This is a genomic window from Methanobrevibacter thaueri (assembly GCF_015062915.1).
Classification (GTDB): Archaea; Methanobacteriota; Methanobacteria; order Methanobacteriales; family Methanobacteriaceae; genus Methanocatella; species Methanocatella thaueri_B.
In genome coordinates this window covers 1-49,980 of the sequence record NZ_SUTJ01000011.1, presented here as the reverse complement: position 1 = coordinate 49,980, position 49,980 = coordinate 1, and the positions used below count along the sequence as shown (strand labels likewise).

52 protein-coding genes and 1 tRNA gene are annotated in these 49,980 nt (G+C 37.8%); 24 read left to right on the top strand and 29 right to left on the bottom strand.

Annotated features, from left to right (window positions below; genetic code table 11):
• Positions 1–81: 81 nt before the first annotated feature.
• Positions 82–1,269: an ATP-binding protein gene (locus E7Z78_RS07695; RefSeq protein ID WP_303724579.1), complete on the top strand. Its 1,188-nt coding sequence runs from the start codon at positions 82–84 to the stop codon at positions 1,267–1,269.
• Between the two features lie 200 nt (positions 1,270–1,469).
• Here E7Z78_RS07695 and E7Z78_RS07690 read toward each other — a convergent pair whose 3' ends face one another.
• Positions 1,470–2,318, bottom strand: coding sequence for a hypothetical protein (locus tag E7Z78_RS07690; RefSeq protein WP_303724578.1), 849 nt, complete (start codon positions 2,316–2,318; stop codon positions 1,470–1,472).
• A 248-nt stretch (positions 2,319–2,566) separates the two neighbouring features.
• The gene (locus E7Z78_RS07685) at positions 2,567–3,391 is read right to left on the bottom strand and encodes a hypothetical protein (protein WP_303724577.1); all 825 of its coding nucleotides are present in this window, start codon (positions 3,389–3,391) and stop codon (positions 2,567–2,569) included.
• A gap of 500 nt (positions 3,392–3,891) precedes the next feature.
• On the opposite strand from E7Z78_RS07685, the gene E7Z78_RS07680 reads away from it, so the two are divergent.
• Positions 3,892–4,644, top strand: a complete 753-nt coding sequence (locus tag E7Z78_RS07680; RefSeq protein WP_303724576.1) for a hypothetical protein — start codon at positions 3,892–3,894, stop codon at positions 4,642–4,644.
• Between the two features lie 53 nt (positions 4,645–4,697).
• Here the strand turns inward: E7Z78_RS07680 and E7Z78_RS07675 are convergent, their stop codons facing one another.
• Genes E7Z78_RS07675 through E7Z78_RS07665 form a run of 3 tightly spaced genes read right to left on the bottom strand, consistent with a single transcriptional unit; the run spans position 4,698 to position 6,550 of the window.
• A complete protein-coding gene (locus E7Z78_RS07675) occupies positions 4,698–5,315 on the bottom strand; it encodes a HEAT repeat domain-containing protein (protein WP_303724575.1) in 618 nt (205 codons plus the stop codon).
• Positions 5,316–5,329: 14 nt separating this feature from the next.
• Positions 5,330–5,782: a dCMP deaminase family protein gene (locus E7Z78_RS07670; protein WP_303724574.1), complete on the bottom strand. Its 453-nt coding sequence runs from the start codon at positions 5,780–5,782 to the stop codon at positions 5,330–5,332.
• Between the two features lie 60 nt (positions 5,783–5,842).
• Entirely contained in the window at positions 5,843–6,550 is a 708-nt protein-coding gene (locus tag E7Z78_RS07665; RefSeq protein WP_303724573.1) for a tRNA threonylcarbamoyladenosine dehydratase, read from the bottom strand.
• 88 nt (positions 6,551–6,638) lie between these two features.
• Here E7Z78_RS07665 and E7Z78_RS07660 point away from each other — a divergent pair, with 88 nt between their 5' ends.
• Both E7Z78_RS07660 and E7Z78_RS07655 read left to right on the top strand, forming a co-directional pair.
• Positions 6,639–7,388 (top strand): TatD family hydrolase, encoded by a 750-nt coding sequence (locus tag E7Z78_RS07660; RefSeq protein ID WP_303724572.1) that lies wholly within the window; start codon positions 6,639–6,641, stop codon positions 7,386–7,388.
• A 212-nt stretch (positions 7,389–7,600) separates the two neighbouring features.
• The gene (locus E7Z78_RS07655; protein WP_303724571.1) at positions 7,601–8,371 is read left to right on the top strand and encodes a V4R domain-containing protein; all 771 of its coding nucleotides are present in this window, start codon (positions 7,601–7,603) and stop codon (positions 8,369–8,371) included.
• On the opposite strand, the gene cobI is transcribed toward E7Z78_RS07655, so the two are convergent.
• Positions 8,368–9,069 carry a precorrin-2 C(20)-methyltransferase gene (gene cobI, locus E7Z78_RS07650; protein ID WP_303724570.1) on the bottom strand — a complete coding sequence of 234 codons (702 nt, stop codon included), beginning with the start codon at positions 9,067–9,069 and terminating at the stop codon, positions 8,368–8,370. The two genes, E7Z78_RS07655 and cobI, sit on opposite strands and share 4 nt — an antisense overlap.
• 85 nt (positions 9,070–9,154) lie before the next feature.
• Between cobI and E7Z78_RS07645 the strand changes: the two genes are divergently transcribed.
• Positions 9,155–10,981, top strand: a complete 1,827-nt coding sequence (locus E7Z78_RS07645) for a helicase C-terminal domain-containing protein (RefSeq protein ID WP_303724569.1) — start codon at positions 9,155–9,157, stop codon at positions 10,979–10,981.
• 2 nt (positions 10,982–10,983) lie between these two features.
• Here the strand turns inward: E7Z78_RS07645 and E7Z78_RS07640 are convergent.
• From E7Z78_RS07640 to hpt, 8 genes are all read right to left on the bottom strand, one after another.
• Positions 10,984–11,057, bottom strand: a tRNA-Arg gene (locus E7Z78_RS07640).
• A 22-nt stretch (positions 11,058–11,079) separates the two neighbouring features.
• Positions 11,080–12,069 carry a topoisomerase IV gene (locus E7Z78_RS07635; protein WP_303724568.1) on the bottom strand — a complete coding sequence of 330 codons (990 nt, stop codon included), beginning with the start codon at positions 12,067–12,069 and terminating at the stop codon, positions 11,080–11,082.
• A gap of 11 nt (positions 12,070–12,080) precedes the next feature.
• Complete coding sequence (locus E7Z78_RS07630; protein ID WP_303724567.1) at positions 12,081–12,395, bottom strand: transcription factor S; 315 nt, start codon at positions 12,393–12,395, stop codon at positions 12,081–12,083.
• 66 nt (positions 12,396–12,461) lie between these two features.
• On the bottom strand, positions 12,462–12,884 hold the full coding sequence (locus E7Z78_RS07625; protein ID WP_303724566.1) for an NUDIX hydrolase: 423 nt from the start codon (positions 12,882–12,884) through the stop codon (positions 12,462–12,464).
• Between the two features lie 30 nt (positions 12,885–12,914).
• A complete protein-coding gene (locus E7Z78_RS07620) occupies positions 12,915–13,193 on the bottom strand; it encodes a DNA-directed RNA polymerase subunit L (protein ID WP_303724565.1) in 279 nt (92 codons plus the stop codon).
• Positions 13,194–13,207: 14 nt separating this feature from the next.
• Positions 13,208–13,777, bottom strand: a complete 570-nt coding sequence (locus E7Z78_RS07615) for an exosome complex RNA-binding protein Csl4 (protein ID WP_303724564.1) — start codon at positions 13,775–13,777, stop codon at positions 13,208–13,210.
• 151 nt (positions 13,778–13,928) lie between these two features.
• Complete coding sequence (dph2, locus tag E7Z78_RS07610) at positions 13,929–14,933, bottom strand: diphthamide biosynthesis enzyme Dph2 (protein ID WP_303724563.1); 1,005 nt, start codon at positions 14,931–14,933, stop codon at positions 13,929–13,931.
• Position 14,934: 1 nt separating this feature from the next.
• Complete coding sequence (hpt, locus tag E7Z78_RS07605; RefSeq protein ID WP_303724562.1) at positions 14,935–15,504, bottom strand: hypoxanthine/guanine phosphoribosyltransferase; 570 nt, start codon at positions 15,502–15,504, stop codon at positions 14,935–14,937.
• Between the two features lie 78 nt (positions 15,505–15,582).
• Here hpt and E7Z78_RS07600 point away from each other — a divergent pair, with 78 nt between their 5' ends.
• The 10 genes from E7Z78_RS07600 to E7Z78_RS07555 all read left to right on the top strand — a co-directional run bounded on the left by E7Z78_RS07600 (position 15,583) and on the right by E7Z78_RS07555 (position 24,900).
• Positions 15,583–16,932 (top strand): signal recognition particle protein Srp54, encoded by a 1,350-nt coding sequence (locus E7Z78_RS07600; RefSeq protein WP_303724580.1) that lies wholly within the window; start codon positions 15,583–15,585, stop codon positions 16,930–16,932.
• Position 16,933: 1 nt separating this feature from the next.
• Positions 16,934–18,139 carry a tRNA pseudouridine(54/55) synthase Pus10 gene (locus tag E7Z78_RS07595; RefSeq protein ID WP_303724561.1) on the top strand — a complete coding sequence of 402 codons (1,206 nt, stop codon included), beginning with the start codon at positions 16,934–16,936 and terminating at the stop codon, positions 18,137–18,139.
• Positions 18,140–18,143: 4 nt separating this feature from the next.
• A complete protein-coding gene (gene moaC / locus E7Z78_RS07590; RefSeq protein ID WP_303724560.1) occupies positions 18,144–18,611 on the top strand; it encodes a cyclic pyranopterin monophosphate synthase MoaC in 468 nt (155 codons plus the stop codon).
• A 72-nt stretch (positions 18,612–18,683) separates the two neighbouring features.
• Positions 18,684–18,845: a preprotein translocase subunit Sec61beta gene (locus E7Z78_RS07585; protein WP_292893680.1), complete on the top strand. Its 162-nt coding sequence runs from the start codon at positions 18,684–18,686 to the stop codon at positions 18,843–18,845.
• Positions 18,846–18,894: 49 nt separating this feature from the next.
• Positions 18,895–19,719, top strand: coding sequence for an imidazole glycerol phosphate synthase subunit HisF (hisF, locus tag E7Z78_RS07580; RefSeq protein ID WP_303724559.1), 825 nt, complete (start codon positions 18,895–18,897; stop codon positions 19,717–19,719).
• The gene (locus E7Z78_RS07575) at positions 19,716–20,630 is read left to right on the top strand and encodes a DNA glycosylase (RefSeq protein WP_303724558.1); all 915 of its coding nucleotides are present in this window, start codon (positions 19,716–19,718) and stop codon (positions 20,628–20,630) included. The genes hisF and E7Z78_RS07575 overlap by 4 nt, the downstream gene beginning before the upstream one ends.
• 51 nt (positions 20,631–20,681) lie before the next feature.
• Positions 20,682–21,149 carry a DUF2115 family protein gene (locus tag E7Z78_RS07570; protein WP_303724557.1) on the top strand — a complete coding sequence of 156 codons (468 nt, stop codon included), beginning with the start codon at positions 20,682–20,684 and terminating at the stop codon, positions 21,147–21,149.
• A gap of 40 nt (positions 21,150–21,189) precedes the next feature.
• A complete protein-coding gene (locus E7Z78_RS07565; protein ID WP_303724556.1) occupies positions 21,190–22,557 on the top strand; it encodes an MFS transporter in 1,368 nt (455 codons plus the stop codon).
• A 74-nt stretch (positions 22,558–22,631) separates the two neighbouring features.
• A complete protein-coding gene (locus E7Z78_RS07560; RefSeq protein WP_303724555.1) occupies positions 22,632–23,144 on the top strand; it encodes a nitroreductase family protein in 513 nt (170 codons plus the stop codon).
• Positions 23,145–23,184: 40 nt separating this feature from the next.
• Entirely contained in the window at positions 23,185–24,900 is a 1,716-nt protein-coding gene (locus E7Z78_RS07555; protein WP_303724554.1) for an MATE family efflux transporter, read from the top strand.
• A gap of 34 nt (positions 24,901–24,934) precedes the next feature.
• On the opposite strand, the gene E7Z78_RS07550 is transcribed toward E7Z78_RS07555, so the two are convergent.
• Positions 24,935–25,366, bottom strand: coding sequence for a peptidylprolyl isomerase (locus E7Z78_RS07550; RefSeq protein WP_303724553.1), 432 nt, complete (start codon positions 25,364–25,366; stop codon positions 24,935–24,937).
• Between the two features lie 70 nt (positions 25,367–25,436).
• Here E7Z78_RS07550 and E7Z78_RS07545 point away from each other — a divergent pair, with 70 nt between their 5' ends.
• Positions 25,437–26,597 (top strand): acetylornithine transaminase, encoded by a 1,161-nt coding sequence (locus E7Z78_RS07545; protein ID WP_303724552.1) that lies wholly within the window; start codon positions 25,437–25,439, stop codon positions 26,595–26,597.
• Here E7Z78_RS07545 and E7Z78_RS07540 read toward each other — a convergent pair.
• The gene (locus E7Z78_RS07540) at positions 26,594–26,998 is read right to left on the bottom strand and encodes an NUDIX domain-containing protein (RefSeq protein ID WP_303724551.1); all 405 of its coding nucleotides are present in this window, start codon (positions 26,996–26,998) and stop codon (positions 26,594–26,596) included. The genes E7Z78_RS07545 and E7Z78_RS07540 overlap by 4 nt on opposite strands.
• Before the next feature lie 133 nt (positions 26,999–27,131).
• On the opposite strand from E7Z78_RS07540, the gene lysA reads away from it, so the two are divergent.
• Entirely contained in the window at positions 27,132–28,415 is a 1,284-nt protein-coding gene (lysA, locus tag E7Z78_RS07535) for a diaminopimelate decarboxylase (RefSeq protein ID WP_303724550.1), read from the top strand.
• A gap of 9 nt (positions 28,416–28,424) precedes the next feature.
• The gene (dapF, locus tag E7Z78_RS07530) at positions 28,425–29,285 is read left to right on the top strand and encodes a diaminopimelate epimerase (RefSeq protein ID WP_303724549.1); all 861 of its coding nucleotides are present in this window, start codon (positions 28,425–28,427) and stop codon (positions 29,283–29,285) included.
• A 5-nt stretch (positions 29,286–29,290) separates the two neighbouring features.
• On the opposite strand, the gene E7Z78_RS07525 is transcribed toward dapF, so the two are convergent.
• The 8 genes from E7Z78_RS07525 to polC all read right to left on the bottom strand — a co-directional run bounded on the left by E7Z78_RS07525 (position 29,291) and on the right by polC (position 38,499).
• Positions 29,291–29,452 carry a hypothetical protein gene (locus E7Z78_RS07525; protein ID WP_303724548.1) on the bottom strand — a complete coding sequence of 54 codons (162 nt, stop codon included), beginning with the start codon at positions 29,450–29,452 and terminating at the stop codon, positions 29,291–29,293.
• Between the two features lie 12 nt (positions 29,453–29,464).
• The gene (locus tag E7Z78_RS07520; RefSeq protein WP_303724547.1) at positions 29,465–30,049 is read right to left on the bottom strand and encodes a HemK2/MTQ2 family protein methyltransferase; all 585 of its coding nucleotides are present in this window, start codon (positions 30,047–30,049) and stop codon (positions 29,465–29,467) included.
• A gap of 5 nt (positions 30,050–30,054) precedes the next feature.
• The gene (gene rsmA / locus E7Z78_RS07515) at positions 30,055–30,927 is read right to left on the bottom strand and encodes a 16S rRNA (adenine(1518)-N(6)/adenine(1519)-N(6))-dimethyltransferase RsmA (protein ID WP_303724546.1); all 873 of its coding nucleotides are present in this window, start codon (positions 30,925–30,927) and stop codon (positions 30,055–30,057) included.
• An 8-nt stretch (positions 30,928–30,935) separates the two neighbouring features.
• Positions 30,936–31,562 (bottom strand): DUF655 domain-containing protein, encoded by a 627-nt coding sequence (locus E7Z78_RS07510; RefSeq protein WP_303724545.1) that lies wholly within the window; start codon positions 31,560–31,562, stop codon positions 30,936–30,938.
• Between the two features lie 160 nt (positions 31,563–31,722).
• Complete coding sequence (locus tag E7Z78_RS07505) at positions 31,723–32,067, bottom strand: RNA polymerase Rpb4 family protein (RefSeq protein ID WP_303724544.1); 345 nt, start codon at positions 32,065–32,067, stop codon at positions 31,723–31,725.
• 5 nt (positions 32,068–32,072) lie between these two features.
• Positions 32,073–32,363, bottom strand: a complete 291-nt coding sequence (locus tag E7Z78_RS07500; protein WP_303724543.1) for a 50S ribosomal protein L21e — start codon at positions 32,361–32,363, stop codon at positions 32,073–32,075.
• Between the two features lie 266 nt (positions 32,364–32,629).
• Entirely contained in the window at positions 32,630–34,948 is a 2,319-nt protein-coding gene (gene nrdD / locus E7Z78_RS07495; RefSeq protein ID WP_292742345.1) for an anaerobic ribonucleoside-triphosphate reductase, read from the bottom strand.
• A 251-nt stretch (positions 34,949–35,199) separates the two neighbouring features.
• Positions 35,200–38,499, bottom strand: coding sequence for a DNA polymerase II large subunit (polC, locus tag E7Z78_RS07490; protein WP_292742344.1), 3,300 nt, complete (start codon positions 38,497–38,499; stop codon positions 35,200–35,202).
• A 176-nt stretch (positions 38,500–38,675) separates the two neighbouring features.
• Here polC and E7Z78_RS07485 point away from each other — a divergent pair, with 176 nt between their 5' ends.
• From E7Z78_RS07485 to E7Z78_RS07475, 3 genes are read left to right on the top strand one after another with little or no spacing between them, the layout of a single operon-like run.
• Positions 38,676–39,827 (top strand): hypothetical protein, encoded by a 1,152-nt coding sequence (locus E7Z78_RS07485; RefSeq protein WP_303724542.1) that lies wholly within the window; start codon positions 38,676–38,678, stop codon positions 39,825–39,827.
• Between the two features lie 33 nt (positions 39,828–39,860).
• A complete protein-coding gene (locus E7Z78_RS07480; protein WP_303724541.1) occupies positions 39,861–40,331 on the top strand; it encodes a nucleoside deaminase in 471 nt (156 codons plus the stop codon).
• Positions 40,331–40,708 (top strand): GNAT family N-acetyltransferase, encoded by a 378-nt coding sequence (locus E7Z78_RS07475; protein WP_303724540.1) that lies wholly within the window; start codon positions 40,331–40,333, stop codon positions 40,706–40,708. Before E7Z78_RS07480 ends, E7Z78_RS07475 begins: the two co-directional genes overlap by 1 nt.
• Positions 40,709–40,731: 23 nt before the next feature.
• Here E7Z78_RS07475 and lysS read toward each other — a convergent pair whose 3' ends face one another.
• The 4 genes from lysS to E7Z78_RS07455 form a co-directional block, all read right to left on the bottom strand.
• The gene (gene lysS / locus E7Z78_RS07470; protein WP_303724539.1) at positions 40,732–42,315 is read right to left on the bottom strand and encodes a lysine--tRNA ligase; all 1,584 of its coding nucleotides are present in this window, start codon (positions 42,313–42,315) and stop codon (positions 40,732–40,734) included.
• Positions 42,316–42,535: 220 nt separating this feature from the next.
• Entirely contained in the window at positions 42,536–43,834 is a 1,299-nt protein-coding gene (gene thiC, locus E7Z78_RS07465; RefSeq protein WP_303724538.1) for a phosphomethylpyrimidine synthase, read from the bottom strand.
• 230 nt (positions 43,835–44,064) lie between these two features.
• Positions 44,065–44,979, bottom strand: coding sequence for a carbohydrate kinase family protein (locus E7Z78_RS07460; RefSeq protein ID WP_303724537.1), 915 nt, complete (start codon positions 44,977–44,979; stop codon positions 44,065–44,067).
• Between the two features lie 173 nt (positions 44,980–45,152).
• Entirely contained in the window at positions 45,153–46,022 is an 870-nt protein-coding gene (locus tag E7Z78_RS07455; protein ID WP_303724536.1) for a LysR family transcriptional regulator, read from the bottom strand.
• A gap of 57 nt (positions 46,023–46,079) precedes the next feature.
• Here E7Z78_RS07455 and hxlB point away from each other — a divergent pair, with 57 nt between their 5' ends.
• Positions 46,080–46,670, top strand: a complete 591-nt coding sequence (gene hxlB, locus E7Z78_RS07450) for a 6-phospho-3-hexuloisomerase (RefSeq protein WP_303724535.1) — start codon at positions 46,080–46,082, stop codon at positions 46,668–46,670.
• On the opposite strand, the gene fdhD is transcribed toward hxlB, so the two are convergent.
• A complete protein-coding gene (fdhD, locus tag E7Z78_RS07445; RefSeq protein WP_303724534.1) occupies positions 46,662–47,408 on the bottom strand; it encodes a formate dehydrogenase accessory sulfurtransferase FdhD in 747 nt (248 codons plus the stop codon). The two genes, hxlB and fdhD, sit on opposite strands and share 9 nt — an antisense overlap.
• A gap of 638 nt (positions 47,409–48,046) precedes the next feature.
• Between fdhD and E7Z78_RS07440 the strand changes: the two genes are divergently transcribed.
• Both E7Z78_RS07440 and E7Z78_RS07435 read left to right on the top strand, forming a co-directional pair.
• The gene (locus E7Z78_RS07440; protein WP_303724533.1) at positions 48,047–48,853 is read left to right on the top strand and encodes a formate/nitrite transporter family protein; all 807 of its coding nucleotides are present in this window, start codon (positions 48,047–48,049) and stop codon (positions 48,851–48,853) included.
• 81 nt (positions 48,854–48,934) lie between these two features.
• Positions 48,935–49,980, top strand: a 1,046-nt coding sequence (locus tag E7Z78_RS07435) for a molybdopterin-dependent oxidoreductase (RefSeq protein ID WP_303724532.1), incomplete at its 3' end; no start/stop codon positions are given.

Here is a 49,980-nt window from a genome sequence, read left to right as displayed (position 1 = left end):
TATAATGAAAAATTAATTATATAATTAAAACTACATTATGTTATAATACATAATGCAAATTACATTATATGAGGGTTAAACATGGATGAAATTGCAAGCATTACAGATACAAATTTAACTGAAACACAATTCTACAACAGGGCAGATGAAATTAATATGCTGTCAAGTCTATTAGGAAGCACTGAATTCAATTCATCCCCCACCATACTATTGACTGGAATTAGAGGGGTAGGGAAGACGGCGCTCATCAAAAAAATCAAAGATAAATTTGATAAGGAATATTTGGTAGTAGATATTGATCTGTCAAGAAGTAATGCATACCAACAAAAAAAGCTAAGTCGAGGCAGCATAATCAAAATAATCTATGATGCAATAATAAAAGCTTCGAAGGAATTCGGCTTAAGAACACTTGACAAGAAAATAGAAAAATACTTTAAAACAAATAAATTCAAGATAGATAAGATTTTATCTTATGAACACATTCCAGTACCAGTATTTGAAAGTGAGGAGAATTATGCAAGATTAGCTGATTTTGTAATGGAATTGCCCCAAAAAATTTACGAAGACAATAGTGACAAATTAAAAGGAGTATTCATTTTCATTGATGAAATCCAATTGATTAAAGATTTAGACAATGTGGACAAATTTTTATGGTATATACGTAGTTTCATTCAAAACCAAAAAAATGTGGCATACTTATTTTGTGGAAGTATGAGTTTGAAAGACAGTTTAATCAATGATTTAAATGGAAAAAATGGCGCATTTGGAGGAAGGATGCTAACAATCGAAATTCATCCATTTTCAAAACAAACAACAAGGGAATATATTGAATCAATTCCAAGAAACATATTGATGGATGATGGCGGATTTGAAAGATTTTACAAATGTACTCGAGGAATACCTTATTACATCAACATATTTGCAAAAATTCTTCCAGAAAACATAACCTTAACAGAAAATAACATTATTGAGTTATTTAAGGATTCGATTGATTATCTTGCAGTACATTTTATATTTATGTGGTCTAAATTAACATTTCAAGAACAAAAAATAATTATTTCTTTAGTTGGAAACCCTAAAAAGAGAATTGAAATAGCAAACACTTTAGAGGTTACAAGCGGGTCACTTAATAGGCCATTGAATCGTCTACTTGATTTTGACTTAATTGAATATGTAAATGACAAATACCAAATTACTGACCCAATACTCACCTACTGGCTTCAGAATTGTTATGAAAAGAATGGAATATATCCATTTAGAAGTATTTAATTAGCATTAGTTTTGGATTTGCTTTCAAAAGTTTTTTAATTATTACAAAATAAAGTATCCTAGAGTTCAGTGGTGTTAAAAAGATAAGCATGCGAACTATATCATACGTTTTATACGAAATGTTCGTATTTCTCTCAAATAATCTATTTAAATATTGTTAAATTTTGATAAAGTTTAGCAATAGGGTGTTTAAAAAATCATTATTTATTCATGCTTTTAATTTTCCGTATGAATAGTATTGCGATAATAATTCCAGTACCCCAAGTAAGAGCTTTTCTTACAATACTTTCAAATGATAAATCAATATTATTTAAGTTAATAACGGAATGTCCTGTTATCATGAAACATATTAATAAAAATATTGCACCTACTGAAAAAAGAAGTAGTAAACATCCACTTATTCTCCTAACTTCAAAAAATAAGACTTTATTAAGTTTGTCCGGTGCAACAGCAAGTATTTGGAAAATCAAAGTTACTAAAATCAAACAAATTGATAGTTTTGGATTATTCAATTTAAATGCATTGATATAACCAAAAAGCCCTATAGCCACACTCAACAATCCATACCATGCAGGAGTATAACCTAAAATAATATCTTCACCTTCAATGCAACTTTCATCATTAAAAACATCATCTCTGAAATATAATGCAAATGATGGAATAATGAAAGCAAAGGAAATTACAACCCCTAGAAAGACTTCATTCATTATATATGAAATTGTTATTGCTGTAAGTATTATTCCTGGAGCGAATGAAGCCAAGAACTTAGAAAAAAATTCATATGTATTTCCAAATCTGATGTCTGAGTCAAGTTTATATTTTTTCTCTAGATTTTCATAAGTTAACATGCAGTACCACCAAGGAGCAAACAAAACAACATATAATGCCCATAATGCTATTGTAAACCAACCACTGGGTGTAGTAGCCATTACTATAGCGAACAATAGAAGTGGAACAGTAAAAATCAGTATGTGGTATATTCTTTCCCTGATTGTTAAACTTTTAATATCAATTGGGAATAGTATTTTTAGTAATCTTGAATTAACCATGAAATCACAAGTAAAATATTTTTGATATAAATTTATTAGATTTTTATATTATTTAAATCAAAAGTAAATTTTTGCACGCCATATTATTGTGAAAAATCATTGTTTTCATGTTTAACCATGATTATTTCACGTTTCGCCTTAAGGTATAGAAGATTATCGGGGATGGTTTTTTACTAGTAGTCGATGTAAAAATAATTTAATTACTATATGTATTATCAACTATTCATTAAAAAAATAATAAAAGAAAATTATTTTTTCATTTTTCTTTCAATAGCTTTAACTCTGGATAATGGTACTTCTGCAGATTTAGCAACTACTTCAGCTCTCATTCCATGTCTTAAAAGATTTCTAATAATTCTAATTTGTTCTTGATTTACTTTATTTTCTGCATATTCATGTATTAAACTCATTCTATCACCCAACAAATCGCGTAATATGTTTTTTGTTTTTTCATCCTCAACGAATTTGTCTACAATCAGCCATTCAATTCCATAAACTAATGCTTTAATTGATGGAGTTAATCCTTTTAAGTCGATTAATGTATTTACCACATATTCGACATAATCTTCAACACCATCATTTTTTTCAATGATGGGAACTAAAGCAAATAAGATCAGTTCTTTTCCAGATATTTCGGTATTGTCTTTAAGTTTGTCATTAATGGTATTAATAATTTCTTCACTGTCATAATCAGTTAAACTAATCACGTCATAAATGAAGTCATTGTCTTTGTTCACGGTATATATGATTTTTTTAGATTCTTCTGCAGTGGTAAAAACACATAGGTTAACTTCTTTTGGGTTTGAATCGAATTTATAGTCGGATATTGCCACATATATGTGGAATCTTTGGTGATGTTTTTTTCCGACTTTTGTTGATTGAAGTTCGATTATCAATATTTCATCATCCAATTCCAGTATTATATCTGGCACAAATGTCGCTGGATCTAGTTGGCGCAATTCTGTTGTCATTATCTTGACTTTTTTGGATTTTTTACCTAAGATATCTAAGAATATTCGTGCATCTTCCTCACTAACCTCTTTAAATATCATGTCTTCCTGAAATTCTGACATCTAAAAACCTCTTAAATTAGTTTAATATAGTAATATATTTCTAATATTATTTAAATTTATCATTAAAATAATTTACATTATTTAATTTAAAAAATATTATGTAATAACATCAATTTTGTAAATCTAAATCAATTTTATGAAGTGAAGTAAATATTACGTGATGAGAACAATTTTTTAAAAAAAGAAACATTAGAATCATAAGATTTTTCTATTGTTATAATGAAATTTATTAAGAGGCATTAGTGTAATAAATCAATAAGGTTGCGAACTATATCATACGTTTTATACGAACAGTTTTATAGCTCAGATATTTTTTATCTCCGGGCGTTCCTCCAAACTTTTTATAAAATAAGTTCATCGACATAATTATTTCTTAAATAAAGTTTAAATAGTCGTTATTTCGTGATTTAAGAAGCAAGTAACCACTTACATTCGGAAATCTTTATATATTGACTTTTATAGATACATGAACAGCGAAAGCACATTCAAAAACAATTAAGATGGTGATTATTATGAACATGAAAATTTTATTCCCAATATGTTTATTATTAATAGCAGTTGCATGTATTGGATTTGCATCTGCTGCAGATACAAATAACAATACACCTAGCCTTGAAGAACCGCAAACTATAGAAGCAATCGGCACATCTAATGTGATCGATGATACAGGTATTAATGAGGTCGTTGATACAGGTGTTAGTGAAGTTCAAACCACTGTCAATCATACAGTTCCTGTAAAAGAAGTTAACAACACTGACATTCAACAGGATGCAATAGTTTCTGACAACTCTGCTAACACTTCTTCAAACAATACCATTAAAGGTCCGACAAAAAAATCTGATTTAGACATCAAGGGGCCAAAAAAATCCACTCTTGACATTAAAGGGCCAAAAATGTCAGATAAAATTAAAAAACAAGACCAAGAAATTGCAAAATATTACATTTGGGCAACTAAAAACAAGATAAATCGTGGTCATGTAATTTTAGAAATATTCAAAACTCATACTCTTCAAGAAACTGCTGATATCGCCGCTAAAGTATTATCAAGAATGGAACCACATAGCGACCCCTACTGCGCTTCAGATATTAAAGATATGATGCGTCTTATGTATGATGGCTCAGGAAGGTATGAAGATATATATGGGGATATAGAAGGGAACTATGGAAGTGAAATAAGACTAATAATGTTCCAGAAAAACCCTACATTTGATCCATTCGTTGGCCTTCATATGTTCATCTTCGGTGTGGAATAACCAAACATCACCATATTTTTTCTTTTTCATATTCTTTTTTTAATAATTTAGTATTATCGATTTTTAAGTGCTTTTTCAGTAGCTCGAATGGCACCTGCACTATGTATGCGAACAACTTTATTTTCGTCATTTTCTGAAATCCACTCTAATTTTTCAAGGTAAGGCTTCACATATTCAGGCTTACTTTTTCCAATAACCCTAAACATTTCAGGAGCTTCTATCCTGACCTTTTCGCCGGGATCAGATATCATATCGAAAAATATTTCCAGCTTTTCACAAAAAAGCTCGGGGGCATTTGTAGCTATATTCTCACAGGCCCAGATGAATGCATGTCTGACGTTTTGCGATTCGTCGCTTCTCATTGCCATTAATCTGTCCAAGTGGGGAATTATCAGATTTTTGTCCGCTCTTCCTATTCTTCCAATCGCATTTGCTGACCTTTCCCGCAGCTTGGAATTGTCATCTTCCAGGTAACCGGCAATATCTCCAACATGCCCTTCAATTTCTGTGGGATATTTTAGCCCCATCTCGCCGAGAAGCCACAATGCCTTTGCCTTAACTGCAATAGGATAATTTCCATTTAATTTGGATGCGACATCATCAATATTGTCTTTCCAGGTTTCCTTATTTTTCGTGATGTCTCTTAATTCGTTAAGTGTTTCATCATTCAAGCTATCGACCGGTTTCATTCACGAAGTTTCATTACTCCTTTCTTGCTGACAATCTTGTCGATTCCGGAGTTTTTAATCATTCTAAAGCATATCGGACAAGGTTCTGCATCCTCTATTTCCACCCATCCGTCATCGTCATACTTCTCTCCAGCCAGAAAGATTGTTGAGCCAAGCATCTCGTTTCTGCTTGCACTGAGCATTGCATTCTGTTCGGCATGGACTGAAAAGCAGTCATTATAGTCTCCTGAATTTGATGGAAGGTTCATTCTTTTACAGTCGCCCCTGTCGCAACAGTTTTCCTCGCCTCTTGGGTTTCCGTTATATCCTGTACTAATTATCTCATCGTTGTTGACAATCACTGCCCCATATCGTCTTTTAAGACAAGTGCTTCTTTTTGATACTGCAAAAGCAATTCCAAGGTAATATTCATTCTTGCTCATACGCTTTGTGTTGTTTTCATCTGCCATGTTTTTTATCTCCTTTAAATTAAATTAGTTCTTAATAATGCTTAAATGTTGTTTTTCAAATCATGAGGATATGTCCTTTATGACTTCTCCGGCTATTATGAGTCCTGCAACTGAAGGAACAAATGAAACGCTTCCCTTCACCTTGAATTTCAGGCCTTGATTTATTGGATGGTCATTTGTGTTTATCGCATGCTCCTGTGAATAGACCACTTTCAGCTTTTCGATGTTTCTCTTTCTAAGGTCCTTTTTCATTATCTTGGCAAGGGGGCATACGGATGTCTCATATATGTCGGCCACTTCAAACATTGTCGGATCCAGTTTGTTTCCGGTTCCCATTGATGAGATTACAGGAACGTTGATTTCATCGCATTTGCATATGATTGCAATCTTGGCCATTATGGTGTCCACGCAGTCAACGGCATATGACAAGTCCTCTGTGATAATGTCGATTTCACAGTCGGCCATGTAGAATTCCTTGTATGTCTCGACATTTGCATCCGGATTGATTTCAAGTATCCTTTCCTTCATGACGTCGACCTTATGCTTTCCGATTGTGTTTACATTTGCAATCAGCTGCCTGTTGATGTTGCTTTCATCTATCTTGTCATAATCCACCAATATGAAATTGCCCACACCACTTCTTGCAAGTCCCTCACAAACGAATGAGCCTACGCCGCCAAGGCCGAAAATTGCGACTTTTGCGTCCTTCAATTTTTCCATTCCATCATTTCCAATCAACATTTCTGTTCTTGAAAACTTCTCATCCATATCATTTCACCAAAAAATTTAATTTAACTAATCTTATAATAGTTATACAATTGAGAGCATAAATAATCTTTTTAATTTTGTGATTTTCATGATGATAGATACACATTGCCACATTTATGATAGTGAAATGGAAAATGCAGAAGAGATAATAATAGATGCTGCAGAAAATGATATTCACATGATACTTAACGGCACAGACCCTAAAAGCAACAGGGAAGTGCTGGAATTGGCCTCTAAACACGATAATGTCCATGCAGCCCTGGGATATTTCCATACTTTTGCAGATGATGTGACAGATGAGGACATCACATTGCTGCACCATCAGCTTGAAAATAGCAATGTTGTGGCTGTTGGTGAGATTGGCCTTGACTATTACCACACCAAGGAGAACAGGGACGCTCAAATCAACCTGTTTGAAAAGATGCTTGAACTGGCCGAAAAGCATGACCTACCGGTCATAGTCCATTCCAGAAAATCGATGCAGGACACTTTCGACATATTGAAGGGTCATGAAGTGGCCGGATCCATGCATGCATATAACGGTTCGGCCGAAATGGCCAGGGAATTCGTTAAACTGGGTTTTTATATCGGCGTTGGGGCAACAATCACCCACAAAAACAACAGGAAAACAAGAAAAACCGTAAGGGAAATAGGTATTGATGGCATTCTCCTTGAAACCGATTCACCATACATGCCTCCTGAAGAAAAGAGAGGTGAGATGAACACTCCACTGAACCTGGAATTCATCACAGGCAAAATAGCCGAGGAACTGGCCATGAGTGAAGATGTTGTTGTTGAAATCACCACTCAAAACGCCAAGAGACTGTTTGGGATATGATTTTTCAAGGTGCTTTTTGCCGATAACTCTGTTAATTGTACGAACTATTTTATATGTATTAAAACGAACAGTTCGTATTTATTACATTCCAATATTTTATAAATGTTCAATTATTTTTAATTTTCTTATTATTTTGAACAATTTTTAATTTTTAGTTAACTTTATTAATCAATAAACTATATATAATACTATATATCTTGGGGGATTAATTAATGAGTGAACAAAAACCAATACAAATTTTCTCAAACATGCATGAAAACATTGGAGTAAATGTTGTAAAAAGTCCAGTAAAACTAACAATCCTTGAAATGTTGCGAGACCGTGACATGGAATTCGACGAAATCGTAAGCAACACAGGAAAATCAAAATCAACAGTTTCAGTTCACTTGAAAAGTCTGCGAGAAAACGGTATAATCTCATACAGGGTTCATCCGGTTGACAACAGAAAGAAAATATTCTATTTGAACTCAAAATACATCGGATCCGTTAATATCTCAGAGCCAAAGGAGATAGAAGAGACCCAATCCAACTACCTTGTTGAAAACCTTGTCGATGACGATGCGGAATTTTCAACACTGCTTTTCCATACCTTAAAGGCAATGCTAATCCAGGAAGGGGTCAACATAGATCCAATCCTTCAGTCAACAGGAAACAGCATAGGCAAGTCCATTTTTCAAAAGATGTATGATGAGGACTTGGACGTGTTCATGGATAATATTGCTGAGTTTTGGCAGAAAAAAGGCCTTGGAAGGCTAACCTACAAGATAGGTCAAATCATTAAAATCACAACATACGACTGTTTCGAGTGTCAATTGCTTCCAAGAACAGGTAAACCGGCATGCTTTTTGGATACCGGAATCTTTGAAGGTCTGTTTACAGAATTTTTCAATATGCCGGTAAGCGTTATAGAAACCCAATGCTACACAATGGGTGATGAGAAGTGTGTGTTTGAGATAGAACCTCAACACATCAAAAACTACTAGTCATCAAACTTGATAATGGTTGTTGTAAGGTAAGGTTTTTCATTGGAAAAGCCTTCAATAATTTTTTCATTTTCACGAGTACAGTTTTGAACGGAATAGATATCCTTAGGTCTGTTTTTCTCTTCGATTTTTGATTCCAACTCAGAAGTGTTTCTTGAAGCTTTCATAAGCACGATTGAATCGCTGTAGTCAAGGACATTTTCCAGTCTGTCATCGATTTTAGGAACAACGGTTAAAATGTCGTTTTGCTCCACAAGAGCCTCATTTCTTGCAGCCGCACATGCGGTGAATGAGGTGATTCCAGGGATTGTCTCGATTTCATATCTTCCTTTTAATCTTTTTTGAACATAAGAGTAAGTGCTGAATATTGAAGTGTCCCCAAGTGTGATGAATGCAACGTCCCTTCCGCTGTTGAGGTATTGTGCAATCATTTCAGATGCGCTGTCCCATATCTTTTCAAGCTCTTCTTTATCTTCAATCATTGGGAAAATAGGTTCAACCAGCATTAACCTTTTATAATCTTTTCTTTCTTTGAGGATTGGTCTAACGATAGATAATGCAATGCTTTCTTTTTCTTTTGCGGATTTTGGTGAAAATACTACTGGCACAGTTTTCAATACATTGGCAGCCTTTAATGTCAATAGTTCAGTGTCTCCAGGTCCAACACCAATTCCGATTAGTTTTCCTTTTTTAGTCATATAATCACTTTTACGTTTAAATTACAATTTTGCAAAATTCTTGTCTACTACTTATTTATAGTACTACGTGACTAATATATTTTTAATGTCTAATTCTATGTTTTGTCCAAATTGCGGCATGCTTAAAAGCAATTGCACCTGTGGAAAGTACTCCAATGATAAACCTAAGGGTCCAACTAATCTGTTTAGCTTTGCTAAGCCAAGAACATCATCAATTCTTGATGATGAGATACCTGACGTTTATTCAGTTGACGACTACCAGCAGGATGAGGGGACCGCCGCATACCTGAAGGAAATATACCCGCACATTGATGATGAGATAATCGTTAACTTCCCATTCGAAAAGCCAAGGATGGGTCAACTGGAAATCATACAGGATATTAACGATGCAATCCGCAAGGGATATAAATACATTATCCTTGAAGCCGGAACAGGAACAGGAAAATCTGCAATAGCCACAACACTGGCTAAAATGTACGAGTCAGCATATATCCTGACAATGACCAAGCAGCTTCAGGCACAATACTCAAATGAATTTGCATTCCCTCTCGTTAAGGGAAGGGGAAACTTCGCCTGCCTGAACGAGAATCTTGAAACCACATGTGACATGGGTGCATGTAAGACAACACCGACATCAAGCAAGTTCTTCTGCCCATATGGCGTTGCAAAAAATCCAACATTGGATGCGGAGCTTGCATTTGAGGACTCATTTGGAGGAACAGTGTTCTACCAGTCAGACGCCCACTGCCATTACTGGAACCAGAAGGCAAATGCGGTAAACTCACCGATCACACTGATGAACTATGACTATGCGATAGTTGAACTTAATTACGTCAAGCACTTCGGAAAGCGTTCCCTGCTCATTCTCGACGAGGCCCACAACATTGAAAACAAGCTGATGTCCACAATGGAGGTCACAATATACAACCGCACAATCGAAAAGGACATTCACAAGACAATGACCAAGGAGCTTCTTGAAGACGGTGAGCTTGAGGACTGGATAATGGAAGTCGATGCGATACGCGATGCCTATGAGGACATTGACCTTAAGGATGTAAGCAAGAACAAGGCAGACAGGATAAGGTCAACAATCGGAAGGCTCAAAAGCCTCAAGAACAACCTTGAAAACGAGCCTAAAAACTGGGTCATCGACACTGACGAAACCAGTGTAGTGTTTAAGCCGTTGAGAGTGCACCATTATGCAAAAAACAATCTGCTGAAATACGGTGATGTTGTAATATTTATGAGCGCAACAATACTGTCCCATAAGATGTTTTCAAAATGGCTCGGATTGAATCCTAAGGAAGTCTATCACATAAAGGTTGACAGTCCGTTTACAAAGGAAAAAAGGCCAATCATACTTAATCTGGCAGGAAAGATGTCTGCCAACAGGATTAAGCAAACAGCTCCAAAGACAATTCCTATTTTGCAGGAAATTCTTAAAAAGCATGAGGGCGACAAGGGCCTTATACACACTCACAGCTACAAGTGCCAGCAGTACATCACAAACAACCTCTACAATTCAAGGCTGGTGTCACACACTCCGAAAAACCGTGAGCAGATACTCAATTTCTTTGAAAAGGATGAAAATCCGTTGGTTCTGGTTTCACCGTCAATGAGTGAGGGCGTTGACTTGCCATATGACAAGTGCAGATTCCAGGTAATCTATAAGATACCGTTCCCATACCTCGGCGACAAGCAGGTGAACATGAGAATGAAAAGGGATAAGAAATGGTATGCATACAAGACCGTAATGACCCTGATGCAGGCTTATGGGCGTGGAATGAGGGCTGAAGACGATTCCTGCTACACTTACATTATCGACAGCGACATCAACATGATATTCAAAAGCCCAATGTACAGGTCATTGATTCCTGACTTTTTCAAGGAAGCGGTTGTTAGGTTAAAATAAGGCGGACCTGGAGGGATTTGAACCCCCGATCTCAGGATCCGAAGTCCTGCGTCATTCCTGACTAGACCACAGGCCCTAAAAAATTAATAAATATTATTTTATTCTTCTTTTTTTTCTGAATCGATGGAAATGATTTCCAAATCTTCTAAATCTTCAACTTCAGCAAAGATGTCGTCAATGGATTCGGTGTCAAGCTTAGCCTGTTCATATTCCATATCTTCGATTTCTTCATTTGTCAAGCCTTTTTTCTCAGCAGGCTTTTCCTTTGCAGGTGGAATGTCATCCAAATCCTCCTTGAGTTTAGGCTTGTTTTTAGAATCAGTAGGTTTTTTCAGAGAAGATTTCAGTTCATCCATGTCAAATTCTCCTATCTTGTAGGATTCCTTGTCCAATGGAATTTCACTTTTTGGTATAACTTTCGGGGATGGTTTTTCAGGTTTGGTTTCAGTAGTTTCATCGTCGTCTTTTTCATCTTTTTCAATATCGTCGATACTACTGGTAATCCTCTCAAATGGGTTGCTTAGGTTTAATAATTTGTAAGCACCGTAGAACAATAATAACATTCCTACAATGAGGAATATGATAAACATGAAACTGGTTTCACCGGCAACAACGTTATCAATGACTCTATCGCTGCGTGATTCGAAAATAAATACTGAGATAATAAGCAATATAACTCCTAAAATTGTGCTTGCAATGGCTAGAATAGGTTTGCCACCAATTTTAGCATTTATCATATGATCGAAGTTCTCGCTTATTTCTCCAACAATGTCATCGCCGAAATCATCCACTTCATGGATGACATCGCCTTCTTCAACATCTTCAGTCTTTGGAGCTTTAATTATGAAGTCTTCATCAATCGGATTTTCTTCTAAATTAATGGCATCGCTGTCTTCATCGCCTGGATGGTAGATGAATTCATCATCGATTTCTAATCCCTCGAAATCCACTTGTTCTTCGTTGAGATAGTCTATCAATTCACTATCTTCTTCAATATCTTCGATGGATTTAATCTCATCGTCCTTGATATTGTTGATCATGCCTTTCAAGTTAGAAATCCTATGCTCTTTTTCTTTAGAATCCTTCATAAGAAAACCCCTTAATCGTATTCTCTCCATTTATGCTTACATTTGAGACATGTGAAAAAACGGGTAGGTGCTTCATCTGCACTACGAGTTTGTTTTAATTCATAAGTAGCTTTATTGTGTCCACATTTAGGACAGATTTCAGTAACTCCTTCTCCGGGGTCCAAGTCTTCAACATACTTGACGGTATTTTTTGATTCATGTTCACCGATGGAAATATTTTCATAGTTATCAGTGTCTGCAGCCTTATCGGAATATCCGCAGGTATTGCATGTCAAAACACCATCAACCGGAAACATCATTGCTCCACATTTCGGACAAAAATCCATTTAATTCTCTCCCTAAGTTGTTATATAATCATTAATTTTTTTTTCAAGTTATTTAAATATTATACCTTAAAAACTATTTTTAGCCTTTTTTATGCAATCTTTAATGATTTGTTCATGGTCAAAGGCAAGTTCGATTTCATCAAGTTCACGGGCATTGAAAACATTAATGTCTTTTGCATCGTCATCCGCTTTTCTTGTGTCAAAATCACCTTTTGCAATATATGCAACAGTTACTGTGTGTCCCCTAGGGTCTCTGTCAGGTTTTGAGTAGACATTGACCAGATTAATAAGTTCAACGTCAATGCTTGTCTCTTCTTTTGCCTCTCGTATTGCTGCTGTTTCTACACTTTCACCGTATTCTACAAATCCTCCAGGCAATGCCCAGCAATCCTTATAAGGGTCATTTCCCCTTTTGATTAGAATGAAATTCAAATCATCATCAAAAATAAAGATATCGGCTGTCAAGGAAGGATTTCTATACTTTGCCATCAAATCACATTAAAAATAAAAGTGTTGAAGCTATAAAGCTTCATCAATAAGTTTTTTAAATTCAGAACTCTCTTTCTGTAATTCTTCAGCTGCTTTTTTCAATACTTTTCTTGGTCTTTTTCCTCTTTTGGTCTTGATGGTCATTTCAGGTTTTCCGGTAAGAGGGTGATCGATATTGTAAACAGCATATTCGACGTCAGGGTCTTGCATTAGGATGTGTCTTAAGGCATTGCAGATGCCGTGGCTTTCATCCTTCACAATAAATGTGAGTTCTAAAGTTTTATCCTCAACGATTTCAAAATTTTCCATTTTATCAACCTTAATTAATCATTAACATAGTTTGTAGAGACTTTACGTCTTTCTTTTTTATTACAGGTATTGCACTGAAGCTCATTTTCCTTTTGTGTAGTATGCATGTAATCCCTGCAGCGGGTACACATTGCCTTTAGGACTCCACAATCGTCATCAACGGTTCCTAAATCAACATTATCTCCAGTTATCTTAACAACTTTTGCCTGGATAATGTCTCCTATTCTGAAAGCATCGGACAATTTTTCCAAATAGTCCTTTTTAGCCTGTGAAATGTGTATGGCTCCCATGTAAGGCAAGGCCAATGGTCTTCCATTATCTTTCATACAGTCAATCTTAACGTTAGCCCTTTGTGGTTTGATGTCGGTAATCTGACCGTAAACGATATCGCCCACTTTTAAAAGAGCCGGTTTAGCATCTGACACAACAGAAATAACCTTCATTTTTTGATTAATTTTAACATTACCAAGTACTGATGATTTAATGTCACCATTATCGTCATAAGTACCTTCGCCTGGGAGGTATTGTTCTATAATTCCGATCTTGTCTCCAGGCATCACGATTTTTTCATCTTCTGCACTCATATCAAAATCCACCAAATATAAAGATTTTACTAAAAATTTCTTTAATATTATAATTTTAGGTGATGTTTATATTTAAAAGTATTTATATATTGATAATATTTTTTCTTAAGTTGCTGTTTTGAATAAAAAATAGAAAAGTAAAGTTTTCACTTTACTCATATCTTTCATGGAATAGGATTTCATCCAGCTGGTAGTTTTCCCATTCGCGCTTGTTCAGGACTATCTCCAATTCCTGTGGTGTCAATAGAGGCTTTTTGTACATCTGGGAATCGTCAATGGCTATTCTTGGACATGCGCTTACGACAAATGCGTCAAGTTCCATATATGGCAATAATACTTCAGGTGACACATTGTCGACCAGTATGATGAATGCCTCCATTTTAGCCTCTTCAAGTGTTTTTTTGATTTCCTTTGCAAGCATCATACGGTACTGGCCCTCTTTTGAGGAAACAAGTATTCCCCACTTTTCGGCTGAGCGGGCCTTGGTTATTCTTGCAAAGCGGATTCTTAAAATCCTGTCTGCAAACTCATCCATGCTTCTGATTTCCGAATTGTACGGATCAAGTGCCAGAACAGGTGTCTTTGTAAACAGCTTTATTCCTAACGGGTGGAAATTTCCGCTTCCGATAAACAGGGTCACGTCAACCTCCAGGTCCTTGATTGATGAGAAGTTGCATCCCAATACTTGGCCCTTACGGGTTGATGGGGATGAGCCTAAAATGACTTCCTTGCCGTTGTCCTCCAGGAAATCCTTCGCTTCACTTAAAAGGTGCAAGTGCTGTGTTGTAGTGACAAGCCCTATTCTTGAGTAATCCTTAAGGTATTCAAGGCTCTTTTTCAGGTCCTTTTTAATGTCGATTTTTGAAAATGCCTCTATGAAGAGTGTTGGAACCTCATATTTCAACGGGAGCGGAGTGTGGCCGTAGTGGATGATAAGGTCAACTGAGCCTTTCATCTTCCAGTCGCTGACATCGCACGCTCCGAAGCATGGGTCTCCTGATATGATGACGATGGCATCTGTTTCCTCTTCGATTATGCGGGCTATTTTAGTTGCCTGGATTTTAAGGCCTTCCGGAAACTGCAATCCAACGGTTTTTGCGTCGATTGAGTTGATTTTTCGGATTGCCCTGTCCAAATCCATATCGTACATTGACATTTTAATCTTCGATTGTGCTTTCGATAACTACCTTGCCGTCAATAACGTCCAATTTCACAATGGATAACACGTCAATTCCGGTTTCCTTTTTAACTATTTCCTTACCTTCGCCCTTGTCGATGATTGCAACAACTGATTTCAAGTCAAGTCCCATGTCCTGCAGGGTCTTGATTAATGCAATCAATGTTCCTCCGGTACTTACCACATCGTCGATGAGTAATATCTTTTCGCCTTCATGTAAATCGTTCACATAAAGGTTTGATGAACCGTAACCGGTTTTCTGATAAACTTCCTTTTCGCCTGGAAGACCGTATTGCCTTTTACGGATTACAACAAATGGAATGTCTGTTGCAAGGGACAATGCGGTTGCAAGGTGTATTCCCATGGCCTCAACAGCGACAATCTTGTCGATGTCTAAATCAGCATACTTGTGAACTGCAAGTGACAATTCTCTAAGCATTAACGGGTCCATTGCTGGAACACCATCACTTATAGGGTTTACAAAGTAGTTGTATTCACCTTTTTTAACAATCGGGGATGCTTCTAATGATTTGATTACTTCTTCTAACATGTCTCTCACACAAAAATTATTAAACACTTAATAAATATAAATATATTTTAATATAATTTATAAATTATTATTCAAGTGATTACTATGCTCGGAAATTTAGGAGAAAATCTTACTAATACCATGAAAAAATTAGTGGGAATGTCAGTGATTGACAAGAAAACAATTAAGGAAGTTGTAAAGGATATTCAACGTGCCTTAATCCAATCTGACGTTAATATTAAATTAGTTTTAGATTTATCAAAGAAAATAGAATCCCGTGCTCTTGAAGAGGAACCTCCAAAGGGTATCACTCCACGGGAACATGTAATAACAATCATCTATGAGGAAATGGTCAACCTGCTTGGAAGCGAAGCCGCTGGCCTTGAAATCAACGACAGGCCATACAAGATTCTCTTTTTAGGTTTGCAAGGTTCAGGTAAGACCACAACAATCGGTAAATTGTGCAGATACCTTCAGAAAAAGGGTTTCAATCCTGCAGTCGTATGTACAGACACATGGAGACCTGCAGCTTATGAACAGTTAAGGCAACTCACAGAAGAGATGGATGTGCCTTTATATGGGGATCCTAACAACAAGGACGCATTGGATTTGGCCCAAAAGGGTTTGCAGGAATTCAAGAACCGTAAGGTCATAATCTTCGATACAGCCGGAAGGCACAAGGAAGAATCAGACCTCATTGCCGAAATGGATGAGCTCGACAACATCATCAATCCGAACGAAGCCATCCTTGTTATTGACGGTACCATCGGTCAGCAAGCAGGTGAGCAGGCAAAGGCTTTCTCACAGGCAACAGACATCGGTTCAATCATAATCACCAAGCTCGACGGTTCAGCAAAAGGTGGGGGTGCAATGTCCGCTGTAGCTGAAACAGGAGCTCCAATCAAGTTCATCGGTACAGGTGAACGTGTCGACGACTTTGAGCTATTTGACCCTGAAAGGTTCATCTCAAGGCTATTGGGTATGGGAGACATCAAGTCCCTTATCGAAAAGGCTGAGGAAAACATTGACGAGGACATTGCCGAAAAGACCATGAACAACATGCTTACAGGCAAATTCACCTTGATGGACATGAAAAACCAGTTTGAGATGATGAACAGCATGGGTCCGATGCAGCAGGTACTCAACATGATTCCTGGAATGGGAAACAAGATTACCAAGGAAGCCTCAAAGATGACAGAGGATAAAATCGACTCATATAAGATCATGATGTCATCAATGACCGAGGAAGAGATGCTCAACCCTAAAATCATCAAACAATCAAGGATTCAGAGAATCGCACGAGGGTCCGGTGTTGAAGAAAGTGAAGTCAAGGAACTTTTAAAATACTATAACAACACTAAAAAGACAATGAAAGGACTTGGAAGACGTGGCGGTCGTCTTGGAGGCGGAGCCATGAACCGTATGATGGGACAATTCATGAATAGATAATATGAGACTGGCTGAAGAAATACTGAAGGAAACCGACGGCAAGATCTGCAAGCACTGTCTAGGGCGCAAGCTGTCAAAGACAATCGAAGGCACTAACAACATCGAGAGGGCAGACAAGGTTTGCGAAGAGTTAAACATTGATTTGACTGATGTTGACTGTGTAATATGTGACAACATATTCGAAAAGCTCGATGATGAATTGTATGACAAGATTGACGCTAAAATAAATGAGTTAGGCATTGAATACGACACATTCCTTGTCGGTTCACAGATACCTAAAGACATTCAAAAGCGTGATGAAGAACTGTCCGAAAAATTCAATTTAGGTGTTGAAACACTTAAAAAGGAAGTCAACAGACTAATTGGCCTTGGAATTTGGGAAAGGTTTGATAAGGAAGCGGAATTCGAAAGGCAGGACATAGTTTTCAATATCGACCTGACAGGTGAGCCAAAGGTAAGAATCCAGATTAACCCATTATATATTGAGGGTAAATACAACAAGCTGAAACGTGGAATACCACAAACCAAATGGCCATGCGGCAAATGCAAGGGCAGAGGCTGTGAAGAGTGCAATTACACTGGAAAACAATATCCAGAATCCGTTGAAGAGTTAATATCCGAGCATTTTTTAAGATTAACCAAGGGACGGGAAGCCAAATTCCACGGTGCAGGAAGAGAGGACATTGATGTACTTATGTTGGGCTCCGGCAGACAGTTTGTCCTTGAGATAAAGGAGCCAAAAATCAGAAACCTGGATTTGGCCAAACTCGAAAAGGAAATCAATGAAATCAATGAGGGCAAAACAGCCTATCATGGCTTGAAACTATGTGAAAGGCCAAGAAAAGCGGAAATAAAGCAATCCTCACCGGATGCATATAAGGTTTACAGTGCCATCGTCAAGTGCGACGAGGCATATGATCCAGATAAACTTGAGGACTTGTTGGATTTAGGTGAAATCAACCAGCAAACTCCTTTAAGAGTGCTTAGAAGGCGAACAGACATGGTTCGCGTAAAGCATGTGCTTGACTTGTCATATGAAATAATTGATGATATGACATTCAGCATGAAAATTAAAACTGAAGGTGGACTCTACATCAAGGAACTGATTTCAGGTGATGAGGGAAGAAGCCAACCTAATGTAAGTGAAATATTGGGCGTTAAAGCAATTTGTGAACAATTGGATGTATTGGAAGTAAGCGAGAAGTGATAGCATGGCAGATGAATTTACACACTTAACAGACAGCGGAGTACATATGGTCGAAGTCGGGGCAAAACCTGACCAGAAAAGAAGGGCAATAGCAAGCGGAAGCATATTTTTGGATAAGCACACCATTGATTTGATTCAAAATGAGGAAATCAAAAAGGGTAATGTATTGACCACTGCTCAGATTGCTGGAATTCAGGCTGTCAAAAACACATCTTCAATAATACCACTCTGCCATCCTTTGGCATTGACCGGCATTGAGCTTGACTTTGAGGTCAAGGAAGATGAAATCATTGCAAGATGTGCAGTTAACACTTTAGGTAAAACAGGTGTTGAAATGGAAGCCATTACCGGTGTCAGCGTTGCTCTTTTAACAGTTTGGGATATGGTCAAGGCTGTTGAAAAGGATGAGGACGGACAATACCCAGACACTAGAATAAGCGACATTAAAGTCATCAAGAAAGAGAAAATTTAAACTTTATATATGATGAAAAAAATAATTATATTCAATTATTTTTTATGAATTAAATTTTATGGGAGACAGATTATGGCAAAAAAAGATAACAAGATTTCAATGCCTCAAACCGGTGCTGGTTTGGTAAGATACTTTGATGAAGAAAGTTTAGGTCCAAAACTTTCACCTGAGCACGTTATTGTTGCTGTTATTATTTTAGCAATATTATGCTTTGTTTTAAGATATTCTGCTTAAGAATATTTTATAAACAATCCACTACTTTTTTTACAAATTTTTGATTACTATGTTAACTAAAAGAATCATTCCTTGTCTAGATTGTGACCTGCAGGTTCCGGAAGGTCGTGTTGTTAAAGGTGTTGAGTTTAAGGAAATAAAATACGCTGGAAATCCAGTTGACCTTGCTACACGCTACTATGAGGAAGGTGCAGATGAGGTTGTTGTATTGGACATCACAGCTTCTCATGAACGCCGTGCGACAATGGCTGATGTAATCGACAGATTAACTGAAAACGTTTTCATGCCAATTTGCGTAGGCGGAGGAATAAGGAAGGTTGACGATTACATCAAGATGCTTAAGGCAGGAGCGGACAAGTGCTCCACCAACACTGCAGCCATCAAGAATCCTGAACTTCTAACCGAGGCCTCAAAGGTTGTCGGATCACAGGCTGTCGTGATTGGAATCGATGCAAAAAGAAGATATGTCAACCATCCCGATGATGCAAAGGACAAGACAGTCATTGAAACCGATAAGGGATACTGCTGGTTTGACACAAGCATCTACGGCGGACGAGAATTCACAGGAATCGATGCAATCCAATGGGCAATTGAATGCCAGGAGCGCGGAGCCGGAGAGGTATTGTTGACCAGTATGGATGGGGATGGAACCCAGAACGGCTATGATATTGAGCTCAATAAGGCAATAAATGATGCGGTTGACATTCCAGTCATTGCCAGTGGCGGTGTCGGCGAACCTAAGCATATATTGGAAGTTTTCGAAAAAACCGATGTTTCAGCTGCACTTGCTGCAAGCATATTCCACTTCAACCAATATTCAATAGGAACCGTAAAGGAATACCTTAAGGAAAATAACGTGGCTGTTCGCTTATGATTATAAAAACACCAATTGACTTGGAATTGACCCAGTTGTCAGGCCAGACTTCACAGCCTCCATGGCATGAGGTTGAAGGCACTTTTTCTAATGTTGTCAATGTTGATGGCGAACCGGTTGTCTTTAATGTTAAGCAATCCGGAGAATTTTTGGATTTCAGCTATTCCGGAGACATTTCACAAAAGCAGGCTAGCGATAAGCTCAACTACATTTTTGACTTGGATTTTGATTTGGACAAGTTCTATAAATATCTCGCCAACCATGCCGAACTGGCTGAGATGTCCGAGTTCTGCAATGGATTGAGACTGTTTTTGGCACCGGACCCATTTGAGTGTGTAATCTCATCAATCTGCTCTGCAAACAATTCCATAAAAAGATGGACCCAATCGGTTTCACAGATTAAGCAGAATTGGGGAAATCAACATGGCGATTACTATACTTTTCCTAAAAGCAATGACTTATTAAATGTATACTTGGATGATGAAGAAGAATCAGATTTGTCAAATATTCAAGATATTTCAAAGTGCACAAATAATCTAAAGAATTGTGGCGTGGGATATAGAGCACCTTACATGAGAAGGGCAAGCGAGATGTTTACAGATGAAATAGACCTTCAGGATATTTTCAGGATGAGCTATGATGAGGCATTTGAAACAATACTGAAAGTTCCGGGAGTCGGTCCGAAAGTTGCTGACTGCATACTGCTTTACGGGTTTAACTTCAGGGAAGCATTTCCCTCAGACGTGTGGATAAAGCGCATAGTTTCACACCTCTACTTTGACGGAAAGGACATAAGCGTTGCCAAGGTCCGTGAATTCGGAATGGAAGAGTTCGGTGACAATGCAGGGTATGTGCAGCTTTACCTGTTCCATTATGCAAGAAAATCAGGTTTGATGAGCAAGCTCAAATAATCTACTTTTTTTTAGAAAAAATAATATTCAAGTAAATACATTAATTTAATTATGAAAGCTACCGAATTACTTGAGGAAATCAGGGAAAACTTGAAGGATTATCCGATTGAATATCTCAGAAACAAGGTTACTGATGACAGATATAAGGACCCATTGACAAAAAGCCTTGCCAAGTACAATTCAGAAGCCTGGGATGAGATTTTTGCCTTAAACATAACTGAAGACTATGACATCAAGGATGGCGTGGTTGACAACATCAAAAATGACATTGACTTTTATTTCGACACATATGCAGGAGGGGATGAGGAAACAAGGGAGTTTACAAAATACATCTCACTTTACCTTGCATTGATGGCAAAAAGGCCATTGCATCCTGTTGGTGAGAGTCCTGCAAAGGATCATGTATTCTTGGAAAACGGCGAATACAAATGCAAGACAAGAATCATGAGCATAAAAGACGAGAACTCCTTGTGCCGTTATTGTGTCTGCAAAAATGCAGGGTATTCATTTGGATTCTAATGTATAAGTTCATATTATATAAACTCAATATAGTAATGTAATGGAAAATAAAAATTTGCTCTTGTTGATTTGCACTGTATTGTCATTTTTCACTGTTTTTGCCGTTAATGCAGTCAATATTGTAATTCCAAGCATTGCAGCTGAATTTCACATGAGCAATATAGTTCAAAACTGGGTAACCATCATCTTTTTACTTATTGTGGCAGTATTGTCCGTTCCGGCCGGTCAGATTTCCGGCAAATACGGCCTTAAGAAGGTCACCAACTTCAACATTATACTGTTTATCATAATCTCCATCGTCAATGTCCTTGTCACATCATCTGAGCAGTTTTTAGCATGCAGGTTCATCTTGGGAATTTCACTGGCATTCATCAATGTCACTTCAATGGCAATGATAGTGAATGTATTTCCTCCCGAAGAGCGTGGTAAGGCATTGGGAATAAACATTACCGGTGTTTATGTGGGGCTGTCACTTTCTCCGGTAATTGGAGGAATCCTCAACTTTAATTTGGGATGGAGATCAGTGGTGCTTTTCGGAGTTCCGTTCCTGTTTGTTATTCTGGCATTGCTTCTGACAAGAATCGATGATGAATGGTCATCATTTGAAAACATCCCTCTTGACTTGAAGGGATCTCTTGCATATGGAATCGGTATAGTGCTTTTCATGTACGGATTCACTGTTCTTAACACACAATTGGGAATAATCCTAACAATATTGGGAGTCATAATCCTTGTGATTTTCGCACTGATTGAATTAAGGCAGGAATATCCTGTATTCGACATCAGGTTTTTCAAAAACCATAAGTTCCTTTCAGCCAATTTCGCATCACTTTGCGCCTATCTGGCAACATATGCGGTTACAACAATCCTAAATTATCACTTGCAATACATTAAGGGATTCGATTCACAGACTGCAGGAATAATTCTTCTTGTGGCACCGTTATGCCAGGTTGTTCTGGCTCCGATTGCTGGAAGGCTGTCAGACAAGTTCGTTCCGCAAATCCTGGCAGCTATTGGAATGGCTCTTGGAACAATATCCCTGTTTCTCTTCTCATCACTCGACAGTGCCACTTCAATGGAGTTTCTAATAATATCAATGATAATCTACGGTGTCGGATTTGGGCTGTTTTCACCGCCGAATACGAATGTTATAATGGGTTCAGTTCCACCAAAGGACACTTCAGTGGCATCAGCGGCGGTTGCAACGATGCGTACAGTGGGCCAGGCAATGAGTATGGGCATATTGACACTTGTCTTTGCATTTGTCATGGGTGACGTTCCGATTATCGAGCAATACTATCCTATGCTGGTTCAAAGCTGTCAATTAACATGCATAATTTGTGTGGTATTGTGCATAGCATCCGTTTTCGCTTCATTTGTTGGAATCAAGGCGAAAACTTCACAATAATTTAATTTTTTAATGGCAAGACTATTATCTTATGAGTGTATAAAATAGTATACAACGATTTATTATGTGATATTATGAAAGATTTTTTAGATTTGGCCTGTGAAAGGTATTCAGTGAGAAAATATTCCGACAGGGAAATTGAGGATGAAAAACTTGAAAAGATTCTAAAGGCAGCACAGGTTGCACCAACAGGAAACAATTACCAGCCGCAAAGGGTTTTTGTAATCAAAAGTGAAGAAGGGCTTGAAAAGATCAGAAACTTCACTCCCTACTGTTTCGGCGCTCCAATAGTGCTTTTGATATGTTATGATAAGAGCGTGTCATGGAAAACCGTTGACGGACATGATGCGGGCCTTGACGATGCGGTGATTGCAACAACACAGATGATGCTTGAGGCATATGATTTGGGAATAGGCTCCGTATGGGTCAGGGGATACGACAAGAGGGTTCTCGATGAGCTATTTGACCTGCCGGAGAACATGGTCAGTGTCGCACTGCTTCCTATAGGATATCCTTCAGAAAAAGCCCGTCCTTCCCCACTGCATTCCAGAAATGTGAGCATGGACGAGATGGTTGGCTACTTATAATCGTTCAATTATATATGAATTAAATCACATACAACATATTATGGAAAGGAAATATCGATTCTTGAGGGACAAGTATTACGAGTTGCTGTTGCCTACACTGTTCATGGTGATGTCTGAAAAGATAGCGGTTGTCATAGACGTTATCATAATAGGAATAATCATTGGAGGTTCACAGCTATCCCCAATTAATTCGGTATCTCCCCTGCTTTATTTTACCGGTATTTTATATATCCTTTTTGGTCAGGGAGGAAGCTTGCTGGCCTTAAGGGCAAAATCCGATTTGGATGAGGAAAAATCCAATTTCTATTTCACGGTTTCCATTATTGGAATTATCGTAGTTTCCCTAATCTATATTGCGGCAATATTCTTTTTTGCAGATAATATACTGCACCTGTTAAACACCCCATCAAACATTTTCTATCAGGCTAAAAGCTATCTGTACGTAATAATGTTCTTCTATCCGCTGAACTGTTTCATCATAGTCATTTCCTATTTCATTCGTTCCGACGGATATCCGAATTTGCCTTTCTATTCCGTGCTGATAGCAAATGTGACAAATATAATAGTTGATTTCATATTCCTGAAAGGCTTCAACATGGGAATTGAAGGCGCCGCCCTGGCGACAGTTGTCGGATACGCTGTGGGTGTGGCCTATATCTCAAGATACCTCCTCAGCAAACGCCGCACATTCAAGTTCGTTTCACTCACCAAGCTGAAAATAATGGAGGTATTGAACTCCTTCAAAACAATAATTCTCAACACTCCCGAGGTTGTGGGAAAGATTTTCTTCTCAACTCAGATGGCAGTCTTCACATATCTCTGCTCCACCTATTACGGTGCAGCGGGACTTTTGGCGTTTCTTGTATATGACAATTCCGAAACATTCGTCTACATTGTCCTTTCCGGGATCATGAAGGCAATGAGTCCAATTGTGGCAGTGTTCTATAAGGAAATGGACTTCAAGGCAGTGCAATATATAATCAAAAAGTCAATCAAGCAGATTCTGATAGTCAGCGTGCCCGTTGCGGTTCTTTTCTTTGTCTATCCGGATATACTGATTAAGCTGTTCAACATTACCGATCCAACATACGTGGCAATAGTCAGTTTTGCAATACGCGTGACCTCATTCGGATTGATCGGCCGGTGCATGTCATATCTCCTGGCCAATTATGCTCAGGCCATTGAACAGAACAGGATTTCATTCATAATCACATTTTGCGAGGAGTTTCTGATTTCCATCGTGGCCGCATTGATATTGACACACATATTGGGCGGAATAGGCATATGGATTGCAATTCTATTGTCTGAAACAATACCTGTTTTAATTTATATTGGAATGGCAATACGCCTTCAAAGAAATCATAAAAGCGAAATCAATAGCATCTTATTGCTTCAGGATTCAAATCTTGTGAATTTCACATACAACAGGGAGCATAATGAGTATCCTGAAGAGGTTTCACAAAAAGTTGAAACAATATTCAAGGATTCCGCCCCGCTATTTTTCTCATCAGTGGAGAGCATATGCGAAAACATTTTCGAGCATGACTCATCAGTTGAGCTAATCGACGTTACCCTAAGGATGGTGAACGGCAATGCTGTGGTTCAGTTCATCGATGACAGCGAGCTGTACGACCCATTCAGCAATAAGGAGTTCAGCGAATCTCAAACAATCAAGAAATTACGACAAAACAAGTGTGAATTCGAGTATACGAGTGTTTTAGGATTCAACAGATCCTATGTGAGATTCAATTATTAGTTTTTTTAAAAAAAGAAATTGGAAAGATAAGAATTTATCTTTCTTCAATGGTCACTTTGTTCATTACATCGCCTTGGCGAATAGCGTTGACGACATCCATGCCTTCAATAACTTGACCGAATACGGTGTGAACACCGTCTAAGTGTGGTTGTGGTGAGTGAGTGATGAAGAATTGGCTTCCACCAGTGTCTTTACCAGCGTGTGCCATGGATAATGCACCGGTTCCGTGTCTGTGAGGGTTTCCTTCGGTTTCACATTTGATGGTGTAGCCTGGTCCTCCGGTACCGTTACCGTTAGGACATCCACCTTGAATCACGAAGTTAGGGATAACCCTGTGGAAAGTTAATCCGTCATAGAATCCTTCTTTGATTAATTTTTCAAAGTTAGCTACAGTTCCAGGTGCTTCATTTGGGAATAATTCAAGAACGATATTCCCTTTATCAGTTTCAATAGTTGCGACTTTCATTTTATCACCTAATTTTTAAATAATACTATTAATATAAATATTATTGATTAAATAGTTTATGGAGGATAAAATGAATACTCAAGAATTAATTAAAATTGAAGACGATTATTTCATTAACACTTTCACAAGACAACCAATTGTGCTCGACCATGGGGACGGCTGTAAGGTAACAGACATTGACGGAAACGAATACCTGGACATGTTTGCAGGAATTGCAGTAAACTGCTTAGGCCACAATCATCCTAAGCTTGTAAAGGCAATCCAGGATCAGGCTGAAAAACTGATCCACATTTCAAGCATCTACTACAATGAGCCTGCATTGGTTTATGCTAAAAAATTAATTGACAAAACAAGCTTTGACAGAATATTTTATGCAAACAGCGGTGCCGAGGCAAATGAAGGAGCAATCAAGCTTGCAGTGAAATACACTGGTAAAAGCGAAATCATCTCAACCGTTGACTCATTCCACGGAAGGACCATAATGACCCTTGCAGCAACAGGTCATGAGGAATACCATGAGCCATTCAAGGCAGTAATGCCAAAAGGTTTCATCAATGTCCCATACAATGACATTGAAGCAATCAAGGAAGCGGTTAATGAAAACACCGCAGCAATCATTGTCGAACCTGTACAGGGTGAAGGTGGAGTCAATGTTCCTGATATTGAATACTTAAAAGAAATCCAAAAGATCTGTAATGAAAACGACATAGTATTCATTGTGGATGAAGTGCAAACCGGATTTGGAAGATGCGGAACACTCTTTGCACATGAATTGTTCGACGTCAAGCCTGATGTCATGACAATGGCTAAAGGAATCGGTGGAGGAGTCCCAATGGGAGGAATCCTTGCAACCGAAAAGGTAGCTAGCGCTTTCGTTCCAGGAGACCACGGTACCACATTCGGTGGAGGTCCACTCGTTGCAGCTGCAGCAAACGCTGTACTTGACGTATTTGAAGAAGAGGACATTCTCTCCAATGTCAATGAGGTCGGAGACTACTTCCTCAGCGAACTTAAAAAACTTGATAAGGAAATCATCGCTGACGTGCGTGGTGTTGGTTTGATGGTTGGTATTGAACTGACCAAGCCTGGTGCAGAATACGTTGACAAGCTTCGCGAAGCAGGATTCTTAATCAACTGTACTTCCGGTAAAGTCTTAAGGTTTGTTCCACCATTGACAATTACCAAGGCAGAAATTGACGAGTTCGTAAAAGCTTTAGATGAAATACTCTAAAGCCTATAATTCTTTTTTTCCAAAACTTTTTTAAGACAACCTGACAATGTCAGATTTTTGATTTCATCTATTGATGCATATTTGCTGTCTGTATGCTCATCGCTTATTTTAAACTCACCATTAACATCATCAAGGTACATTATCATCTGAACAGTTCTTTTATATGGATAATCGTGCTGTATGGCTATTGCAAGGTCTCCCACCTTACAGTCAAGGTTTGTCTCTTCCTTAATCTCACGCACAAGCGCATCATCGAAAAATTCACCATTTTCAACCTTGCCTCCAGGTAATTCCCATGTGTCAGGGTCTGTTCTGCTTTTCGGATGTCTTTTAAGGATTAGTATTTCGCCGTCATCGTTCTTAATTATTCCGCGCATTGTAAGGCCATAATCTCTTTTCATGTTAATAATTTTAAATGGTATTTTTTAAACATTTTTCCAATTTTAATCGGCAAATTGTTTTCCTTAATTACTTTTAAATAAAAATAAGTCAATAACTATAATTATAATGTAACTTTTTTAAGGAGTTTAGATTATGGATTTAAATATTAAAGTAAACGACAAAAACCACCTTGACATCGGTGGCGCAGATGCAGTTGATATTGCAGAAGAGTTCGGAACTCCAACCTATGTAATGGATGAGGCTAGAATAAGAGCTAACTATAACAAATTTTACTCAACATTCTCAAAATATTATCCTGATTTCAAAGTATTTTACGCATGCAAAGCTAACACCAACCTTGCAGTGATGAAAATCCTCGAGTCCGAAGGCTGCTGCATCGATGCGGTTTCACCTGGTGAAGTTCACATCTCAAAAATGCTCGGCTTTTCAGGGGACAGAATCCTCTTTACAGGTAACAACATTACCAATGACGAATTGAAATACGTGCATGATGAAGGCGCAGTCCTAAACATCGACTCAGTTTCAGCACTTAAAAGACTTGCTAAACTTGTGGATCCTGAAGGATTGAAAATATCATTCAGGGTAAACCCAATGGTTGGTGCAGGACACCACGACCACTGTATCACCGGTGGAGTAATGAGTAAATTCGGTATCATGGACAATGAAGCAGTTCAAGTCTATGAGATGGCAAAAGAATTAGGATTCAACCCAGTCGGTATGCACTCCCACATCGGATCAGGTATCCTCGACCCTGAACCTTTCAAATTAGCTATCGAATCCACAATGGACATTGCAGGAAAAGTCCATGAGGAAGCAGGAATCGACTTCGAGTTCGTTGACTTCGGTGGAGGAGTAGGTGTTCCATACACTCCTGAAGAAAAATTATTGGATCTTGACAAGTTTGCAGAAGTCAATGTAGGATTATTCAAGGAAAAACTCGAACAATACGACATGGGCAACCCAACAATGTACCTTGAACCTGGAAGATACCTTGTTGCAGACGCATGTGTTCTTTTAGTTACAGTAAACAGTGTAAAACAAAGCTACAGAAAATTCATCGGAGTGGATGCAGGTTTCCACACACTCCTAAGACCGGCAATGTATGATTCATACCACCACATCGTTGACGCAAGCAGAATGGACGCTCCAAACACCCAGGAAGTGGACATTGCAGGTAACGTATGTGAATCCGGAGACCTCTTCGCACGTGACAGGCCAATGCCAGAAGTTGAAGAAGGAGATGTTTTAGGAATCCTCAACGCTGGAGCATACGGTTTTACAATGTCATCAAACTACAACTCAAGACCATTAGCTTCAGAAATCTTGGTAACTGACGGCAAATGCAATGTAGTTCGTGAAAGAGAAACCTTTGAAGACTTATATGACAAACAAGTCGTTCCACCACATTTAAAATAAGTTGATAACATGGTAGATTTAAAAGGATTAAAATTTTCAAAAATGCATGGAATCGGTAATGATTTCCCTATAATCAACGAATTCGACGGGGAAGTCATACCTGAAGCAGACAAACCTGAAGCCTGCAGAATACTATGCCACAGAAACTTCGGAGTAGGAGGTGACGGAGTACTATTTGTTGAACCGTCCGATGTGGCTGACATAGGATACAGAATGTTCAATCCTGACGGCAGCGAAGCCGAAATGTGTGGAAACGGTATAAGATGCTTCGGTGATTTCGTTTACAGGAAAGGCATTTTAAAACAGGAAAAGATGACCGTTGAAACCCGTGCAGGAATCAAAACCATTGAAATCACCCTCGAAGATGATGAACCGGTGCTTTTCAAGGTAGACATGGGCACATCAACATTCAAGACCCCTGAAATCCCAATGACCTCTGACAAGGAAGAGTTTTTGGATGATGAGCTAGAAGTCATCGACACCACATTCAACGTGACCGCAATCAGTGTCGGAAATCCTCATGCAATCATCTTCGTTGATGATGTGGATGAAATCGACATAAACAAGTACGGTCCGGCCATAGAGGCACATGAGGTGTTCCCTGAAAAAATCAACGTTCACTTCGTTGAAGTCATATCCAAAAATGAGGGTAAAATGATTACATGGGAACGTGGTGCAGGCGTAACACTTGCATGCGGAACCGGTGCTACCTCAACTGCAATTTCAGGCTACAAGCTAGACTTGTTTGATGAAGAAATATTGCTTCACTTGCCTGGTGGAGACTTGAAATTCCAAGTCTATGAAAAAGAAGATAAATTGGGCGCTTTCATGGAAGGCCCAGCAAAACTTGTTTTCGATGGAGAATTCTAAATTCTCTATTCCTTACTTTTTCGGTAAAATCCGAAAGCCATGTCCACTATACCAAGAATAATGACCAATACCATCCAGATACTCATTTCGCCTCTTGCGAAGGAAAAAGCCAATGCAAGAAGTATTAAGATCACGCCTGTAAGTACTGATTGTTTCCATTGTTCCATTCTATCACCTTATTATATTTTGTAAGCATTAATTAAAACTATATCTTCAAAAAAGAAGTGTTCGGATTCAGCTATTTCAGCTATAAAACCCAGTTCATCAAGTCTCTGCAATGTCTCCTCATTGCCTGAAAGAGAGGACTGTATCATCTGGACAATTCCTCCATCATTTAAATGATTTCCCACTTCATCTAAAAATAAATCGATTACTTTTCTTCCATTTAATCCACCGTCGAATGCATAATTTAAAGTGTCATCAATAACATCGCCATCATCAGTTGGCAGATATGGAGTATTGAATAGAATTACATCAAACTTTCTTGATTCCACAGGTTCGAACATGTTGCCGAAGAGAATCTCAATGTTTTCAATGCCGTTGTCCTCGAAGTTTTTTCGCGCAAGCTCACAGGCATCAAAGTTGATGTCGGTTACAGTAATGTTGTCTGAAAGCCTTGATGCATACATTGCAACAATACCTGATCCTGTACCGATTTCCAAAACGCTTGCACCCTTTTTAATCTCTAAATTGTCAGCCAATAAGTAACTGTCCTCGGCGGGAACATATACATTGTCATCGGTGTTAATAATAAAATCAGCCATAATATCTACTCGCTAAAAATAGGATTCAGTCTCTTAGACACTTCAAGTATCTCCTCAGGGGTTAAAACAATCACCCTTTTGGAGAGATAATCGTTAATCTCATCATCTTCAATCCCGTTCAGCCTTTTCTTGAGAACCTTCTTGTCGATATTGCTGATGATATGCCTTGAATCAATCAGGGCGTTCCTGATTTTCTTGTTTCTGTGCTGGAACAATGCCTTAGTGAATTTTGAATATGTCTTAAACTCATCATCGGGGATTTTATTCTCCTTAGGAGTTAACTTAACCACTGTGGAGTCAATCTGCGGCTTTGGAATGAAGCTCTCGCAGCTGACATCAGTCAATTTTTCGATGTCACATTTAAAATAAAGCATTGCGGAAAGCCTTGAGTAATTCTTGCTTCCAACTTCGCCGTTCATGCGGTCTGCAAATTCCTTCTGATACATCAGAACCGCAAGGTCAAAATCATAATCTAAAAATTTAAAGGTAATCGGTGATGAGATCTGATAAGGTAGGTTAGAGATGATCTTATTAAAAGGTGGAAAGTCCACTTTCAAAGCATCATCATTTATTAGTTCTACATTATCAATTTTTTCGTCTTTAAGTCGTTTAGCCAATATCTCACAGATTTTGGTGTCCTGTTCAATGGCTATCACTTTTTGAGCTTTTTTGGCAAGTTCAATTGTAAGTGTCCCAATTCCTGTTCCGATTTCAAGGACAACATCATCTTTAGTGATATTGCCGAAGTTAATAATCTGGTCCCTTTTATTCTTGTCAATCAAATAATTCTGGCCCAGACTCTTATTTAACTTAATCCCATTTTGATTCAAAATGTCTTTAGTTACCTTAGATAAGGATTGGGAATTTTCACTAGTCAATTTATCACTTATCTTCTTCTTGAAGCTCTTGGAGGTTGTGTAAATATGTAATATTTATTTTTACCTCTTCTTGGAGTTGTGGTGTCAAGTTCTTGCTTGACTCTGTTAACAATCATGCCTGCAGGATCTGCTAAGGTTGGAAGCCTTTCTGAAATGTCCTTGAAGCTTTCGAAAGGTTTTTCCTCTCTTGCCTTGATAATGTCCCACATGTATTTCTTACCAATTCCTGGAATCAATTCGAGTGAGTGCATTCTTGTGCTCACTGAATCTGCACTATTGAAAAATTCAACAAACTTGTCTTCATTATCTTCAACAATGTCACGAATAGCATAGTCAAGTTCTATTCTGCTTGTTGCGGTTAAATTTTCAAAGTCTAATTTTCCTAAAACCCTGTATATCTTATCTCTCTTTCCTTTACCGATATATACAGTGTCTTGAATTTCTAAATCAACACCATTTTTTGGAGCTAATTCAAGTAAAGTGAATTGTTCTGTACCAATAGCTTGAGCAATAGGTTTACCACCAAATTTTGACATATCAGATTTGACATAGCCACGACTTAGGTAATCTAGTACAACAGCATTCTCTTCTTTTTTTACTGTTGGTCTTTTTTCTTTTCTATTTCTATCAACCATATTAATCACTCACTATTAGTTTTTATTTCATGGCAAAATTGGCCATAAAATTGTCTTATTTTATAAATATAATTTTTAAGTATAATAAAGATATCTAAAAAAAGCTGGTTATTAGAGAAAATAATTAAAAATAATAAAAAAAGTGAATAGTATAGTAGTACTATTCTTCAACATCATATTGTTCGAGGAATTCAAGAATCTTTTCCATGTCTTCCTTGTCGGTTTTACTTGGTTCTTTAGCGAAAATTAATCTCATGTCAGCTAAATCCTTAGGAACCAAATCAACAATATGAGCAGCGACTTTAGCCCTTAGGCCAAAATCATCTTGGAGTTTTTGAAATATTTCTTCTGCGTCTTCAGCAGAATACCTGTCAAACCTTTCAAGATGGTTTAAAGTAATGTTTTGTTCATAATTCAATTCATTATCTTCTCTGAACTCTTCAAGTATTTTTTTTACTTGGGAACCTGTAATTGGTTCAGTGTCAATTACTTCTTTTCCAATCATAGAAATCAGTTTTGTAATTTTAAGTGATCAGGTCTTACTATTAACTCTTTAGCTTTGTTTCCATCTTTTAAGGACACGATGTATGCTTTACCTTTTTGACCAGTGACTTTTCCGGTTTTACCGTGGAATCTAGGTGCAGGTTGTCCTTTTTGAATGGATGGGTTAATAGTAATGTGAACTAAGTCTCCTTCTTCAAATCTTTGGAGCCTGTTTGTAATTGGGTTTGTTCTGCCCGGTCTTTGTACTTTAGTCATTTTTTTTCTTGATCTACTTTTTAATCCTCTTGATCTTTGCATTTTATAACCTCTTAATTAGTAGTCTGGGTATAAATCTATGTTATCAGCGACCTAGTATTAAAAAAGCCCATAAATACTAGTAACATAGAATGTGAAAATAACTATTATCATCCAGTGATATGATAATATTATATTTTTAGTTTAATGTCATTAATATACTTTTAGTTTTTGGGTGTGATATTGTTATGTTGGCTTCAAAACATGAAAAATAGTGTAAGTGAAATTGATGGTTTGGTGTAAAAAAATGGTGTGAAGAAGATAACTGTTTAGTTATCTTCGAATCTTCTTCTGTCAATTAATTCTTGACGTTTACCTGGGTTCCAACCACCAGATGCAGATTTTGCACGTCCAACTTGTTGTACGTAACCGGTAATTCTGTCATACCATTCTACATCTTCTCTTTCACCACAGGTAGGACAAACATTGTTTAGTCCTTTCATTAAAGTCTTACATTTAAGACAGAAACTTAATGCTGAGCTGTAAGCCCAGAATCCGATATCGGATTTACGAGCAATTTTGTGGGTTAAACTCATTAATGAATCTGGATCGGAGTATGATTCTCCCATGAATGCATGGAAGATGTGTCCACCAGGAGTTAAACTGTGGTATTGCTCTTCAATTTTGATTTTTTCAATTAATGATAATCCTGTGTCTACTGGTACGTGTGAGGAGTTTGTGTAGTAGTTTGCGTTTCCTTCACCTTGTACGATTGCTTGGTCTCCGAATTGTTTTTTGTCGAGAGTTGCAAATCTGTATGCAGTAGATTCAGCAGGAGTTTGTAAAACAGACCATCTGAGTCCTGTTTCTTCTTGTAATTTTTTAGCTCTTTGGTTTACATATTCGAGACATTTTACACCGAACTTGTTTGCGTCAGGGTTTTCAATACCTTCGCCGAAGAGGGATAATAACATTTCGTTAAGTCCTACGAAACCAAAGGATAATGTTGAATTTTCAATTCTGTAGTATGATTCTTCTCCAACTTTTTGTTTTAAGAATGGGAGAATGTGGAAATCGTTTAAACATTTTAATGCTTGTTCTCTTCTAAGCATTAAGGTTTCCACTGCAAGATCCATGTATTCGTCTAAGTATTCGAATACTTGGTTTTCGTCTTTGGATTGGTATCCGATTCTTGGGAAGTTTAAGGTAACGTATGCGAGGTTACCGGTTCTTAAACAGTCTTTGTCCCAGTCACCAGTCCAGGTGTCTTGTAAACAGGTTCTGCATCCCATGTAGTTTGCCATTTTTCCACGGTATTCAGGGAACATGTTCACGAAATAAGATGAACCGTATTTTGCGGATAATTCATGTACTAATCTTAAATCGTCTTCATATTCACTGGTCATTGTTTCAGGCCTTAATGTATAAATGGTATTTGGGAATAAATGAGGTTTACCTTCATTGTCTCCTTCAAGCAATGTTTCAGTGAATGCTTTTTGAATTAATCTGGTTTCATCTTCAAAGTCAGCGTAAGTTCCGACAACTTGACCTTTTGGTCCGTATGCGGTTTCTTCTTTTAAGAAATCAGGGACACCGAATTCCAATGCCATACTTGTGAAAGGCACTTGGGATCCACGTGCTGCATATGCCATGTTGAGGTTGTATATGAGCATTTGTACAGCCTGTTTGATTTCTTCATAGCTTCTTCCTCTTGCGAATGGTGCAACAAATACGTTCCAAAGGGACATGGATTGTCCACCGGACATGTTTTGCTGTGCTGCAAGCATGATTTCACCGGTATGGTTCATTAAGGTTTCCATGTGGTTTGGTGCACCTGCAATGGAAGTGTGGTCTCCAGTTCCATCAACTTTTAATCCGTATTTGATGAAGGTTCTTATATCGTGTTGGAGACAGTTTAATGGTCTTCCTGCGAAGAATTCTAAATCGTGAATGTGAATATCACCGGACATGTGTGCGTCTGCTAAGTGTCCAGGTAACATTTTTAAGAGTGCGTATTGTTTTAATGCTTCGTCTGCTACATGTTTGTGAATACTTTCTGGGTTGTGAATCATGTTTGCGTTGTCCCTGTTACCGTTTTCAATTAAAGAGGTAATGTTGTATACAGGGATACCTAAACGGGTGTAACGGCTTCTTAAATCTTCTAATCCGTATTCGATTAATTTTGTGTTGACCATTTCCCTGATCATTGGAGCGGTCAAGTATTCAACGTTTAGTTTTTTGAGTTCTTTCCAGGTTTCAGTAGCGATTTCGAAAGCGGTTTCTTGACTTGCACCAGTTTCTTCAATTAAGGTATTGGCGATTCTGGATAAGTCAAATGCTTCAATAGTATCTCTTGAGGTACGTACTTTTAATTGAGTGCTTGCTAAGTATTTGTTAGCTATTTCCGGGTCAATGTCTTCTAAGCATTCGTGTACGATTTTTTTGATTTCTTTGGTTTTGATTCCATCGTATAATTGGGATACTACTGTTGCGATAATTTTATCTGATTCAAAGAATGGGGTTTCAACCATAATTAATGATTTCATCAATTTTTCGTAACTGAATCTTTCTCTTATTCCGTTATTTTTTTCTACATTTATTTTAACGGATTCTTGTAAATTATTTCCTAATTCTGAAATTTTTTCCATTTAATTCACACCATTTTCCTTGTTAATTAAAAATTTTATTATCCAAGTTTTAGAGAGAGCACGCTCTCAACTGTATAGATATTTGTAATCACTTGTATAATTATCGTTCGTATTGATACGAACATCTACTTAATACTTAGATTTTCATGGTATATAAATTGTTCGTCTTCAATCGAACATTATTGATATACTCTGAAATATATTATATTAATAATCATAAAAAAGAAAAGTCCGAGAGCATTTGGACAGTACTAGAAGAACACATCCAGTGAGCTTTGCTTGGACTTGTCACTTTCAAACAATGAGTTGATACCGAATTCCTGGATCTCAAGACGTTGCTCCAAGTAGTGGGAAACAGGATATCTGTTAACCAAATCCCTTGAAATCTCAAGATACTTGACAACGGATCCTTTGGAAACGGATAAAATCAAGTTGCCTCCGCAGGAACATTTTCCGGTAAGTGGCATTCTTCTGTACTTCGCACCGCACTTGGTGCACCGTACCTTCTGCTTGGAAAACGCTCTGGAGTTACCCATGATGTCCGGCAGGAAGTGAGAGGTCAATACCTTTTCAACAACTCCCCTTTGGTCAACAGCCCGGATTCTTTCTGCAAGAGTGATTTGGGCCTCAACTTTTTCTCTCATGGAAGGCAAACGCTTATAGAGACAAACTGTAGGTCCCGCATGAATGCTTGATGTGTGATGGGAAAACATCAATCCCTCATACTGCTCAGGAGTGCCTAAGTGCATTTCAACATTGTCAATGTACTCAAGAACATCAGCAGGCTTCAGCGGACTGTAGGTTTTTTCATAAAACTCAACAGGGAACCTTTCAAATATGTCCAGGTTGTGAGATTCGTCATCTATCTCCTCAGGGTCAATTCTTGAAGATAAAACCAGAGGAGCATCCATACTTCCTCCCCTTGTATTAGGCAGATAGGTCTTTGAGAAGTTGATCAATGCATCCAAAAGCAGCATGACCGCATCCTCGTCACTGTCACAGTTTCTACGTTTAGCTGAATGGAAGTAAGGGTGAGCATAACATCCTAAAGCCTTGGTGAAACCGACAATTCTTCCAAGAACTCCTGCAGATGTGTGGGGAGCAAGACCTGCAACCAGATGGCCGATAAGGTCCTCTTTTTCCTTGACATTGTAAAACGGCTCCATATCATAGTATCTGGTAAGCTCATCGTCAATGAACTGTGCGGTTCTGCGCAAGTACTCGCCACAGTTGTCTGAAATAACAATGTCTTGAACCCTAAGCTCAATGATTTGGTCCTCATTTTCAATAGGATTGCCGTAACAGTCCTTCTCATAACCCATTTCCTTAAGCTTCTCAACAGTAACACCAATCTCCTTTGGTATAAAGTGAGTAAGCGGCAAATCGGTTGAATCGTGACGGATTGTACCGTCCTTGAATGTGAATACCTCATGCTTTGCCCTGAGTATTCCCTTTTCCATAGGTTCAGGCAATTTTGACTCGGAAATCATTCCGACTACGCCCTTAACCTCATCGACCCTTCTGACCTTGACATTGTCAGATGCTTTTTTAAGCATTGATGCGAGAGGAATGCTTTTCATTGAAGGCTTGCCCATTTCAGTCGGGTGTCCGCATTTAGGACAAAGTGCGCCAAAGGAACTGATTCCACATTCAGGATTTGTACATCTTCTTCTGGAAAGTTCCACCTTGATGCTTCCCTTTTTAGCGGCTGTAGCGACCAGTCTTCTGGAACCGCCGTAATTGCCGATAGGAATCAATCCATGAGGAGCAGGCCTCATCAGTCTTTCCTTGGATTTTTCAGGTCTTCCGACACGGGTTCCAATGTAGGCCGGTGCCTTGTCTATGATCGTTACAGGTGAAACCTCATTAACGGCTTCAATGGTTGTCTTCATTTCAGGCAAACGACTTGACAAAGTAACCAGCAGTGCATAGGCATGGTCCTTGTCAATGATGATTTTGCCTTCACGGACAATATGAGGCACTCCAATGATTTCCAGAACCCTTTTCGGATAGGACATTTCAAGCTGTATTCCCTCATCCTGTTTATAGGTTGATTTTGAAGCGTCAAGCAAGTCATATAATGCGTTCAAGTCACTTATGGTAACGTCATTGTAACAGTAAGTGTATTTAGGGTGAAGCGGAATGTCATATTCCTTTGATAATTTGAATGCTTCAATTGCTGGAAGGTAATCGTATTCAAGGGCATGCAAGTCCAAATCAGTGTTGTCCTTGTCAAACTTGTCACTTCTCATCAACAATTGAATCCACCATTCCTCAACCCATCCAGATGGGTATAAAGGCTGGTTGTTTCTTAAAAACTCACCGAATGCAACAAGCATGTCTCCGAGGAAGAGTATTTCAGTAACATCCTTTTTAAGTTTATTTGCCTGTTTCACGGAGTCGATTATGACGACATCACCGTTTTTAAGCTTGACGGTAGGCCCTTCAATTGAATCCACCGGCACCACACAGTTACCTTTGCCGGGATATTCGATTTTCAATTGTGTTCCAACAGCCAAAAACTCAAGCAATGCCATTGTTGCAGGGTGAACTCCCATGGTAGCAAGGCCTGTGTTACGTGACCTTCCGTATCTTAAACGGAAACCTCCCTTTTCAGAAGGATATCCTAAAATAGGCCTTCCACCGATAATATCCTGGATATATTTAGGTTCCTCAAGTGCAACATCGGAATCTCCTCCATCGTCGGATGAATCGGTTTTTTTAGGCTTTGAATATTCCTCAAGCCAATCCCAGTCAAGACCTAACTTGTTAGCGATCTTTTTAATCTTTTTGGATTTCTGGATTACCCCTTCAACCATCGCAAGGAGTGCTCCACCACGGATGTTGTTTGTTTCAACACGTTCCAAATCACGGTGGGATACCTCTACCTGGTCGGTTTGCTCTCCTGAAACCTCTACAGGAATATGATTGGCTGCAAATCTCACTTCTTCTGGTGTTGGTGAGTATTGTAAATTTGTAACTTCTGACTCGTACAGTTCAACTTCTTCCACATATCTTTCAATCTCATCATCGATAGGCTTGAACTCATCGATATGGATTGCCTGTCTGATCTTATCCCCCAGCAATACTGCTAGAGCTGCTGCAGTTCCTCCTGCACTTCTGATAGGTCCTGCAAAATACACTCCAATGTATTTTGTGCCGTCAAAGTTTTTCTTGATTTTAACATCGGAAATACCTTCCAAAGGAGCGGCAACCACTCCTTCAGTCAAAATCGCAAGAGCGGTCCTAAGGCCCTGGTCACATCTTTGCTCCTCATCCCAGTTGGCCTTCTCACCTGTTAATGTGAAGGTTCCGTCAGCGATTTCTGCTGCAATTTCAAATGCGACAGATTCCCTGTCCATATCCTTTTCTAATTCTTTAATACGTTTTGCAACACCTTCAGGACCCACGAGCCCTTCTACTCTTTCCGCTAAATCCTTTGCAAGAGGCACTTCAGTTTTTGTTTCAACATCTAAACCTCTAGACCTTGCTTCATTAGCTATATCGTATAGGTGATTGGTTTCAGCTTCTAATCTATCAAAATAATCCATGATATCGCCACAAGTTACAAAATTAATTAGTATATAATCTATTGTTTTTCATGATATTAATAATATTTGATGACTCAATTTTCATTCAAAAATACTTAAATATTCAAAAATTCAAACTTAAACAATGTATCTAGTAGTCGAATTTAAATATTAATATTGCTATTATGGTGATTTTAATGTCTGATAAAAAACCAATGAACACCATGTATGGTGGAAAGATAAAATTGGATTTAGATAAACTCAAAAGAAAATCTAAAAGTAATACAGAAGAAGTAGTTGAAACAGTCGTGGAAGAGCCTGTTAAAGAACAAGTTCCTGAACCGGTTGTCGAAACTAAATCAGTTGAGGAACCTGTTGAAGAGGTTGTTGAGGCTGTGGATGAACCTGTGGTTGAAGAAGCTGAAGCTCCTGTTGAGGAACCTGTTGAAGAGGTTGTTGAGGCTGTGGATGAACCTGTGGTTGAAGAAGCTGAAGCTCCTGTTGAGGAACCTGTTGAAGAGGTTGTTGAGGCTGTGGATGAACCTGTGGTTGAAGAAGCTGAAGCTCCTGTTGAAAAACCAGAGAAAAAAGTTTCCAAACCTAAAAAGGAAAAACCTAAAAAATCCAAAAAATCCTCTGACAAAGCAGATTTGAAAAAGAAATTGGATGATAAGGATAAAAAACTATCCAACCAATCAAACGAACTAAACTACTTGACCAATAAAGTAATACCAAAACTCAAAAAGGAAAATGCTGAACTTAAGGGTATTAAAAACGAATTAACTTCAGCACTTGAAAAAACATCCAGAAAATACTTTGATCAATTGGATATTAATGCAGATTTAAGTAACACTATTGGAAAAATCGGTGCAGAAAGTGCAGTCCACAAAGTTAAAGCAGATAAATTGGAATCTCAATTAGATTCAATCAAACAAGATTTGGAATCTCAAATTTCAGATTTAAAAGACAAGCTTAAAAGCACTGATGTTGATACACTCAAAAAAGAAAATGGAAAATTGACCAGTGAAATCAACGATTTAAAAGACAAACTATCTGATGCTAGAAAAGAAAACATTTCACTTTCCGACGAAGTTGACAAGTTAAGAGCTGAAATAATTGATTTAGGAAATTACAAGGAAGAAGTTGATGCTCAAAACAAAAAAGAGATTGACGGATACAAAGAAGAGATTTCCTCTCTTAAAACACAACTCAAAGTCAAGGAAAGTAGTTATGATAAACTTTCCAATGAATCAGGAAAAACTATTGCTGATTTAAGAAAACAAGTTGCCAAACTTGAGCAATCATTGGAAAAAGAATCCAGCAAAGGATTGTTTAACAGATTCAAATAGATGATTAAATTCATCTATTAACTTATTTTTTTTATGAATAACGATAATTATTTCATGAACGAAGCCATTAAGGAGGCAGAAAAATCCTTAGCTGAAGGAGGAATCCCGATCGGTGCTGTCCTAGTCAAGGATGGGAAAGTCATATCCAGAGGACATAACAGACTGATTCAAAATGACTCCGTAGTGCTTCATGCTGAAATGGACGCCATTGAAAACGCAGGGCGTCTCAATTATGAGGATTATGTCAAATGCACATTATACACCACGCTATCCCCATGTCCAATGTGTTCCGGAGCCGTGATACTTTACAACATTCCGCGTGTTGTAATAGGAGAGAACACAACATTAATGGGTGCGGAAAACCTACTTAAATGTAATGATGTGGAAGTTGTGGTGCTGAATGATGTCAAATGCAGAGACCTGTTTTTAAGATTCACAAGCAGCAACTCCGAAATATGGGATGAGGAACTTAAAAAAGTCGGAAACACAACTGAGGTGAAATGATGGAGATAATAGTGACAGATGAGCGGGATGAAAGATTTGTTGAAATGTGCTCTTCGTTTGGATGCAAGGTGGATGATCCTCAAGTGGTGCTTCTTTTAAACAATTTCGGAAAGATTGTGGGATGTGCAAGTTTCAAGGTATACGATGCCGATTCGGCAGAGATAACCACACTGTTTTTAAACTCCTATGACAATCGCGAAAAGATATCATATAAATTGATAAGGCAGCTTGAAAAGATAGCCATAGACTATGAATTCAAAAGCGTCGTGGTCAGTTTTGACTCAAAAGAAGATATATTGATTGACGTGTTTAAAAAACTAGATTATCAGTTCGTAGATGAACTTTTAATGAAAAAAGAATTCAAAACATTAATTTAAAAAAAAGAAAAAAGTTAAAAAGATTAAGCTTCTTTTCTTAATCTTTTCACAACAAAGTCCTTATCCAAACTTAATAAGAATGAAGCTGCTCTTGGACCTTGTTTTTGACCGAGAATCATTTTATAGATAGCTTGGAAACCTTTTTGTGGTTTTAATCCTTGACTTTCAAGGATTCCATACATTGCATCATGCAAGTCAGCAGCATCGCTGAACTCAGTGCTTTCCATTAAATCGGCAAGGCCAGCCAGGAACTGATCCTGTTCCGGAGTCAGTGGTAATTTAGGCACGCTTTTTTCCTGAACTTGGAATTTAACGAATTTAGGTGCGTAAGTGTCGAGCCAGTAAATTACATTGTCAACTCTTTCACGGTATTGTGCCAATTCAGTTTCAGTCAAGTCACCGAATTCCTTGTCTTTAAAGCTTTTAGTTAATTGTGAGTTTCTTTTGAGAATATCAAAGATTTTCTCCAAGTCGTCACCAGCAATCTGATAAGCGTTGACCAGGAATCTGAAAGGAGGTCTGAATGGTAAAGGACTTCCTTCGTTGATTTGCACAATCTCATAGATTTCCTTGAATTTCCTGCCTTCTTTTTCAGATGGAGCTTCAACTTCATCGTAGAATACTTTTTCAACAGTGTCGAATTGATCGATAAAGTCTAAGTAAGGCATTTTTGGTGAGAAGTCTTTAGCTTTCATAGGTTTTGACCTGAACAGGTAGTAGTGAAGACTTTCTGCAGGACCGATTTTAAGCCATTCTTCAGGAGCGAAGAAGACACCGTGGGACTTACTCATTGCTTCACCGTCAAGGGTGATCCATTCGTATGGCACTGGATAAGGTGCAGGGTAATCGAAGATTTTTTCGGAAATGACGCTACTTACGTCATATGATCCTCCACTTGCTGCATGGTCTTTTCCGAACGGTTCACAGGTGGTTCCGAATATTTTCCATCTTGCTGCCCATTCAACTCTCCAGGTAAGTTTACCGTTTCCTGATTTGATGTCCATTTCACCGTCATGGCCGCATTCACATCTGTACTTGATGATGTCGCCGTCATAATCGTAAGCGTATGTGGTGTTTACACGTCCACATTCGTCACAAATAGGGTTGTATGGCAACCAGTCATCAGCTAAAGGTTCTCTTCTGTATTCGTTGAAGATTTCCTTGATTTCATCAACTTTTTCAAGTGAAGTTCTTATGTAATCGTTATAAACTCCGGATTTATACATTTCAAAACCGGATTTGGTTTCCATTTCAATACCGTAATCATCCATAACTGAAAGTAAAGGTTTTTCGAAATGCTCTACGAAATTGTCACAGCATCCGTCAGGACATGGGATTACTGAATATGGCATTCCAAGGTATTTGTCGTAATCTTCAGGTAAAGGATATGGAACTTTTCTTAATGGGTCATGGTCATCTGCAATCCATATTGTTTTTGCTTTCTTTCCTTTTTCTCTTAATTTCTTTCCTATTCCGTTAGCTACAAATATGTCACATGAGTTTCCAATATGTATTGAACCTGAAATGGAGGTTCCACTTGCAATGACATGTTCTTCTACATCCATTTTACTTAATTCATTAGCTATGTTTTCAATCCAGTGTGTCATCTATATTCACCATTTTTTCATAAAAAGATTATCATAAAATAAGTAATTATAATAATATCTCTATTTATTAATATAAAAACATTATTTTAATTGCAGGTGACTTTTGTTGAGGCCATGATTTTATAGGTTGCATAAAATGAAATCCATTGTAGTGACCTTTTTCCTTGCAGGTCAAGTGTAAAATAGTATAAAAAAAGAAAATAAATAGATTAAGATTAATCTATTTAATGAGGTCGGAATCGGATTGGTCCAACCATTCGTTAACGATTTTTACTGCACAGTAGTTTCCGCACATTGTACAGGTGTCTTCCTCTTCAGGAGGTCTTTGGTCTCTTTTTGCACGTGCAGCTTCCGGAAACATTGCACATTCATATTGTGCTTCCCAGTCAAGTCTTTTACGTGCCTCTGCCATTGCAAGGTCTTGTGAACCGTCGATTTGACCGGTTGCAAGGTCTCCCGCATATGCTCCAATCTTGGTTGCGATGACTCCTTCCCTAACGTCATCAGGGTTAGGCAATGCAAGGTGCTCTGCAGGGGTAACATAGCAGATGAAGTCTGCTCCGGCTTTTGCTGAAGATGCAGCTCCGATAGCGGATACGATGTGGTCGTAACCCGGTGCAACATCACATACGATAGGTCCGAGCATGTAGAAAGGAGCGTTGGAACACATTTTCTTTTGAATCATTACGTTTGTTGGAATTTCGTTGATTGGAATGTGTCCTGGCCCTTCAATCATACATTGCACTCCGGCTTCACGGGATCTGTCGATTAATTCTCCTAAAATGATCAATTCTTGTATTTGTGCCCTGTCTGTTGAATCGGCAATGGATCCTGCTCTCATACCGTTTGCAAGTGATAATACCACATCATGTTCCTTTGCGATTTCGAGAACGTAATCGAAGTTGGCGTACAATGGGTTTTCCTTTTCATTTTCAACAATCCATCCGGACATGAATGACCCTCCACGGGAAACGAGTCCTGTTACACGTCCTTGTCTTTTGAGTCTGGTTAATGTTTCGATATTGATACTGCTGTGAACGGCCATAAAGTCGATACCGTCTTTTGCTTGCTTTTCAATGGTGTTGAAGAGGTCATCCTCATCCATGTAAACCACTGAACCGTCTCTTCTGATACTTTCAATTGCTGCTTGATAAACTGGTACTGATCCCACTGGCAATGGGGACATGTCAAGAACTCTTCTTCTTATTACGTCAAGGTCTCCGCCAATGCTCAATTCCATCAGGCAGTCTGCACCATGGTCTATTGCGATTTGTGCCTTGTGCACTTCCTCATCAAAATCAACGATGTCTGTGGAGGTTCCGACGGTTGCGTTCACTTTTGTCCTGAGTCCTGCTCCAATTCCTGCAGCTTCAATGTCTCTGTTAACGTTACTTGGTATTACTATTGTTCCTTCAGCCACTGATTTTAATATGAATTCTTCACTAACATTTTCTATTTTTGCAACATGCTTCATCTCTTCTGTCAATATGCCTTTTTTTGCATCACTAATCTGTGTCATAATATCCCTCAATTATGTTTTAAAACAGTCAAATTCATTTTATTAATTTCTCATATTAAATTGATAATTCCTTATTTCGATTTAATAGTATATAAATTAATTGGTTGAATTTAATTTCAAGATTTATTGAAATAATTAAAGTGATTTTTAAAAATAGTAATTTTTAATAAGTTATAACAAAAATAAAGAAGTATTGATAAAAATAAAGTAAAATTGAAAAAATGTTCGAATTAGTAAAATTCGCTCATTCTTTCAAATGCTTCATCAAAAGTTGGCATATTTGTTTGACAACCTTGATGTTGAATGATGAATGAAGAAACAGATGATGCGAACTTGGCGGACTCTTCAAGTGATTCTCCATTCAGGAATCTTGATAGGAATCCTGCCCTATATGAATCTCCCGCACCGGTAGGGTCAATTGCTTCGGTAGGGATTGCATCAATGATGATTTTATCTTCATTTGAATAAATTTCACAGCCTCTTGCTCCACAGGTCTTGACGATGATTTTAGGCCCCATGTTCCTCAAGCCGGTCAAGTCAACTTCAACCGCATCAAGGATTCTTTCGATTTCATGGTGATTTCCGAAAAGAATGGTTGTATTTTCAATGACGTCAATCAACTTTTTGGTGTCATACATTCCAAGGTCTTGACCTGGATCAAATGAAACAAGCAGGTCTTGGTCTTTAGCTTCCTTTGAACATTTCCAGTTGAATTCAGGGTCACCGGTAGCCAAGTGAACGGCTTCTGCATTTTCAATCGCTTTTATAGGAACTTTACTTTGTGCAAATTCCTTTGCGGCTCCCCAGTAGAAGTAACTGATTTGGTCGTCATTATCGTTAGTCAGTACAAATGCTGTAGGTGTCTCTTCGCCCGGAACAATGATTAGTGATTCAGTGTCGATACCCAAATTTTGCATGTGTTCATAATATTCGGTTCTTTTGAAATCTCCTCCGACAGCTGAAACGAGGGAGGTCTTTAATCCTAATTTTGCTCCAACACAAGCTACATTTGCAGCTGCTCCACCATTAAAGGTTTTCATGTTGGTTATAGGAGCTGAAAAATTAGCTTTTGGAAATTCAGGCACTCTAATAATGTAATCATGAGCAGAGTGGCCAATTGCTAGTAAATCTCTGTTTTTTGCCATAATATCGCCTTTTTATCTTTCAATTTTATATTGTGTTTCATCATTATTTAATCTTTTGAAAGTGCATATTGGTTGGCATATGAACTTTCACAAAAACACGGTGTAACGTGAGTGATGGTATGTAATATATAGTAATATTAATATTCATTTTTGCCGAGAGCATTTGGAAAGTATTATCCCATGCGACTGAAACCCTCTTTTTCAATCATTTCCTGACCTTCATTAATCAGGAACCTGATGAAATCATCAACTTCGGCCTTGTCATCGTTGACTTTAATCACACTGATTACATGCTGGGTATCATACTTCAAAAGTTCATTTCCCTTGAAATAACTTGCATTGAGAAAAGTGTAGAGGTTTTCAGAATTCCTCACCATTTTAAATGCATCAAATTGGGAATTTACATTGGCAATGATATTGTACTCTATGTCATAATGGTTCAGGCTGTTCCATGCAAGCCTCTGGGCGGATCCGTTGACGTTTACAAAGTCAAGCCCCTCCAAATCGGAAATGCTGTCGATGTTCTTGGACTCGGGACTTGCAACCAGAACAAGATAGTCATAGGCTATCGGCATGAAATTTATGTCCCTTTCATATGCAATCAAAGGGTCGTCCAATGTCAGAATATCAACCGCTCCCCTTTTTGCAAGCTCAAAAGCATCCTCGTCAGTGCTGCTGTAGATGTTGGTGTTGAACGGTGTGTCGATACTTTCCAGAAGGCCTGTGCTGATATGTCCTCCTGCAATGTTGATGTTGGAGGTTTTCTCTATTTGAATCAGGTATTTCCTGAATTCTTCAAGAAGAGCTTCACCATCCGGTGTCAACAATGTTCCGTTTCCTACCTTTCGTGTGATTTTCACACCCAACTTCTCTTCTGCCTTGAGCAATCTTCTATTGAATACGGTGTGTGAAATTCCTAACTCCTTTGCGGATTTTCGTTGGGATTTGCTTCTGGATAAGGATTCCAGGCTCTGGTATAACTTATAGTCATAGATTTCCCCATCTATCTCCAGACTTATCAGTCCCTTACTTTCAAATTTCATTAATTATAAATAAAATTGTAATCATAATTAATAATATCGATTTATAGGTTAGATAAAATGGAAATAATGAAAACCTCTATTAAGGCTATATTGGACAATATTGAAAGTGCACAAGATTATTTAGATGAAGAAGCTATTGAAAAATTTGAAGAAATTATTATTAACTCCAAAAACATTTTTGTTACAGGAGCTGGAAGATCAGGACTTGCAGCTAAAGCGTTTGCAATGAGATTAATGCATTTAGGCCTAAGTGCTTATGTTGTAGGTGAAACAATTTCCCCAGCTATCTATGAGGATGACTGTATTATAGCTATTTCAGGTTCTGGAGAAACCAATACAATTGTTTCTGCTGCTAAAATCGCTAAAAATAGAGGTTCTAAAGTATTGGCTTTAACATCTTACCCTGAATCTACCTTAGGTCAATTATGTGACAGTTATATTCTTGTCAAAGGAAGAACAAAAAAAGAAGTGGATGATGAAAATTACATCAAACGTCAAATCCACGGAAACTACACTTCCCTGACTCCTTTAGGTACCGCTTTTGAATTAACCACATTAGTGTTCCTTGATGCTATCGTTTCCGAACTAATGGAAAAAATGCACCAAACTGAAAGCGACTTAAAAGCAAGACACACAGTTCTAGAATAGGATTCTATTCTGATTATTATATATATTACAGCGTTGGCCTCTTAGGAATCCAACCAATGTAATATTTCCTTTTTTTGCAATATTGTATCCTGAGTTAGCGGGAGCTGCGTTTGACGCTAGAATAGGAACCCCTGTCCTTGTCATCTTGATGACCATGTCCGCAGGCATCCTGCCGCTGTATATTACATAACTGTTTTTCAAATCAAAATCGTGGAGTATTCCATATCCTATTACCTTATCGACTGCAACGTGACGGCTCACGTCCTCTTTTACAATGAACTGATCTTTATAAACAATTCCTGCAACATGGGTTCCTCCTGTTGCCTGCCAGATTTCAGCATTGTTTTTAAGCTCCTCGATTCTGTCGAGCAGTTCATGGACATCCACCTGAAAATCTGATTCCACAGGGTTCACATCCTTTATTTTGCTTCTCCATCCTCCTGCTGAGTCAGAGCACAATACTGTTTCGTTTGTTTTAAGAAGTGTGTCATCGATTTCAACATTGATTTGTGGTCCGTCAATTTCAATGCTTTTGATGTCGTCCAATGACTTGACCATGTTCTCATTGAAGAGATACCCTACTGCAAACTCCTTTAGGGAGTCTTCGATTGCAGATAGGCTGCGTGAAATGTTGCCGTTGATTGTTAATGTTACTGTTTCATCTTTTACAACTTTTTCCTTAACTTCGTCGACTTGATCGTTTTTAAAGCTGATGGCATCGATTTGCTCTATTTTCATAATTCCACCTTTGATTATTATATTATTACACATGTTATATTAAAATATTGATTTTGTACTATTTTTTTACTCTAAAAGTTTGTTATCATCGATATTTTGCATTGATTCTAAACTCATTCTTATTTGCTTTTATCGAATTTTTTCATTTCATGTCATTATAAACAAATTTTAGTTAGCCTAAAATTTTTCTTTTAGAAATATTTGTTTCAACGATTTATTTTTTTTAATTTCCATTGTTTTTCAATGATGTGAATTTTATGATATTTTAGGCCCAAATAAACCGATATTAATATATTTTCACATGGTAATTTTTTTTAAATTTTATTAAAAATAAAAGTTAATTTAAATTTTTATAAGAATTCAACGATTATTCAATAAAATTAGATTAAATTAAGGTCGGTTTAAAAGTATTTTGAGAAAAAAAGCATCATAACACGATGTGTATATAATCCATCATGATTTATCATTATGTTTAATTTTATTACTTTGTAGTATTTAAATATTTCTTTTAGGCTCTAATGAAAAATCCTTTTTATATATAACACTAATATATAGTATCATAATACTCTTTGAACTAAATTGTGGGATTCATTAGTATTATACAAAATTAATAAAAGGGAATAAAAGAGGTTGATAATATGAGTTCATCTTTTAAAAGTCCAGTAGAAACTGCAAAAGCAATTTCAGGAACTGCTGGAGCAAAAAACTCTGCAAATATTGTTAATGTAATATTACTCTCCTTTTTAGCAGGAGCATATATTGCATTCGGTGGTTTATTAGCTGTAGTGGCAAGCGCAGGTATGTTAAAAGCAGGCGCTCCACTTGGTTTAGAAAAATTCGTATTCGGTGCAGTGTTCCCTGTAGGTTTGATCATTGTTGTTCTCGCAGGATCAGAACTCTTCACTGGTAACGTAATGTTTATGACCCTCGGTGTTTTAGATGGAACCGCATCTGTTGGAGGTCTCGCTAAAAACTGGGTAATAAGTTGGATTTTCAACTTTGTAGGTGCATTATTCGTTGCATACGTTCTCGCTTTCATGGGAGGAATTACTCCTACTGACGCAACCGCACCAGCATACGCAATTTCTGCAAAAGCAATTGCAGTAGCTGAAGGTAAAGTTACCATGCCATTCACAGTAGCTATGATTAAGGCTATTGGTTGTAACTGGCTTGTATGTTTAGCTGTATGGTTAGCTAACGCATCTGATGATATTATTGGTAAAATCGTTGGTATTTGGTTCCCAATTATGGCTTTCGTTACCATAGGATTTGAGCACAGTGTCGCAAACATGTTCTTCATACCATTAGGTATGTTCTTAGGTGCTAAAGGCGTAACTTGGAGTACTATCATTGTTAACAACTTAATTCCAGTAACTATCGGTAACATTATCGGTGGAGCAATCTTTGTAGCATGTATCTACTGGTACACCTACTTAAAAGAATAAGCTAGTAAATTACATAAGAAGCTTTTAAAGCTTCTTTTTTTTTACTTTATTTAAATAAAAATATATTTTGGAGATTATAAAATGGTTGAGATAAAATATGTCCCAACAATTTGTCCATACTGTGGTACTGGTTGTGGACTCAACTTCGTTGTAAAAGACGGTAAAATTGTTGGTGTAGAACCTTTAAAAAGACACCCTGTAAACGAGGGTAAAGTATGTCCAAAAGGAAACTTTGGATACCAATTTATTAATAGGGAAGACAGATTAACTACTCCTTTAATAAAAGAAAACGGTGAATTCAGAGAAGCATCATGGGATGAAGCATTAGACCTTGTTGCTAACAAACTCAAAGAAGTATCTGACGAAGATCCAAACAAAGTTGGATTCTACGCATGTGCTCGTTCACCAAACGAAAACATTTACATTACTCAAAAATTAGCAAGAGTAGCTTGTGGAACCCAAAACGTAGACCACTGTGCACGTATCTGTCACGGTCCTACTGTAGCAGGTTTAGCTAACACTTTCGGATCAGGTGCTATGACCAACGGATTCGACAGTATCAAAGAAGCAGACTACATCTTCTGTATCGGTTCCAACAACATGGAAGCACACCCATTGTTCGGACGTAAATTAATCCAAGCAAAACAAAACGGTGCTAAATTAGTTGTATTAGACCCAAGATTCACTCCTACTGCTAAAATCGCAGATGAATACGTTCAATTTGAAACCGGTACTGACGTAGCTTTAATGAACGCTATGATTAAAGTAATCATCGACAGAGGATTACAAGACGAAGAGTTCATCCACTACAGAACCAAAGGTTTCGAAGAAATGAAAGAAACCGTTCAAAAATACACTTTAGACATGGCTTCCGAAATTACCGGAATCAAACCTGAAGTAATTGAACACTTAGCTATTGAATACGCATCTGCTGACAAAGCAGCTATCGTATACTCATTAGGTATTACCGAACACTCTCACGGAGCAGACAACGTTATGTCCACCGCAAACCTCGCAATGTTAACTGGTAACATTGGTAGACAAGGTACCGGTGTAAACCCATTAAGAGGACAAAACAACGTACAAGGTGCTTGTGATATGGGTGCATTACCTTCCGATTACGTAGG

Bases quoted from the DNA above. Each gene is read 5' to 3' on its own strand.
- E7Z78_RS07565 (WP_303724556.1), top strand. From the start codon at position 21,190: ATGGAAAATAAAAATTTGCTCTTGTTGATTTGCACTGTATTGTCATTT.
- E7Z78_RS07525 (WP_303724548.1), bottom strand. From the start codon at position 29,452: ATGGAACAATGGAAACAATCAGTACTTACAGGCGTGATCTTAATACTT.
- nrdD (WP_292742345.1), bottom strand. From the start codon at position 34,948: ATGGAAAAAATTTCAGAATTAGGAAATAATTTACAAGAATCCGTTAAA.
- dph2 (WP_303724563.1), bottom strand. From the start codon at position 14,933: ATGTCAATGTACGATATGGATTTGGACAGGGCAATCCGAAAAATCAAC.
- E7Z78_RS07695 (WP_303724579.1), top strand. From the start codon at position 82: ATGGATGAAATTGCAAGCATTACAGATACAAATTTAACTGAAACACAA.
- E7Z78_RS07575 (WP_303724558.1), top strand. From the start codon at position 19,716: ATGATTATAAAAACACCAATTGACTTGGAATTGACCCAGTTGTCAGGC.
- E7Z78_RS07455 (WP_303724536.1), bottom strand. From the start codon at position 46,022: ATGAAATTTGAAAGTAAGGGACTGATAAGTCTGGAGATAGATGGGGAA.
- E7Z78_RS07635 (WP_303724568.1), bottom strand. From the start codon at position 12,069: ATGAAGGATTCTAAAGAAAAAGAGCATAGGATTTCTAACTTGAAAGGC.
- polC (WP_292742344.1), bottom strand. From the start codon at position 38,499: ATGGATTATTTTGATAGATTAGAAGCTGAAACCAATCACCTATACGAT.
- E7Z78_RS07595 (WP_303724561.1), top strand. From the start codon at position 16,934: ATGAGACTGGCTGAAGAAATACTGAAGGAAACCGACGGCAAGATCTGC.
- E7Z78_RS07655 (WP_303724571.1), top strand. From the start codon at position 7,601: ATGAGTGAACAAAAACCAATACAAATTTTCTCAAACATGCATGAAAAC.
- E7Z78_RS07670 (WP_303724574.1), bottom strand. From the start codon at position 5,782: ATGGCAGATGAAAACAACACAAAGCGTATGAGCAAGAATGAATATTAC.
- hpt (WP_303724562.1), bottom strand. From the start codon at position 15,504: ATGTTAGAAGAAGTAATCAAATCATTAGAAGCATCCCCGATTGTTAAA.
- E7Z78_RS07510 (WP_303724545.1), bottom strand. From the start codon at position 31,562: ATGGTTGATAGAAATAGAAAAGAAAAAAGACCAACAGTAAAAAAAGAA.
- lysS (WP_303724539.1), bottom strand. From the start codon at position 42,315: ATGACACACTGGATTGAAAACATAGCTAATGAATTAAGTAAAATGGAT.
- E7Z78_RS07615 (WP_303724564.1), bottom strand. From the start codon at position 13,777: ATGAGTGCAGAAGATGAAAAAATCGTGATGCCTGGAGACAAGATCGGA.
- E7Z78_RS07645 (WP_303724569.1), top strand. From the start codon at position 9,155: ATGTCTAATTCTATGTTTTGTCCAAATTGCGGCATGCTTAAAAGCAAT.
- thiC (WP_303724538.1), bottom strand. From the start codon at position 43,834: ATGACACAGATTAGTGATGCAAAAAAAGGCATATTGACAGAAGAGATG.
- E7Z78_RS07475 (WP_303724540.1), top strand. From the start codon at position 40,331: ATGGAGATAATAGTGACAGATGAGCGGGATGAAAGATTTGTTGAAATG.
- E7Z78_RS07625 (WP_303724566.1), bottom strand. From the start codon at position 12,884: ATGGCAAAGTATAGAAATCCTTCCTTGACAGCCGATATCTTTATTTTT.
- E7Z78_RS07570 (WP_303724557.1), top strand. From the start codon at position 20,682: ATGAAAGCTACCGAATTACTTGAGGAAATCAGGGAAAACTTGAAGGAT.
- lysA (WP_303724550.1), top strand. From the start codon at position 27,132: ATGGATTTAAATATTAAAGTAAACGACAAAAACCACCTTGACATCGGT.
- E7Z78_RS07460 (WP_303724537.1), bottom strand. From the start codon at position 44,979: ATGGCAAAAAACAGAGATTTACTAGCAATTGGCCACTCTGCTCATGAT.
- dapF (WP_303724549.1), top strand. From the start codon at position 28,425: ATGGTAGATTTAAAAGGATTAAAATTTTCAAAAATGCATGGAATCGGT.
- E7Z78_RS07620 (WP_303724565.1), bottom strand. From the start codon at position 13,193: ATGGAAAATTTTGAAATCGTTGAGGATAAAACTTTAGAACTCACATTT.
- E7Z78_RS07685 (WP_303724577.1), bottom strand. From the start codon at position 3,391: ATGTCAGAATTTCAGGAAGACATGATATTTAAAGAGGTTAGTGAGGAA.
- E7Z78_RS07560 (WP_303724555.1), top strand. From the start codon at position 22,632: ATGAAAGATTTTTTAGATTTGGCCTGTGAAAGGTATTCAGTGAGAAAA.
- E7Z78_RS07630 (WP_303724567.1), bottom strand. From the start codon at position 12,395: ATGGATTTTTGTCCGAAATGTGGAGCAATGATGTTTCCGGTTGATGGT.
- cobI (WP_303724570.1), bottom strand. From the start codon at position 9,069: ATGACTAAAAAAGGAAAACTAATCGGAATTGGTGTTGGACCTGGAGAC.
- E7Z78_RS07690 (WP_303724578.1), bottom strand. From the start codon at position 2,318: ATGGTTAATTCAAGATTACTAAAAATACTATTCCCAATTGATATTAAA.
- E7Z78_RS07440 (WP_303724533.1), top strand. From the start codon at position 48,047: ATGAGTTCATCTTTTAAAAGTCCAGTAGAAACTGCAAAAGCAATTTCA.
- E7Z78_RS07480 (WP_303724541.1), top strand. From the start codon at position 39,861: ATGAATAACGATAATTATTTCATGAACGAAGCCATTAAGGAGGCAGAA.
- moaC (WP_303724560.1), top strand. From the start codon at position 18,144: ATGGCAGATGAATTTACACACTTAACAGACAGCGGAGTACATATGGTC.
- fdhD (WP_303724534.1), bottom strand. From the start codon at position 47,408: ATGAAAATAGAGCAAATCGATGCCATCAGCTTTAAAAACGATCAAGTC.
- E7Z78_RS07500 (WP_303724543.1), bottom strand. From the start codon at position 32,363: ATGCAAAGATCAAGAGGATTAAAAAGTAGATCAAGAAAAAAAATGACT.
- E7Z78_RS07550 (WP_303724553.1), bottom strand. From the start codon at position 25,366: ATGAAAGTCGCAACTATTGAAACTGATAAAGGGAATATCGTTCTTGAA.
- E7Z78_RS07555 (WP_303724554.1), top strand. From the start codon at position 23,185: ATGGAAAGGAAATATCGATTCTTGAGGGACAAGTATTACGAGTTGCTG.
- E7Z78_RS07680 (WP_303724576.1), top strand. From the start codon at position 3,892: ATGGTGATTATTATGAACATGAAAATTTTATTCCCAATATGTTTATTA.
- E7Z78_RS07660 (WP_303724572.1), top strand. From the start codon at position 6,639: ATGATGATAGATACACATTGCCACATTTATGATAGTGAAATGGAAAAT.
- E7Z78_RS07545 (WP_303724552.1), top strand. From the start codon at position 25,437: ATGAATACTCAAGAATTAATTAAAATTGAAGACGATTATTTCATTAAC.
- hisF (WP_303724559.1), top strand. From the start codon at position 18,895: ATGTTAACTAAAAGAATCATTCCTTGTCTAGATTGTGACCTGCAGGTT.
- hxlB (WP_303724535.1), top strand. From the start codon at position 46,080: ATGGAAATAATGAAAACCTCTATTAAGGCTATATTGGACAATATTGAA.
- E7Z78_RS07485 (WP_303724542.1), top strand. From the start codon at position 38,676: ATGTCTGATAAAAAACCAATGAACACCATGTATGGTGGAAAGATAAAA.
- E7Z78_RS07585 (WP_292893680.1), top strand. From the start codon at position 18,684: ATGGCAAAAAAAGATAACAAGATTTCAATGCCTCAAACCGGTGCTGGT.
- E7Z78_RS07540 (WP_303724551.1), bottom strand. From the start codon at position 26,998: ATGAAAAGAGATTATGGCCTTACAATGCGCGGAATAATTAAGAACGAT.
- E7Z78_RS07520 (WP_303724547.1), bottom strand. From the start codon at position 30,049: ATGGCTGATTTTATTATTAACACCGATGACAATGTATATGTTCCCGCC.
- E7Z78_RS07505 (WP_303724544.1), bottom strand. From the start codon at position 32,067: ATGATTGGAAAAGAAGTAATTGACACTGAACCAATTACAGGTTCCCAA.
- E7Z78_RS07665 (WP_303724573.1), bottom strand. From the start codon at position 6,550: ATGGATGAGAAGTTTTCAAGAACAGAAATGTTGATTGGAAATGATGGA.